A 55659-nucleotide genomic window follows, 5' to 3' on the forward strand; every position below is an offset into this window, starting at 1 on the left:
CAGTTTCGATGGTGTCTCCGCTAACGTTCTGCACAGTGCACGCAGAGGAGCGGTACATGACACTTTTCAGCTTGGTAACCGTGTACCTTATTGGAGGCTTTGGCATCTTCTACGTCCTGCACAGCACGTTACAGCCCTGGTACGTCACCATGCTGGTTGCTATTGCATGGACCGCATTGCTCCTGTGGCTATTCCTTGCCAATCGACCGTCCGAAGACCGGTGACTGGTAGGCTCTAGTCAGCCGACCCCAACAGCCCCGGCAGCTTAACAACATTCACCGCTACGTCGGTCTCCGTCAGACGGACAAAGCCCAGACAATGATCCCCAGGCCGATCCACCAGGCTGCGACCCAGCCAATAAACAAGTACATGCCAGTCCAGAAGCGGTGCGAAGCCTCGCTGTCATAGGCGTCGCCATCGCCGTCCAGTAGGGCTTTCTCGATACGTTGTGAGCTGCTCATCTCGCTCATGGCTTTCCCTTTCCTCAGCAATGCGCCGGGCCTCATCGACCGTCAGCGCCTTGGCTATCTCAGCCTGCTGCTTTGTCTCCCGCGCATAGACATGCGCCAGCGCCTGTCCGTTAGCGTCGAGAACCTTGTAGCCGCCCGGCATCTGCTCGACCGACCAGGGAGCCGGAAATCGGCGTGATGATGTCATGGGAGCCTCCCTCATTGGCTCCCCCCGCAAGGGTCACAATGCCAAAAGTTCACGGCTACCGCGAGAGCGAGCCGCTTAAGGAAGCCAGGTAAAGCTAGATGAAGCCAAATACAGGTAGGGGCAGCCCGAAGGCCGCCCCCTCCTGATCGTCCCATCTCTGGGCGATCAAGCCTCACCCGAAGGCGAGGCGAAGTGATAGTCCACTCCAAATGCCACCGGCTGTCAATCCTGCGCCGCAGCGAAGGCTGGGCAGCCTGCGGTCACGCGCCGTAGTCTTACGGCAATCAGCTTAGCTCTTGGGGAATGAACAAAGGGCCCCGACATTCGCTGCCGTGGCCCTTTCGCTGAGCGTCTTTGGGTTACTTGAACCTTTTGGCGCGCCTTTTTTCGATGGGTTCCTGTCCTCGACTGGCGCGCTAGACTTTATTTAAGTATCGGAAGCACCTACCGCCAGCCCGTAATCGCTTGCCTACAACCTCGGGCCGCCGCTTTGAGATGTGAGCGCCACTATATAAAGAGAAGCCCCGCACGGGGGGAGGGGAGAAGCAGGAGCGTGACGCGATCACAGACTACGAAGCACTAATGGCGCTCCCGCGAATGCCCACACAGGGATGGGGGCAATGAATTGTAAGTGTGTACCGCCCGCCGCCGGTTCAAGTGTCTCGTAGGTGCGGTATGTTGCGCCGCCCGCGCCCCTAGGGTTGTAGCCTCATCGTAGCCTTGAAGATTTCAGCGGACTATCTGGCGACCCGGATTTATGAGATTAAGTGTCTGATATTGCATGGCTCCCCGGGCCGGACTCGAACCAGCGACCCAGCGGTTAACAGCCGCTTGCTCTACCAACTGAGCTACCGGGGACCAGTGCGCCGACTATCGTTGTCAGCCGCGCAGACCGCGTAGATAGCAAAAGGCGCCAAGGCTTTCCAGAACTTTGCGCTTGAGAAGGTGCGAGAAATTGCACCGGCTTGTAGGGGCTCGTTCCAGCCCCTATCTCCCGCATCCACCCTGAAAGGCCCGATCAGGGCCGCGCGCTGGAGTCTTCGATGGCCCACAAGTTCCGTCTCTTCAACAGCCACTGGCACCTCCCAAAGTCGAAGCCCATGCGCATAGGGCTCGGCACCATGCTGGTCGGCGGCGGGCTGCTCGGCTTTCTGCCCGTGCTCGGGTTCTGGATGATCCCGCTCGGCTTCCTCGTGCTCTCGGTCGATCTGCCCGCCGTGCGCCGCTGGCGCCGCCAGGCCACGGTCTGGTGGCACCGCTGGAAGGAACGAGCGGACGCCCGCGGCGCCGACCAGGCGAACGGGCCCAAGACCTGATCTAGAACAGCATGCAGGGAAGGTTGGAGGCCACGCCCGGAATCGAACCGGGGTATACGGATTTGCAGTCCGCTGCGTCACCACTCCGCCACGTGGCCAACCGGGCTGGATTTCTAGCGCGAAACTAGCTTCTGTCTAGTGTCTCCTGTCAATATGCGTTCGCCGTGTGAGATTAATATGCATACGGAGCATGCCTGGGGCGGCGTGCCGGACGTGCCAGATGGCCAGCTGGCGCTGGAGGGACGATGCGCCCGCGCCGTATTTCGCCTTCTAGCTGTCAATAGTCCGGGTCGGCACTGTTGCGCCGATCCCACAGTGCCTTGAGATTTTTGCCAAATCCGGCTCTTGGCAGGGGTTCATGGCTATCCGAGCCCGCCCGGGGTGCTCTATGCTTTAGATAAGCAGCAGGGGCGGGGGCGCAACTGACTGCGGGAGACGGGCAGTGCTTTGTAGTAAGGGCAGGCGCGAACGGTTTTGCTGCGCGGATTTCTCGCGGCGCTTGCGTGCATGGTCCGTTGCGGGTTTGGCGAGTGCCGCGCTCGCGTCTTTCGGACCGGCGGTTCATGCGGAAACGCTAGAGCAGGCCTTGTCCGACGCCTACCTGCTCAATCCGGTTCTGAACGCCGAGCGGGCACGCCTCCGGGCGATCGACGAGCAAGTGGCCGTCGCCAAATCCGGCCTGCGTCCGTTCGTCAGCGGCTCGGCCGACACCAGCTACACCAATCAGAACAGCAACACCAGCTCGCCCTCCGCGCTCGCGTTTGGCGCCGGCGGGCTCGCGAGCGACGGGGTAAATCATCCGCGCGGTTACGCCGTGCAACTGCAGCAGCCGTTGTTCGAGGGCTTTCAGAACCTCAATGCCGTTCGCCAAGCCAAGGCGGAAGTGCAGGCACAACGTGAGGCCTTGCGCGGCGTGGAGCAGACCGTGTTGCTCGACGCCGCCACCGCCTATGTCAACGTCGTGCGCGATAAGGCCGTTGTGCGCCTGCGTGAAAACGATGTGCGCGTACTATCCGAGCAGCTAAGGGCGACGCGCGACCGCTTTGAGGTCGGTGAGGTGACCCGGACCGACGTGGCACAAGCCGAAGCGCGCCGGTCCGAGGCGGTCGCGACATTGAGCGTGGCGCAAGCCAACCTGAAAACCAGCCGCGCCGCTTATGAGCAAGTCATCGGTCACCCTCCTGGCGATCTCCAGACGCCCCCGTCGATCCGCCATTTGCTGCCGCACTCGCTGGACCAGGCCATGACACTTGGCGATGGCGAGAACCCCGTCATTCTGACCGCCGTCTACAACGAGGAGGCGTCTCTCTACGCCGTGGAGCAGATCATGGGCGAGCTCCTTCCCGAGGTTTCGCTGGAAGCCCAGTACGAGAAGCGGTTCAATCAAAGCTCGTTCATTCAGGAAATAGAGACGACGACGGTCACGGGACGGCTGAACGTGCCATTCTATCAGGGCGGTGGTGTCTCGGCCCGGGTGCGCCAGGCCAAGGAGACCAACAATCAGCTGAAGCGTGAAGTCGAGGACGCCCGGCTTCGGGTCCATGCGGATGTCATCGCCAATTGGGGCATCCTGCAATCGTCCGGTCCGACCATCAGATCCGCGGAATCCGCCGTCTCCGCCAACAAGATCGCGCTGACGGGCGTCCGCGAGGACGAGAAGGTGGGCCAGCGGACCACGCTCGACGTGCTGGACGCCCAGCGGGAGCTGTTGAATTCGCAGATTGGCCTGGTCTCGGCCCTGCGCGACCGGGTCGTCGCTGAATACTCGCTCTACGCCGCGGTGGGCCGCATGGATGCCCAAACGCTGGGCCTGTCAGTGCCTTATTACGATCCGCTCGAGCACTATGAGATCGTCAAGAACAAATGGTTCGGCCTGCGGCCGCCAGCCCCGCCGGCGGCTGATAATTGAACCATTGCGGGACCTTATGCATTAACCATTGGGCCTTTTCTCCCAGCCAGGCCGAGACTTGGCTCTTAACATCGTGTTAAGTTATCGAGAGAGTGAGGGTACCCTGGTGTACACTCGCAGGGTGTGATGTCAGTTGTTAAAAGGCGGCAAGGGATCAAGTTATGAGCAGCACCGAGCGCGCTCCTGAACCGACTATGGAGGAGATTCTTTCCTCTATCCGTCGGATCATCACGGACGACGAGGCCGGTCAGGCAACCGCGCAAGACGCGGCCCCCAAGGCGCAAGCCGAGGACGAGAGTCTTGAGGGGGAGGCCGACAACCAGATCATCGACGATATTGCACGTGTCCTAAGCGGCGACAGCGACCAAGCCCCTGCCAATGAGGAAGAGGAAATTCTCGACCTTGCCGCGGAGCTTGGCGGCCTGGAGATCGTCGAGGACGATGAGCCGGCCGCGGAAGTTGCCGCAGTTCCTGAGGCAGCCGAAGTGGTCGAGGTCTTGGAACTTGAGGAGATCGAGTTCGTCGAGGAGGCGGTTCCTGCCCCGCCAGTGGCAGAGCAGTCCGCGCCAGAGCCGGAGCTGACCTTGACCCCGGACGAACCAGAGATTTTGCAGCCAACTGCGATGGAAGCCGTTGAAGCCGCACCGGAGGTCCCGCAGACCGCACCGGAAGCCGTGCAGCACGAGCCGGCGCAGGCGGCAGGCGAGGAAGCGGCCTCCGCGCTGGAGCGTGCCATTGCGGCGCTCAGGGCCGGACAGCCACCGGCCTCCACCACGCCGCAGGCAGAGCCCTTTGAATTCCAGACGACGCCGCAGGCGGATTCGATGGAGGCGGCCGAGGCCGCGCCGGAAGCCGGTTCAGAGCCCGAGCCGGTGCCGATGGCGATCCCGATGCCCTCGCCGGAGGTGGAAGCGGAGACGCATCCTGAGCTGGACGCCAGCCTTGAGGTGCCGGGCGATGTGGACTTCGAAAGCCAGCCCGACGAGGCGCCGGTTGCGCCGATGCTCGATGAGGCACCTGAGGAGCTCGTCCTGGCGGATGCCGAATTGACGGTAATCGAGGAAACGGTCGTGGAAGCCGTGGGCGAGCCGGAGGTGAAGGGCCCATTCTGGCCAGAGCAAGCGCAAGCCGAAGAGCCGGTGCCCGAAGCCGAGTCCGTACTCTCGCCAGAGCCGGAGCCGGTCACGGCCCAGGTCAACGGCGCTGAAGTGCATCACGACATCGAAGGCAAAACCATGGAAGACAGCGTCAAGGACATGCTGCGTCCCATGCTTCGTCAATGGCTTGACGACAACATGGAGCGCCTGATCCGCGAAGGCTTCGATCCGGAGACGCTGCGCCGCCCGCAAGACTAGGCCCGAAAAGTTGACAGCGCGGAAGCCGAGAGCGTAGGACGCGCGGCGACCCTTTTCGCCCAACTGTCCGCGTTCATGCTCGATAAGACCTATCAACCGCAGAATTTCGAAGGCGCCATCTACCGCGCCTGGGAAAGTGCGCGCGCTTTTGCTGCCGGCCGTGGCGATCGCGAGGGCGCAAAGCCCTTTGCCATCGTGATCCCGCCGCCGAACGTCACCGGCTCGCTCCATATGGGGCACGCGCTCAACAACACCCTGCAAGACGTGATCGTCCGCTTCGAGCGCATGCGCGGCCGCGACGTGTTGTGGCAGCCGGGCACCGACCACGCGGGCATCGCCACGCAGATGGTCGTCGAGCGGCAATTGATGGAGCGTCAGGAGCCGAACCGGCGCAGCCTCGGCCGCGAGAAGTTCATCAAGCGCATCTGGCAGTGGAAAGAAGAGTCCGGCAACACCATCGTCGGCCAGCTGAAGCGGCTGGGCTGCTCCTGCGATTGGTCGCGGTTGCGCTTCACCATGGACGAGGGGCTGTCGAAGGCCGTCCGCAAGGTCTTCGTCGAGTTGCATCGCGCCGGGCTAATCTACAAGGACAAGCGCCTCGTCAACTGGGACCCGGAGTTGCTCACCGCCATCTCGGACCTTGAGGTCGAGCAGGTCGAGACCAACGGGCATCTATGGCATCTGCGTTACCCGATCGAGGGGAAGACCTTTGACGCGGGGGACCCCTCGACCTTTATCGTCGTCGCCACCACGCGGCCGGAGACCATGCTCGGCGACACGGCCGTCGCCGTGCATCCGGACGATGAGCGTTACAAGGACCTCGTCGGCAAGAACGTCATTCTGCCGATTGTCGGCCGCCGCATCCCGATCGTCGCCGACGAGTACTCCGATCCGGAGAAGGGCTCGGGCGCGGTGAAGATCACACCTGCGCACGACTTCAATGACTTCGAGGTCGGCAAGCGCCACGGCCTGCCGATGATCAACGTTCTCAGCAAGGACGCGCGGCTCCAGCTACAAGCCAACTCCGAATTCACGGACGGGGTTGAGATGACGCCGCAACTCCATGCAACGATTCTGGAATTGAACGGCGTGTTCCGCTTCGCCGCGCGCAAGATGATCGTCGATCGTCTGGAGGACGAGGGCTTGCTCGAAAAGACCGAGCCCCACGTCCTCGCCGTGCCCCATGGCGACCGCTCCGGCGCGGTCATCGAGCCTTATCTCACCGATCAGTGGTATGTCGACGCCGCGACACTGGCCAAGCCCGCCATCGACGCGGTCAGGCGCGGGCGCACGACCTTCGTGCCGAAGAATTGGGAGTCCACCTACTTCCACTGGATGGAGAACATCCAGCCATGGTGCATCTCCCGCCAGCTCTGGTGGGGGCATCAGATCCCTGCTTGGTATGGGCCCGACGGCGAGATATTCGTCGCTGAGACTGAAGCGGATGCCAAAGCGGCCGCCAAGGCGCATTACGGCAAGGACGCGACGCTGAAGCGCGACGAGGACGTGCTCGACACCTGGTTCTCCTCGGCGCTGTGGCCATTCTCTACCCTCGGCTGGCCGGACAAGACGCCGGAACTTGCCCGCTATTACCCAACCGACGTGCTCGTCACGGGCTTCGACATCATCTTCTTCTGGATCGCCCGCATGATGATGATGGGGCTGCACTTCATGGACGAGGTGCCGTTCCGCGACATCTACATCCACGCGCTGGTCCGCGACGAGAAGGGCCAGAAGATGTCGAAGTCGAAGGGGAACGTCATCGATCCCCTGGAGCTGATCGACAGCTATGGCGCCGATGCGCTGCGCTTCACGCTCGCCGCCATGGCCGCGCAAGGGCGCGACATCAAGCTCTCCGGCAACCGCGTCGAAGGCTACCGCAACTTCGCGACGAAGCTCTGGAACGCATCGCGCTTCGCCATGATGAACGATTGCGTGCCCCAGGCCGATTTCGATCCCACAAGCGCGCAAGTCACCGTCAACCGCTGGATCGCGGGCGAGGTCGAGCGTACGACCGCGGCCGTGACCGAAGCACTCGAGGCCTTCCGCTTCAACGATGCGGCCGCCGCCATCTACCACTTCATTTGGCACATCTACTGCGACTGGTATCTCGAACTGATCAAGCCGATCCTCATGGGCGAGGACGAGGTGGCGAAGGCCGAGACCCGCGCCATGGCGGCGTACGTGCTCGACCGCGCGCTCCAGCTCCTGCATCCCTTCATGCCCTTCGTCACCGAGGAGCTGTGGGAGAAGCGTGCGCCCGAAGGGACGCGCCGCGAGACGCTGCTAATGCTCACCGAGTGGCCCACTCATTTGGGACTCCAGAATGCCAAGGCGGACGCGGAGATGGATTGGGTCATCCGCTTCGTTACCGAGGTGCGCTCCGTGCGCGCCGAGATGAACGTTCCGGCCGGTGCCAAGGTGCCGCTGGTGATCGCCGGCGCTACGGACAAGACCAAGGCGCAGGTCGCCGCTCACGAGGAGACGCTCAAGCGGCTCGCCCGCATCAAGACCATCGACTTTACCGATGCGCCCCCGTCCGGCTCGGTCCAGATGGTGCTGGACGAGGCGACGCTCGCCATGCCCCTCGAAGGAGTGATCGACATCGGCGCGGAGTCGGAGCGCCTAAAACGCGAGATCGACAAAGTGGGGTCTGAGATCGCCCAGCTGGATGCGAGGCTCGCCAACGAGAAATTTGTCTCCCGGGCGCCCGAACATGTGGTCGAGGAGCAACGCGTCCGCAAGTCCGAAGCGGAAGCCACCGCGGCCAAGCTGGCGCAGGCGCTAAAGCGGCTCGAAGCCGCGCTTTAAGGGCGTCTTCACCGGACGGCGGCAAAGTTCCCACCAAGCAACCGTTGCCCTGAATCCTCGAAAATGTAGCTAAATTGCAACAGACTGAGGTATTTGCGCCTCGTTTGCGCCATAAAACTTTGGGACATCCTCTGCAGTTCGAGGATTATGGCTCATCAGACACTCGCGTAGCGCAAAAGCGAGGGGGCAGGGCCAGGGAGCGACCGGCTGGGGTGTAGAGCGGCGGACGACCGGCGGCTCATTCAGCTCCAGCCCAGTATTGGTACATGGACGCAAAGACGTTCGATAAATCCCGCTTGCCGAGCAGGCATGTGACGGAGGGGCCGTCCCGCGCCCCACATCGCTCGTACTACTACGCGATGGGGCTGACGCGCGGCCAAATTCATCAGCCCTTCGTTGGCGTCGCCACCTGCTGGAACGAGGCCGCGCCCTGCAACATCGCCCTGATGCGCCAGGCCCAGGCCGTCAAGCAGGGCGTTGCAGCCAAGGACGGCACACCTCGCGAATTCTGCACCATCACCGTCACCGACGGCATCGCCATGGGCCACCAGGGCATGAAGTCCTCGCTGCCCTCGCGCGAGGTCATCGCCGACAGTGTCGAGCTCACCATGCGCGGCCATTGCTACGACGCGTTGGTCGGGCTCGCCGGCTGCGACAAGTCTCTGCCAGGCATGATGATGGCCATGTGCCGGCTCAACGTCCCGTCGATCTTCATCTATGGCGGCTCGATCCTGCCCGGCACTTACAAGGGCCGTCCCGTCACGGTGCAGGACCTGTTCGAAGCCGTCGGGCAGTACTCCGTCGGCAAGATGTCCCCGGAGGACCTCGAGGAGTTGGAGCACGTGGCGTGCCCCTCGGCCGGTGCATGCGGCGCGCAGTTCACCGCGAACACCATGGCGACGGTGTCGGAGGCTATCGGCCTTGCACTGCCATACTCGGCCGGCGCGCCCGCGCCTTACGAAATCCGCGACCAGTTTTGCATGATGGCGGGCGAGAAGATCATGGACTTGATCGCGCTGAACATCCGTCCGCGCGACATCATCAGCCGCAAATCCTTGGAGAACGCGGCCGCTGTGGTCGCGGCCTCGGGCGGCTCGACCAACGCGGCGCTGCATCTGCCGGCCATCGCCCATGAATGCGGTATCGACTTCGATCTGTTCGATGTGGCGGAAATCTTCAAGAAGACGCCGTATATCGCGGACCTGAAACCGGGTGGCCGTTATGTCGCCAAGGATATGTTCGAAGCTGGTGGCGTGCCGCTCCTCATGAAGACGCTACTCGACCACGGTTATATGCACGGCGACTGCCTGACGGTCACGGGCCGCTCGATCGCGGAAAATCTTTCCAAGGTTGCGTGGAACCCGGACCAGGACGTTGTGCGTTCTGCTGACAACCCGCTGACGCCCACCGGTGGCGTCGTGGGATTGCAGGGGACGCTCGCGCCGGACGGCGCGATCGTGAAGGTGGCCGGATTGAACAACTTGAAGTTCCGCGGACCCGCCCGCTGCTTCGACAGCGAGGAAGAGGCGTTCGCCGCCGTCAGCGCCAAAAAGTATGACGAGGGCGATGTCATCATCATCCGCTATGAAGGGCCGAAGGGCGGTCCGGGCATGCGGGAGATGCTGTCGACCACCGCGGCGCTATACGGCCAAGGCATGGGCGACAAGGTTGCGCTCATCACCGACGGACGCTTTTCAGGCGCCACGCGCGGTTTCTGCGTTGGCCATGTGGGGCCGGAGGCGGCCGTGTGCGGTCCCATTGCGCTGGTGCGCGACGGCGACATGATCGTGCTCGATGCCGAAGACGGCGTCATCGACCTTGAGGTCAGCGAAGACGAACTCGCCGCGCGCGCGAAGGACTGGACGGCACCGCCGACGTCGTTCCAAAGCGGCTATCTGTGGAAATACGCCAACGAGGTTGGGGCGGCCCGGACGGGCGCAGTGACCCACCCGGGCGGTGCTGCGGAGGGGTCGTGCTATGCCGATGTTTAGCGCCTCCACCATTGGCAGCGCGTTGGCCGCCGTCATTGTCCTGACGCCCGCCGGGATCGGCGCGGCCGACGAGCCACCGCTTTACGAGTCCGCGACGCAAGCCTATCGCCAGGGCGTGAGCGCGATGAAGTCCGGCGAGATGACAGCGGCCGTTGCGGCGCTCGAATATGCCGCCGGGCGCGGCGTGCTCGGGGCTCAGCTCAAGCTCGCACGTCTCTACGCCGCAGGCCGTGACGTGCCGAAGGACGACACGAAGGCGTTCTTCCACTTCCAGAAGATCGCCGACCAATATGCCGATATCCCGCCGTCGAGCCCGATCGCCAAATATGTCGGCGAGTCGTTCGCGGCGCTCGGCAAGTATTACGTAAGCGGTATTGAAGCGATGCCGCTGCACCCCGATCCGGTTTACGCTGCCGGCTTGTTCCGGCATGCCAGTGCCTATTTCGGCGACGCCGAGGCGCAGTATCAGCTCGGCTGTCTCTACCGCACCGGCGCGGGCGTGGAGAAGAACTCGACCATCGCCGCCAATTGGCTGGCCATGGCGGCGCGGAAGCAGCACCCCGGCGCGCAAGCCCTTCTAGGTGAGATGTTGTGGCGGGGCGATGGCGTCAGCCAGCGGCCGGCGCGGGGACTTGCGCTTCTGATGCTTGCCGAGGAGAACGCCAAGGCGAAGGGCGGCGAGCCGGAGCAGATCCGACAACTGTACAAAGAGACCTTGGCCGAGGCCGACAGCGGGACGCGCAAGCGAGCGATGGCCTTGCTGCCGCAACTTGGCGGTCCCAATCGCGCCACGGCCCGCGCTATGACCAAACCCGTCAAATCCGACCCGAAGCTGACCGCCTCCAAGGAGCCGCAGCTTGGTCCGGTTGACCTGACGCCGCCGGCTGCCATGGGCCTGTCCGTTGGCTTCGGGGCCTCGGGTGACGGGCTCGGTGTTCCGCAATAGTCGCGCAGGCGGCTTAAAGCGAAAGCTCCACAACAATCGGCACGTGATCGGACGGCTTCTCCCAGCCTCTCGGCTCGGGATCGACCTCGCATGACTGCAAGCGGTCGGCGGCTTGCGGTGACAGCAAGAAGTGGTCGATGCGCAGTCCGTGGTTCTTCTGCCACGCGCCGGCCTGATAGTCCCAAAAGGTGAATTGGTGGGGCTCGTCGTGGCAGGCTCGGAACGCTTCGGTCAGGCCCAGATTGACCAGCGCCCGGAACCGCGCCCGCGTCTCGGGGCGGAACAGCGCATCGTCCATCCAGGCTTCCGGATTGTAGACATCCTCCGGCGCGGGGATGACGTTGAAGTCGCCCGCGACGACGAACGGCTCCTCGTAAGTGAGAAGCGTCATCACCCGCGCTTGCAGGCGGCGCATCCACGCCAGCTTGTAAGCAAACTTCTCTGGCGAGCCATTGCCGTTCGGTAGATAGATGTTCACCACCCGCACGACGCCGGACGGCACCGAGATCACGGCTTCCAGATAGCGCGCCTGGGTGTCGTCTGGATCGCCGGCGAGCCCCGGGCTCACATCGTCGAAGGGCAGCTTGGACAGCAAGGCCACGCCGTTGAAGCCCTTCTGGCCGTGGGTCGCGACGTTATAGCCGAGCTCCTCGAACCTCTCGGCCGGAAAAGCCTCGTCCAAGGATTTGATCTCTTGCAGGCAGACGACATCGGGGGCGGCGGCTTTCAGCCACGTCACCGCGGTCTCGATGCGCGCCTTGACGCCGTTGATGTTCCAGGAGGCGATCTTCATGGGGACTCATGCATAGCAAGTCGTCACGCCGAGGCGAAGACCCGGCAAGGACGGGACATAGTCCAAATCGCGCGCTAGATCGAGAAGCTGGTGCCACAGCCGCAAGCCGCGGTGGCGTTCGGATTGTGGATCTTGAACTGAGCACCGATCAGCTCGTCGACGAAGTCGATTTCCGATCCCTTCACGAAACCTGCGGAGACGGGATCGATGGCGACCGTGGCGCCGTCGCGCTCGATAACGATATCGTCGGGCGCGGTGTCCTTCACCAGCTCAAAGCGGTACTGAAATCCCGAGCAGCCGCCACCCTCGACGCTGACGCGAAACAGGCGCGCGGCGTCGTCTTCGCTGACGAGCTCGACGATGCGCTTGGCGGCGCGGGTGCTTATGGTGATGGACGGGTCGCTCATCTTCGGTATAGCCAAGTTCTGTTCAGCCAAGTGTTTGATACACTAAAGATGAGAATGGCCAAGGGAGTTGTCAATCAGCCAGCCCGCAAAGCCTGAGCCAGACGTCAGCGCCCCAACGGGGAGGGGCCCCCTTGCGCCCTATGCCGTGGACGCGCGGGTGAGCCGCGGGCGCTTGATCGCCGAGCCGCCGAGCCCGACGCGCACGGCCTATGCGCGCGACCGCGACCGGATTCTGCATTCGAGCGCCTTCCGCCGGCTGAACTACAAGACCCAGGTCTTCGTCTATCACGAGGGCGACCATTACCGGTCGCGTCTCACCCACAGTCTCGAAGTGGCGCAGATCGCCCGCTCCATCGCGCGGTCGCTGCGGGTCGACGAAGATCTCACCGAGACCGTCGCGCTCGCGCACGATCTCGGCCATTCGCCCTTCGGCCATGCGGGCGAGCGCGCGCTCGATGCCGCAATGACGGACGCAGGCGGCTTCGATCACAACGCTCAGTCCTTGCGTGTCGTCACGAGGTTCGAAAGGAAATACGGCGCCTTCGACGGACTCAATCTCACCTGGGAGACGCTGGAAGGTTTGGTGAAGCACAACGGGCCGCTTGAGGGGCACGAGACGCCGGTCCCGGAGCCCGTGCTGGACTATTGCGCGACCCATGACCTGGAACTCGATACCTACGCATCGCTCGAAGCGCAAATCGCCGCGCTCTCCGACGACATCGCCTACAATGCGCACGATCTCGAAGATGGCTATCGCGCGAACTGCTTCACCTTCGCCGAGCTTGCCGAAGTGCCGATGACTGCGAGCCTTCTTGCCGAAGTCGACGCGGCCTATCCGGACCTGGACGACCTAAGGCGCCTCTACGAGGTGACACGGCGGCTGATCACCGCGATGGTCAACGATGCCATCGCCGAAGCGCGCGCGCGGCTTGCCACGCTCCGTCCCGAAAGCGCCGACGACGTGCGCCAGGCCGGACGTACGCTCATCGCGTTCTCTGATGAGATGCTGGGCCGCCTCGACGACTTGCGGAAGTTTCTCTTCGCCCGGGTGTACCGCCACGCGCGGGTCGTGCGCATCATGGACGATGCGGAGACCGTCATCGCGGACCTGTTCGAGCGCTACACGGAGACGGTCGATGCTCTGCCGCCGGAATGGCGCGCCGAGGCGCCGCCGCTGGGGACGCGCCAATACGCCCGCTATGTGGCGGACTTCATCGCCGGTATGACCGACCGCTATGCGCTGGTGGAGCACCGGCGTCTGTTTGACGCCACCCCGGATTTGCGATAGTCGCGCGCCACGCATGATCCGGAGAAGTGGGCACCGGTTTTCCGATAAGATCATGCGCGAAAAAGTTTCCCGGAGCATCCATGGACGTTTTCACAGGGTTTCACGGCCACGTTCTGGCGGCCGTCCAGCAGCTCAAGCATGACGGCGTCGTGCCGCAGGACGCGAGCGTCGACGGCATTTCGCTCGAGACGCCCAAGGACTCCGGCCATGGGGACCTCGCCACCAACGCCGCCATGGTGCTGGCCAAGCCCGCGAAGCTCGCGCCCCGCGCGCTCGCCGAACGGATCGTTCCTCTGATCGCCTCCGATCCGTATGTGGAGAAGGTGGAGATCGCCGGACCCGGATTCATCAACCTGACACTCGCCCGTGCGTTTTGGCCGAGCGTGTTGCGTATGGTGCTGGAGCAGGGTGATGCGTTTGGCCGAAGCGCCATCGGCAAGGGGCAAGCCGTGAATGTGGAGTATGTGTCCGCCAACCCGACGGGTCCCATGCATGTGGGTCACTGCCGGGGCGCCGTGTTCGGCGATGCGCTGGCTAATCTCCTCGACTACGCCAGCTACGACGTCACCCGTGAGTACTATGTCAACGATGCCGGCGCGCAGGTCGACGTGCTCGCGCAGTCCGCGTTTCTCCGCTACCGCGAGGCGCTCGGCGAGGACATCGGCGCGATCCCAGAGGGGCTCTATCCCGGCGACTACCTGAAGCCGGTCGGCGAGCAGCTTGCCGGCAATCACGGCCGGGATCTGCTCGACATGCCGGAGGCTGAGTGGCTGCCGCTGGTGAAGGCCGCCGCGCTGAAGGCCATGCTGGCCATGATCGCGGACGATCTGAGCCAGCTCGGTATCAAGCACGACGTCTTCTTCTCGGAACGCTCGCTCACCGACGGCAAGGACGAGGTCGCCGAGACCATCGACGACCTGAGAGCCAAAGGCCTGATCTACGAGGGCCGTTTGCCTCCGCCCAAGGGCAAGGTGGACGAGGCCTGGGAGGACCGCGAGCAGCTCCTGTTCCGCGCCAGCGACTTCGGCGACGACCAGGACCGGCCGCTCGTCAAGTCGGATGGCTCATACACGTATTTTGCCTCCGATATCGCCTATCACTACGACAAGTTCAGACGCGGTTTTCACTCCATGATCGACGTCTGGGGCGCCGACCATGCGGGCCATATCAAGCGCCTGCGCGCCGCCCTGTCCGCGCTGACGGTCGGCAAGGCCGATCTCGACGTTAAGGTATGCCAGCTGGTCCGCTTGTTTCGGTCTGGTGAGCCCGTCAAAATGTCCAAGCGTGCCGGGACATTCGTAACGCTCCGGGACGTCGTGGAGGAAGTGGGTGCAGGGCCCGTTCGCTTCATGATGCTGTACCGGAAGAACGACGCGCCGCTTGATTTCGACTTCGCCAAGGTCACCGAGCAGTCGCGGGACAATCCGGTCTTCTATGTTCAGTACGCCCACGCCCGGGCGAGTTCGGTTCTGCGTAATGTTGCTGAGACATTTGCGGACCTCAGTGTAGCGGAGGATGTGTTGGTGCAGGCCGACCTAAATCAGTTGAATGACGACGGGGAGATCGCCTTGATCCGTCGTCTGGCTCAATTTCCTCGTATTGTTGAGGGTGCAGCGCAAGCACATGAGCCACATCGGCTCAGTTTCTATCTTTACGATCTTGCTGGAGACTTCCATGGTCTTTGGAACAGAGGCAAAGACTTGCCACAATTACGTTTTATTTACGAGAGTGACCGAGAGTTAACACGTGCTCGTGTTGCGCTTGTGGCCGCCACAAAGCGTGTCCTGGCGTTGGGTTTGGGAATACTCGGCGTTCATGCCATGAACGAGTTGCATTAGCCGGCCTGGGGCAGGGGGTAGTTCGAGGGACTTAAGCCATGTCCACGCGCGAGAGTGGGTTCGGCCGCTGGGCTGGCCGATCCGCAAAATTTGCATCAGATTTGATCAACAGGCACGCCGCCGCCTGCGCCGGGTAATCCTGGGACGCGAGCGCGGCCAACATCGAAAAGAGTGAGGTATCTTTCATGGTTCAAGGAGCGGGGCGGCCAGGTCAGCCAAACATTTTCGGTGCCGGCGGTGGTCCGAAATTCGCCCAGATGCCGACCTATCAGCCGGTGACGCGCGCGCCCGGAGAGGCGCCCCAAGCCGATCCGCAGGCGCCCTATCCGCCCCAGACGGCGCGGCCCCAGCAGCCTGCTCCGGCGCAAGCCCAGCAGCCCGCTCCCGTTCAGCCCACAGCCGCTCAGCCTGTGCCGGCCCAGCCTGCACCTCAGGCCATGCCGCCCCAGCCTGCGGCCTACCAGCCCCAACAGCCTCAACCGCAAGCCTTCGGTGGACAGCCGGCGGCCCAGCCGCAGGCCTACACGGCGCCCAGCCCCGCCGCGGCGCCGAGCGGCCAAGAGCTGCCGGACCTGAGCGACGCCGATCCGAATTTTCCCGACTCGATCTTCGGAGACTTCAAGAGCCCCGAAGCGAGCCCCCCGGAGGCCGATTTCGCCGCGCCGAACCCGGCTGCGGACGCTGGCCTCGATGCGGCCTTCCCCGAGCCGGTTGATGCCGGTTTCCCGGAGGCGAGCTTCCCGGAGACACCTGCGGCGGCCGGCGCGGACCCAGCGCTTGGCGGCGGCGAGATGGCATATGGCGCGTCGCCCTACGACCCGGCCGCGCAAGGTGCTGCTCAGGCGCCCATGCAGCAGCATCCGGGATATCCGCCCCAAGACTACCCGCAGCAACACCCAGCGCCGCAAGCCCCTCAGGCTGCGCCTGGCGAGCCTGGACGTGCACTTCAGGCCCTTGACCCCGCCTACGACCAGCCCCCGCAAATCCCGCTGGGTGGCCAGCAGGGCATGGCGCCCCCGCCGCAGGACTACGCCGAGGCCGGGAGCGATGCCGATTTTATGGATGAGAGCCAGCTTGCTGCCGCGCCGGCGGGTAAGGGCTCCAAGTTGAAGAGTTCGCTGAAAGGCCGCAGCGCCGTCATGGTCGCAAGCGCACTGCTTGGAGCGATCGCGCTCGGCGGTGCTCTGGCCTACGCCTACAAGCAGAGCGGCGGGAGCGGCGAGGCGCCGATGATCACGGCCGACGCGACGCCGGTGAAGGAAGCCCCCGACCAGCCGGGCGGCAAGGAATTTCCTCACAAAAACAAACTGATCTACGATCGTCTGACCAATGGCGATCAACCCGGGTCCGAGCGTCTCGTGCCCCGCCAGGAAGACGTGGCGGTACCGGCCCTGCCGCCGGCAACCGCGACCCACAGTTTGCCGACGCCCGTTGCCACCACCGATCTCGCCAACCAGGCCCAGGCCGCGGCGGATGGTGCGCGCAAGGTCAATACTTTCGTCGTCCGTCCTGACGGCTCCGTCGAAGCTGCCGCAGCGGCTGCAGGCGCCGTTACAGGCGCGGCCGGTGCGGCGACACAAACCGCCCAGGACGCTGCCGGCCAGGCGGCCCAGATGGCTCAGAACGCCACCGGAGCAGCAACCCAGGCCGCGAACGGCGCTGCCGCCCAAGCGGCGGGTCAGGCGGCCAACATGATGCCGGTGCCGGCGCCACAGGCTGCGCCGCAGCAGGTGGCCACTGCCAACCCGGCGCCAGCCGCAGCACCAGCGGCTCCCGCAGCCGACTCCAAATATGTCGTGCAGCTCGGCTCCAGCAAGAGCCAGACCGATGCGCTGGCGAACTTCGCCGATGCCCAGCAGAAATATCCGAGCCTGTTGAGCAGCCATCAGCCCGTCGTTCGCAAGACCGATCTCGGCGCCAAGGGCACTTGGTATCGGCTTCAGGTCGGGCCTCTGGCCGACAAGTCCGCGGCCTACAAGCTTTGCGGTCAGCTGAAGGCGAAAGGGCACGCCGACTGTCTGGTAATGGCGCAATAGGCCACGGAACGCTTGACCGCCGCGCGCGGCGGGGCTAGCCCCGCAACGTGACTTTCAAAGCTTTCATCTCGGGATGCGCGAGCACCGCGCTGACGCCTGCGGAGACTGAGCTCTTCGGACGCGAGCGGCCTTGCGGCCTCATCCTGTTCGCCAGGAACGTTCAGAGCCCCGGACAGGTCCAAGCGCTTGTCGCCGACTTCAAGGCTGCGGTCGGCAGCGACGAGGTGCTGATCCTCATCGACCAAGAAGGTGGCCGCGTGCAGCGGCTTCGTCCGCCGCATTGGCGGGCCATGCCGCCGGCCCGGGTATTTGGGGACCTCTATGCGTCCGATCCGGAAGCGGCCAAGCGTGCCGCGTTCGCAGGCGCCAGGCTGATCGCGGCTGAACTGACCGACCTCGGCATCAACGTGAACTGCACCCCGTGCATCGACGTGCCCCAAGAAGGCGCCCACGACATCATCGGCGACCGGGCGTTCTCCACAGATCCTGAAGTGGTGAGCGCCTTGGGGCGGGCGGTTATGGACGGCACGCTCGCAGGCGGCGTTCTGCCGGTCATCAAGCACGTGCCTGGCCACGGTCGCGCCCTAGCGGATAGCCACAAATCGCTGCCGCGGATCGATGCGTCCAAGGAAGAGCTCGAGCAGGTGGATTTCAAGCCGTTTCGAGCGCTGCACGATGCGCCCCTGGCGATGACCGCGCACGTTTTGCTGCCTGTTTGCGACGAGTGCCACCCTGCGACCCTCTCCCCCGCTATAATGGGGAAAGTGATTCGAGATCAGATGGGATTGACCGGACTCATCATGAGTGACGACATCGGCATGGAGGCCCTTGAGGGCTCGTACGCGGACCGCACGCGCGCGGTGATCGCGGGCGGCTGCGATGTGGTGCTCCACTGCTCCGGCAAGTTCGCGGAGATGACCGACGTCGCCGGCGCAGCACCCCTTTTGGAAGGGAAGCCTGCGGAACGCTTCGAGGCGGCGAGGGCGGCTCTGCACGACCCTGAGCCTTTCGACGAGGCAGAAGCTTTGGCGCTGGTGACCGAGGCTGCCGGAACCCGCGTGGCGAGTCTTGGTCCAGACCCGACGGTGCAGGCATGAGCGGCGAAGACACACCAGTGACAGCAGAGGAGCCGCAAGGCCCTGGCGCTTCCGACATTGTTTCCGACTGGGAACAGGAGGCCGAGCGCATCGAGGACGGCGATCAGCTTCGGGTCGACGTTGAGGGGTTCGAAGGCCCGCTGGATCTCCTTTTGACGATGGCGCGAACCCAGAAGGTCGACCTCTCCAAGATTTCCGTGCTGGCGCTGGCGCAGCAATATCTCGACTTCATCGGAGAGGCTCGACGCCTGCGCTTGGAGATCGCCGCCGATTATCTCGTCATGGCCGCGTGGCTGGCCTTCTTGAAGTCGAAGCTCCTGCTTCCGGCTGAACCGTCGGAGGAGGGCGAGCCGACCGGTGAAGAGCTTGCCGCGCTCTTGGCCTTTAGGCTGAAGCGCCTTGATGCCATGCGCGATGCGGCAGCTCAGCTGATGACGCGCAAGCGCCTTGGCCGTGATGTTTTCGGGCGGGGGCTGCCGGAACCCATCCGCGTCACCAAGACCAGCGTTTATGAGGCGAATGTCTACGATCTCTTGAAAGCGTATTCCCAGCAGCGGCAGCGCACGGCGACGCACACGCTGCACATGGAGAAGCGCTCCGTATGGTCGCTTAAGGAGGCGCGCGACGAACTGGAGCGGCTCCTCGGTGTCGCCTGCGAGTGGGCGCCGCTCGATCAGCTGCTTCTGGAGTTCTTGGTGGACCCGGAGGTCCGGCGCACCGCGCTGGCGTCGAGCTTCACCGCGAGCTTGGAGATGACACGCGAAGGCACCCTTGAGATCCGCCAGTCGAAGTCGTTTGGACCGCTCCTGGTTCGCCGTCGCGGCGAAGCGGGTTGAGTTGAGTTGGATTTGCGTTGAATCGAGTGCAGTCAGTGGAGGAATGAGGCCACCGGTACCTGGCAGGCGCGTTACTGGCCGATACGCGAGGGGCATATCATGCCGAAACCCAAAATTTTGCCATCGAAGCTTGCTCGAGATAGGCGCGAGGCAGATGAGTCCAAGGCAGATGAGTCCAAGCCGAACCTGACCGCGGTGCTCTCCGACATATCGAAGCTGTCGGAGGATGAGGGCGAGGCCAAAGGCGGGTCGGCCCTGGTGAAGCTGGATCAGGCGATGCGTGCGGTGGTCGCAGAACATACAAAGAAGACGGATGCGGGGATGCCAATGACAATGAACCAAGCGGAAAGGGCAGAGGACATGACGGCGGAAGAGGACGAGCAGAGCGTGCAAGCGCCCATGCTGCCGCTGCCGTCCAACGTGATGGCGCTGCCCTCCGCCGATCGGCGCGAGAAGCTGCGGATCATCGAGGCTCTGCTGTTCGCCGCGCCCGAGCCGCTCAAAGAGGCGGAACTGGCGAAGCATTTCGGCGAGGGCGAAGACGTGAAGGCGTTGCTGGAGGAGCTGCAAGGCCTCTATGCCGGCCGTGGCGTCAATGTCGTACGCGTGGCCGGAAAGTGGGCCTTCCGTACCGCCGACGACCTGTCCTTCCTGCTGGAGCGCCAGGCCGTGCAGCAACGCCGCCTGTCGCGCGCGGCCCTGGAGACCCTGGCGATCATCGCCTACCACCAGCCTGTGACCCGTGCCGAGATCGAGGAGATCCGGGGCGTGTCCACGTCCAAGGGGACGATCGACGTTCTTCTGGAGACCGGCTGGATCAAGCTCAGGGGCCGCCGCCGCGCACCGGGGCGTCCCGTCACCTATGGCACCACGGAGTATTTCCTGGAGCATTTCGGCTTCGAGCAGATCCAGGACCTGCCGGGGCTTTCCGAGCTGAAGGGTGCCGGTCTACTGGATTCCAACCTGCCGCCTGGATTCGCCATGCCGAACCCGGACGATGCGCCCGACTTGCGCGAGGACGAGACGCCGCTGGAGGAAGAGCCGCTGGGCGAGGGCGAAGACGACGAGCCTCTGGGCGCTGGCGATACGGAAGAGCAGGAAGGCAGCGCGGGCGAAAAGGCCTAGAGCCGCCCCTCGCGCCTTATTGCATGAGGGTAGGGCGTTGCCTTGAGGGGCGCCCCTCGCGTAGACCAGCCTGATGCTTGAGTTTCTCAAGATACGGACCCGCTCATTGAGCGAAGCCGCCGCCGCAAAGCGTGCGGTCCGCAAAGCCGCTCGCGGCAAAGCGGTGCGTGGCAAGACCGCCGTGACCTTCGCTGCGCGTCTGGACCTGGAGCATGTGTGGCGCCGCTACGGCGAGGCATACGCGCTCCAAGACGTCACCCTCGAAGTGCCCGCCAGCACAGTCTTGTGCCTTCTGGGCCCTTCCGGCTGCGGCAAGACCACCTTGCTGCGGATTGCGGCGGGCGTGGAACGGCCGTCCTCGGGACGCGTCCTCGTCGACGCAGAGGAGGTCGCCGGGCCGAACCGTTTTGTGTCGCCGGAAAAGCGCGGCGTGGGGCTCATGTTCCAGGACTTCGCGCTCTTTCCGCACTTAAGCATTCTCGACAACGTCGCGTTCGGCTTGCGGTCGCTGACCAAATCGCAAGGCCGCGCCGAGGCGTTGCACGCGCTGGAGCGCGTGGGGCTTGCCCAATACGCCAAGGAGTATCCGCACATTTTGTCCGGCGGCGAGCAGCAGCGTGTGGCGCTTGCCCGCGCCATCGCGCCGCGGCCCGGCGTGATCCTCATGGACGAGCCGTTTTCCGGTCTCGACTCCCAACTGCGCGAGGCCATGCGCGAGGATACGCTCGCCATCGTGCGCGAGGCCCGCGCGACCTGCATCGTGGTGACCCATGACGCGGAGGAAGCCATGCGCATGGGCGATCGCGTCGCGCTCATGCAAAAGGGGCGCATCGTGCAGACGGGCACCGCGCCGGAGCTCTATCGTGCGCCAAGCACGCTCTTCGCCGCACGTGTTTTCTCGGACCTAAATGAGATGCGCAGCACCGTGCGCGGAGGCCGGGCCGAAACGCCGCTCGGCACGTTTCCAGCCAAAGGGCTGGCGGAGGGAACCGACGCCATCGTTTGTGTTCGCCAAAGCGGCGTGCGGCTGCTTAAGCCCGGCAAAGGTACGCCAGGACGCATCCTCGACACCCGCTTTCTCGGCGACGTGGGGCTGGTTGAGGTCGCCGTGCAGGGGCTCGACGATCCCGTGCTGGCGCGCGTCCGGGAGGCGGACGTGCCTGAGAAAGGCGCCGAGGTCGGCGTTGCCGTGGATGAAGGCGCGATCCTCGTCTTCGAAGCCGGAAACGGGGACGAGGGGCCTTCACCTTAAAGGGAGCCCGGCTTGCGAGCGGGGCGCCTTTGCTGCCATAGTGACGGCAACTCTTTGATAATGCGCGGGGGTTCGCCCCTCGCTGGAGGCCTTTCATGGGACCGAGTTGGTGGCAAATCCTGATCGTGCTGGTGCTGTTCGTACTGCTGTTCGGGCGCGGCAAGATTTCCGATCTGATGGGCGACGTAGCCAAAGGCATCAAGAGCTTCAAGTCGGGGCTTGCCGATGACGACGAGAAGGCCGATGCCAAGGTGATCGATCACGAAACGCCAGCGCCGAAGTCGCGCGCCCGCGCGCCGCACAAGAAGAAGTCAAGCTGAGCTCTACAATGACGTGGAGTGTCTCTCGCGCGCCGGACGTTCTTGCGCGCGGCAATCGTTGGCTCTGACACCTCGAACGCATGCTCAACATCGGATGGTCCGAACTTTTGCTGGTCGCCATTGTGGCGATCGTCGTGGTGGGTCCCAAGGATCTGCCGAAGCTGATGCGGACCTTCGGGGTCTATGCGGGCAAGCTGCGCCGCGCGGCCGCCGACTTCCAACGCCAATTCGATGAGGCCTTGGCCGAAAGCGAGGCCGACGAGGTGCGCAAGAACATCGAGGCCATTCGCTCCAACATGGGCACGATGGCCGACTTTGCGCCGCCCCCCGACACTCCGCTGATGACGCCGACGACGCCGGCGGCGCAGTCCATCGAGCACGCCATCGCGCCGCGCGCGAAGACGGCACGGACCAAGAAGGCGTCAGCCAAGAAAACGGCGGCCAAGAAGACGCCGCGTAAAACGGCAGCGCCCAAGCGCAAAGCGTCACCCAAGCGCAAAGCGGCGTCACCCAAGCGTAAGACAGCGGACAAGAGAACCACGACGAAGACGAGGCGGAAGCGGTGAGCGAGCGAGACGACATCGACGCCACCAAGGCGCCGCTCATTGAGCACTTGGTCGAGCTCCGTCGGCGCTTGATGTGGTCGCTGGCGGCGATCTTCGCCGCCTTCGTGGTTTGCTTCTGGTTCGCCAAGCCGATCTACAATCTTCTGCTGTGGCCGTATCGCGTCGCCGCGGGCGTCGATGTGCCCATCGAGCTGATCTATACCGCGCCGCAGGAGTTCTTCTTCACGCAAGTGAAGCTCGCGCTGTTCGGCGCCATTTTTGTCGCCTTCCCCGTCATCGCCACGCAGCTCTATATATTCGTAGCGCCAGGCCTATACCGGGCCGAGCGGAAGGCCTTCCTGCCGTTCCTCATCGCCACGCCGATCCTGTTTCTAATCGGCGCAGCGCTCGTCTATTTCGTGGCCATGCCGCTCGCCATGACGTTCTTCCTGTCGATGCAGCAGACGGGCGATGTGGAAATCTTGCTGACCGCCAAAGTCAGCGAGTATCTGTCGCTGATCATGATGTTGATCTTGGGCTTCGGCATCTGCTTCCAGTTGCCGGTGCTGCTGACCCTGCTGGCCCGCGCCGGCCTGGTGACGTCCGATCAGCTGAAATATTACCGCCGGCACGCCATTCTCGGCGTGTTCGTGGCAGCGGCAATCCTCACGCCGCCGGATCCGGTCAGTCAACTCGCCTTGGCCATCCCGACGCTCGGGCTCTATGAACTCTCCATTTTCGCCGTGAAGCTCGTGGAGAAGAAGCGCGCCGCCTCTGGCGCGGCCGCAGCATCTCCGTCATCGTGAGGCAGGTCCACGCCCTGAGACAAGGGGACCGATGACAAGCCCAAGGTGCCGCTCTATACGGGGAACCACGCAAACCGCCCCTTCGAGTCGATGAAAGAGATTGCCCCCCGTGCTTGACGTCAAATGGATACGTGAGAACCCGGAGGCCTTCGTCAAAGGCCTGACCGACCGTGGCTTCGAAAGTCCGCAAGGCACGCTGAATCATATCCTCAAGCTGGACGAGGAACGCCGCGAAACGATTCAGACTTTGGAGGAGGCGCAAGCCAGCGCCAACACCGCCTCCAAGGCGATCGGCAAGGCCAAGCAAGCCAAGGACGAGGCGGAAGCGGCGAGCCTTCTGGAGAAGGTCGCCGGGCTGAAAGACATCATCCAGGATCGCGAGTCCGCCAAGCGTTTGCTCGATGGGAGCCTTCGTGAGCTTCTCGCCGGCATTCCCAATATGCCCGCGGACGACGTGCCCGTGGGCGAAGACGAGCGGGAGAATGTCGAGCTGCGCAAGGTCGGCGAGCCGCCAGCGTTCGACTTTACGCCCAAGCAGCATTTCGAGATCGGCGAGGAACTCGGTCTCATGGACTTCGAGACCGCGGCCAAGCTCTCCGGCGCCCGCTTCGTCGTGCTGAAAGGTCCGCTGGCGCGGCTCGAACGCGCACTCGCCCAGTTCATGCTCGACCTGCATACGTCTGAGCACGGCTACACCGAAGTGAACCCGCCGCTTCTCGTGCGCGACGATGCCATGTTCGGCACCGCGCAGCTGCCAAAGTTTCGTGAGGATCAGTTCGCGGCCGGCGACGATTACTGGCTCATCCCGACCGCCGAGGTGCCGCTGACCAATCTCGCGCGTGACGACATTGCCGACGAAGCGAAGCTGCCGATGCGGGTCACGGCGGGCACGTATTGCTTCCGTGCCGAAGCCGGTGCGGCCGGCAAGGACACGCGCGGCATGATCCGCCAGCATCAGTTCTACAAAGTGGAAATGGTCTCTGTGACGACGCCGGAAGCGTCCGCCGAAGAACACGAGCGCATGACAGCCTGCGCCGAGACCGTGTTGAAACGACTCGGACTTCCCTATCGCGTGGTGGTGCTGTCCACGGGCGATATGGGCTTCGGCGCGCGGAAGACTTACGACATCGAGGTCTGGCTGCCGGGGCAGGGAATGTACCGCGAAATTTCGTCCTGCTCGAACTGCGGCGACTTCCAGGCCCGGCGCATGAACGCGCGCTACCGCCCGAAGGATCGCAAGGCGACCGAGTTCGTGCACACGCTGAACGGCTCCGGCGTTGCCGTAGGCCGTGCGCTCATCGCCGTGCTGGAGAACTACCAGGAGGAGGACGGCAGCGTGCGCGTTCCCGCGGCGCTTCAGCCCTATATGGGTGGGCTGACGCGGATCGAAGCACCCAAGTGATCGCGCGCCCTCGTGATCTTGCGCCTCTGGCCACACATTCATCGTCATGCCCGGCCGTGTGCCGGGCATCCACGATTGGTGTAGTGCGACAGGGCAAGACGTGGATGGCCGGGACAAGCCCGGCCATGACGGGTGCTTGTTGAGATGACTCAAAAAGAGAGCAACCGAACAAAACCATCGGAAATGACTCGCAAAATGCGCGTCCTCATCACCAATGACGACGGCATCGAAGCGGCTGGCCTCGACGTCCTGGAAAAGATCGCCACGGACCTCACCGACGATGTCTGGGTGGTGGCGCCGGATACGGACAACTCAGGCGCCTCGCATTCTTTGACGTTGGCTGAGCCGTTGCGTATGCGCGAGCTCGCCAAGCGCCGCTTTGCCGTGAAGGGCACACCCACCGATTGCGTCATCATGGGCGTGCGCTACCTCCTCAAGGACAATCCGCCCGACCTCGTGCTGTCCGGTGTCAATCGCGGCCAGAACCTCGCCGACGACGTGAACTATTCCGGCACCGTGGCCGGCGCCATCGAGGGCTCGCTGCTGGGCGTGCCGTCCATCGCGCTCAGCCTCGCCATCGGCTCCTATGACACGGGCGTGCCGGCCTGGGACACGCCGATGGTTCACGGCGCGGGCCTGGTGCGCAAGCTGCTCGACGCGGGCTGGCCCAAGAGCACCGTGCTCAACGTCAATTTCCCGGATTGCGAGCCGAACCAGGTCAAGGGCATGGCGGCGACGGTGCAGGGTTTGCGCGACACCGCGCTGCTCGACATCGACGCGCGCATGGATGTGCGCGGCAAGGCGTATTACTGGATCGGCATTGCCAAGCGCGGCTCCAATCCGCCGAAGGACACCGATTTGTCGGCGATCCGTGCCAATCTAATTTCCGTCACGCCGCTCTGTCTCGACTTCACCGACCGGCAGACGCTGGGCGCGTTGGCCGATGTTCTCGGCGAAAAAGACAAATAGTTCATGGGAACGGGCCCTAGAATCGGCTGATACTCTGCCGAAAACCCGCTCGCGGGGGACCCGCCTCGCGGAGGGGGACGGGATGGCAAGCGCTCAGGACCAAATCGGCCTCATCATGCAGCTTCGGCGTCGCGGTATCCGCGACCCCAAAGTGCTGCGCGCCATGGAGGCCGTCCCGCGCGAGACGTTCGTCGACGAGGCCTTCACCGAGCACGCCTATCAGGACATCGCGCTGCCTATCGATTGTGGGCAGACCATCTCGCAGCCTTTTGTCGTCGCCTACATGACCGAGAAGCTTGGGCTGGAGCCGACGCACAAGGTCTTGGAGGTCGGCACCGGCTCAGGCTATCAGGCCGCCGTGCTGTCGCATCTGTGCCGGCGCGTCTACACGGTCGAGCGGTGGCGCGAGTTGCAGAAGGTGGCGGAAGCGCGGCTGGCCGATCTCAAGATCGCCAACGTCACCACGATCATCGGCGACGGCTGGCTGGGCTGGCCGCCGCAAGCCCCGTTCGACCGCATCATCGTCACCGCCGCGGCCCTCGATGCGCCCGCCGCGCTGCTCGATCAGTTGAAAGACGGCGGCCGCATGATCATCCCGCTCGGCGAGAACCGGGACTCCCAGTATCTCGTGCAGATCGACAAGACCGAGGAAGGCATGGTGGAAACGCCGCTCCTGCCGGTGCGCTTCGTGCCCCTGGTGCATGGCCGGGTGAAGCGCGATTGATCCGAAATTAGGCAGCTGCGCTAAGGCTTAATGCGTTGTTTACCGCCAGCGCGCTTTACTACGCCCAACGGGTATTGCGTAAAGAGGGTCAACGGCGGATGCGCGGAGCGTTCTGTTTGGAGTTTGGCCGCGGCACGGTGCGTGTGGTCGCGGCAGTGGGTCTTGCGTTTGCGATGGCAGGCTGCAGCTCCAGCGCGCGTTTCGATGATTCTCCCTACAGTCTCAGCGACAGCGACGCTCTCGCCGATCCGTCCACCACGGCCTCGCTGCCTGTCCCGTCTCAGTCGGTCTACAACGGCTCCAGTGGCTCGGGCCAGATCGCGCGCTCGACTCCGCCGCCTCAATCCACGGCCGCGTACGACACCAGCAAGCCACGCTATTACGGCACGCCGCGTTCGGCGAAGCCGCCTGTGCCAGCGCCCATGACGCAGGCCTCGGGCCCGCGCATCAAGGTTAAACAAGGCGACACGCTTTCCGGTCTGTCGCAACGTTATGGCGTTCCCATCGACACCATCCAGAGCGCCAACAACTTAGCCGATGGGCGTTTGCGCGAAGGCCAGGTGTTGATCATGCCGGTAGCATCGCCTCAGGCTCCCGCACCGGCGGTTGCTCAAGCCCCAGCCCCAGCACCGGCTCCTGCGTCAAGCGGTGCACGCAAGGTCAAGACCACCACCATCCAGGCCCCGGGGACACCTGCGCCGACTGAAACGACGCAGAGCGCCACAAGTGCTTCAAAGGTTGCCAGCAAGACGCCCCAAAACGTCACCAGCACCGCACAGCTTCCGAACCCGGAGCCTATGACGGGCAATAGCTTCCGCTGGCCGGTCAAGGGCCGTGTGATTTCCGGTTTCGGCACCAAGCCCGATGGCGGGCACAATGACGGCATCAACATCTCGGTTCCGCAAGGAACGCCCGTGAAGGCGGCCGAGAACGGCGTCGTGGCCTATGCCGGCAGCGAGTTGAAGGGCTACGGCAATCTGGTGCTGGTCCGGCATGCCAACAATTGGGTGTCGGCCTACGCCAACAACGAGACGCTTCTGGTCAAGCGCGGCGACAAGGTGAAGCGCGGCCAGGTGATCGGCAAGGCCGGCACCACGGGCTCAGTTTCAAAGCCGCAAGTCCATTTCGAACTGCGCAAAGGCTCACGCCCCGTCGATCCGACGAAGTACATGAGCAGCATGGCCGCTCAAGCCAACTAGCCGTCAAGCTGCTTGCCGAGGCGTCCCGCCAAGTCCTGAATGAACTGCCAAGCGACCCGGCCAGAGCGGCTGCCGCGTCCGCGCGCCCACTCAAGCGCTTCCTGGGTCAAGTGCGCGTCGGGGACGTCGAGCCCGTAGTGATCGGCATAGCTCCGCACCATGGCGAGATATTCATCCTGGCTGCAATTGTGGAAGCCGATCCACAGACCAAACCGGTCGGACAGGGACAGCTTCTCCTCGACGGCCTCCGATGGGTTGATGGCCGTGGAGCGCTCGTTCTCCACCATCTCGCGGGGCATCAGGTGGCGCCTATTTGACGTGGCATAAAGCAGCACGTTGTCGGGACGGCCTTCAATGCCGCCTTCCAGCACCGCCTTGAGCGATTTGTACGAGGTATCGACGGCCTCGAAGGAGAGGTCGTCGCAGAAGAGAATGAAGCGGTACTGGGGCGCGGCGCGCAAATAAGTCAAAAGCCGGGGCAGGGCGGCGATGTCCTCGCGGTGGATTTCCACGAGCTTCAAGCCGGGAAAGGCCCCATGCGCCGCCTTGATAAGGGAGCTCTTGCCCATGCCCCGGGAGCCCCACAGGAGAGCGTTGTTGGCCGGAAGGCCACGCGCAAAACGGTCGGTATTGGCTAGAAGCGCGTTGCGGTTGCGGTCGATGCCCTTGAGCAGCTCCAGGGGCACCCGGTTGACCGAAGAGACCGGCGCGAAGCGCTCCGATTCGGCCTGAAAGACGAAGGCGCCGGCGTGGGCGAAATCTGGCGTTTGCGGCCGGGCGGGGCCAAGTCGCTCCAGCGCATGGGCAATTCGCTCCATAAATCCCGAAATTGGCTCCTGAAAGTTCATGCGGGCCCCGTTGCAAAGGCGTTCAGGCTCAGTATAGTCCGGCCCAATCGCGCGATAAGAGCCTGCTCGCCACGCCGCGAGACACGCCAACCCGGCCGAAAGCGGCCTTACCTTAGCCAAGCAGGGGACACTCGCAATGGACGGTTTCGCATACGCGCAAGCAAGCGGTGGAGCATTCGAGATGCTGAACAGCTTGCTCGTCCCAACCATCCTCATCATCGGCATCATGTATTTCCTGATGATCCGGCCGCAGCAGAAGCGGATGAGGGAGCATCGCGAGATGATCGCCTCCATTCGCCGCGGCGACACCGTGGTGACCTCGGGGGGCATCCTCGGCAAGGTGACGAAGGTGGAGGATAACGAGCTTCAGCTCGAGATCTCCGACGGCGTGCGCATCAAGGTTCTGCGTCCGACCGTGTCAGAGGTGCGCGGGAAGGATGAGGCGGGCGGCGCTTCATCGTCGAAGTCCGAAGCCAAATAGTCCCGCAAAACGTCGTCTGATCTGGAGAGTTAAACCCGGCAATGCTGCATTTCCAAAAATGGAAGCTGATCTTGGTGTTCGGTATTGTGCTTGCCGGCTTCATTTTCGCAATTCCCAATCTGTTTCCGTCTTCGAGCCTTCAAGGGCTTCCGAGTTGGTTTCCTCACAAGCAAGTCAATCTCGGCCTCGACCTTCAGGGCGGTGCGCATCTGCTCTACCGGATCGACGATAAGGAACTGGTCGACGATTGGCTCGGCACAATCAGAGGTGATGTGCGCGAGGGCTTGCGCAGTAATCGTATCGGCTACACCGACCTCTCCCAGAACGTAGCGGGCCGCAGCGTGTCGGTACGCATCCGCAAGCCCGACGACATGGACAAGGCCTACACGGAGCTGAAGAAACAATCCGTGCCGGTCGGTGGCGATGTGTTCGGCGGGTTCGCCGGCAACAATCTCGAAGTGACGCGCGACGCCGACAAGATCACGTTGACCGTGACTGAGGTTGGCCTGACGGACAGGATCAACTCGGCCATCCAAGCCTCGATCGAAACCATTCGGCGCCGCATTGACGCCTTCGGCACCACCGAGCCCAGCATCCAGCGCGAAGGACGCAACCGCATTCTCGTCCAAGTTCCCGGCGTGACGGACGTGCAGCGGCTGAAGTCCCTGATCGGTGAGACCGGAAAGCTCGAATTCAAGATGGTCGATTCCACGGTGAATGCCGCCGAGGTCGAGGTCAGCAAGAAGGTACCGCCAGGAGACGAGCTCCTCTATTCGTCCGACGACCCGCCCGTTCCTTACGTGCTCAAAGACCGCGTCTTGGTCAGCGGCGAAAACCTGGTCGACGCGCAGCCGGGATTCGATTCACGGACCGGCGAGCCCGTGGTGACGTTCCGCTTCGATGCGGCGGGCGCCAAGCGTTTTGGCCGCGCCACCCAGGAGAATGTCGGACTGCCGTTTGCCATCCTTCTCGACAACAAGGTGATCTCGGCCCCCGTCATCCGCGAGCCGATCCTCGGCGGTACTGGACAGATCAGCGGAAACTTCACGGTGCAGGAGGCGAACGACCTCTCGGTGCTTCTGCGCTCCGGCGCGCTACCCGCCAAGCTCACCGTCATTGAAGAGCGGACGGTCGGTGCGAGCCTCGGTGCGGACTCAATTGAAAGCGGCAAGAAGGCCGCCATCGCGGGCTTGCTGCTCGTCGTGCTGTTCATGTTCGCCGCTTACGGCCTGTTCGGCTTCTTTGCGAATCTGGCGCTCCTGGTGAATATCGCGCTGATCTTCGCGGTGCTATCGCTCATCGGCGCCACGCTGACGCTGCCCGGCATCGCGGGCATCGTGCTCGTCATCGGTATCGCCGTGGATGCGAACGTGCTCATCAACGAGCGTATCCGAGAGGAGAAGAGGGCGGGCAAGTCGCCTATTGCCGCCATCGACTCCGGTTATTCGCGGGCGCTGATCACCATTATCGACTCCAACGTCACCACGCTGATCGCCGTGCTTGTGCTGTTCTGGCTCGGGTCGGGCCCGATCCGTGGTTTTGCCGTCACGCTGACGATCGGTGTGTTGGCGTCCATGTTCACCGCCGTCACTGTGACGCGCATGATGATTGCTTACTGGTTGCGGTGGACGCGGCCAAAAGAGCTCCCAATCTAGGGTTATCCAAGAATGTTCCGCGGCATCACCTTCATTCCCGCCGACACCAAGATCGATTTCGTCGGTCAACGTGCCGTTACGTGGTTCGTCTCCGCCTTTCTGACGGTCGTACCGCTGATCCTCGTGGCTACGATCGGGCTCAATATGGGCATCGACTTCCAAGGGGGCACCCTGATCGAGGTGAAGACCAAGGAGAGTCCGGCAAACCTCGCCGACATTCGCGGCAAGGTCAGTGGTCTCGGTTTGGGTGAGGTGCAGATCCAGGAATTCGGCGAGCCCGACGAGGTGCTGATCCGCATTGCCTCGCAGCCCACTGAAGAAGAGCAGCAAGAGTCCATCGCCAGGGTGAAGAACGCGCTGGGGGACAGTGTCGAGTATCGCCGTACGGAAATTGTCGGCCCCACCATTTCGGGCGAGCTCATCGCCGGCGGCACGCTCGCCGTGGTGGTCGCGATGATCGGCATCATGATCTATGTGTGGTTCCGTTTCGAATGGCAATTCTCCGTGGCTGCCGTCGCATCGCTCGTTCACGATGTCACCGCGACTATCGGGCTTTATGCGCTGCTCCAGTTGGAGTTCAATGTATCGAGCATCGCGGCAATCCTGACCATCATCGGTTACTCCCTGAACGACAAGGTCGTGATCTTCGACCGCATCAGAGAGAATTTACGCAAGTACAAGCGTATGCCGCTCAAGAATCTGCTCGACCTGTCCATCAACGAGATGCTGTCGCGGGCGATCCTCACCCATGTGACGACCCTGCTGGCCATGATGCCGTTCCTGTTCTTCGGCGGGGAGGCTATCTACGGCTTTGCCTTGGCCATGTGTTTCGGCATCATTGTCGGCGCTTACTCGTCGATCTTCGTGGCGTCTCCGATGCAGCTCATCCTCGGCGTGCAGCGCGAGGCCTTTTCTCCAAGGGCGGCGGCACGCGCCAATCCGTGAGGTAGCCCTGTGCGTGACGACGAGCGGCGCGACGTGGTCAGACGCATCGCCCGCGACGCCGATCCCGATCGCGCCATCGCGACCCTGTTTGCACCGGCCGAAACGCGCGCCGACCTCTTTGCACTCTTTGCCTTCAATGCCGAACTGGCCCGCATCGCCGATCAGGTGAGTGAGCCGGGGCTTGGCGCCATCCGCTTGCAATGGTGGCGCGAGGCCATAGAACGGGCGGCAAGCGGTGACGTCACGGGTAATCCGGTCGCCGACGCGTTCGGCGAAGTTCTGGCGCGGCGGACATTATCTCGTGAGCGCATTGCGGGCCTGATCGATGCGCGCAGTTTCGATGTCGGCGAGACGGTGATGCCGGATACGCGGACGCTCGACGCCTATCTGTTCGACACCACGGGCGGGCTGTTCGCGCTTGCCGCGGACATTGTCGGCGCCGGCGGCGAAAAACGCGATCTGGTGGTGGAGGCTGGCGCGCGCGCTTATGGGCTGGTCCGCGTGATGCGCAGCCTGCCGGTGTTGGCCGCCAAAGGGCGCACGTATTTGGCGTCTGATGCACTGGCCCATCATGGGACCTCGCCCCAGGCGATTTTCGCCGGGGAGACGAGCGACGGCCTTGAGGCGCTGCTCACCGAGATGCGGGAGGAGTCGCGTGCGGCTCTAAAGGAGGCGCAGTTCCACTTGTTCGGCGAAGGCATGAAGGGGGCCGGTCTCGATGAGGCGGGCCGCGCCACGTTTCTGCCGCTCTGCCTTGTCGAGCCCTATCTCGCGGCGCTGGCCAAAGTCGGCGATCCATTGCGCCAGACCGCGCGCATCAACCCGCTCGCCCGGCTGTGGCACCTGATGCGGTCGCGTTGAGCCGACTATTCGGCGGCGATCGTCGCGGTGCCTTCCAGCCAAGCGGCGAGATCGGCCAGTGCGCGGGCGGACATCGCCTGCTTGCGGGCGAGGGACTTCGCGCCACGCTTCGCCTTGCCCGGTGGGCGCGGCGGCGCGGGCACCGGCGGGAACAGACCGAAATTCACATTCATCGGTTGGAAGCTGCGCGCGGCGCCTTCGCCGTCGGCGCTCAAATGACCGCCAGTGATATGGGTGAGGAGGGCGCCGAGCGCTGTCGTTGGCGGCGGCGGGAGAAGCGGCTTGGCCGTTCGCTCCGCTGCTGCGAAGCGTCCCGCGATCAAGCCAATTGCGGCGGACTCCACATAGCCTTCCACACCCGTCACCTGTCCGGCGAAGCGCAGCCGTTTGTCCGCCTTTAGGCGCAAGGTTTGATCGAGCAGCTTCGGACTGTCGAGGAAGGTGTTGCGATGCAGCCCGCCGAGGCGCGCGAACTCGGCGCCTTCCAATCCCGGAATCATGCGGAATACGCGCGTCTGCTCGCCGTGGCGGAGCTTGGTTTGGAACCCAACCATGTTCCACAACGTGCCGAGCGCATTGTCCTGGCGCAGTTGCACGATGGCGTAAGGCTTCACGGTCGGATTGTGCGCGTTCGTCAAACCCACCGGTTTCATCGGACCATAGCGCAGCGTCTCGCGCCCGCGTTCCGCCATGACCTCGATCGGTAGGCAGCCTTCGAAGTAAGGCGTCTTCTCAAACTCCTTGAACGCCGTCTTCTCGCCGGCGATCAGCGCATCGATGAAAGCGTTGTATTGGCCTTCGTCGAGCGGGCAGTTGATGTAGTCGGCGCCGCTACCGCCCGGGCCCACCTTGTCGTAGCGCGACTGACGCCAGCAAACGTCCATGTCGATGGACTCAAAATGAACGATCGGCGCGATCGCGTCGAAGAAGGCGAGTTCCGCTTCGCCCGTGAGCGCGCGGACGGCGTCAGCAAGCGACGGCGAGGTGAGGGGCCCCGTGGCCACGATGACGCTGTCCCAGCCTTCCGGCGGCAGGCCTTCGACCTCCGCGCGGCTGATCTCGATCAGAGGATGGTCGAGAAGCGCGTCCGTGACCGCACCGGCAAAGTCGTCCCGGTCGACTGCGAGCGCGCCGCCGGCTGGTAATTTGTGCTGATCGGCTGCCGCCATGATGAGCGAGTCTGCCCGGCGCATCTCCTCATGCAGGAGCCCGACGGCATTACTCTCGTAATCGTCTGAGCGGAACGAATTGGAGCACACGAGTTCGGCGAGGGACTCCGTCTTGTGCGCCTCGGTCTGCCGCTGGGGGCGCATCTCGTGCAGCCTCACGGCCACGCCCGCGCGCGCCAGCTGCCAAGCGGCCTCGCTGCCCGCCAGTCCGCCGCCAATCACATGAACCCTGTCCGTCATCCTGCGTAACTAGGCCCGCGCGGCCAGTAGTTTCAAGCAGAACCCCCTCGAGGGACACGCCGGAGGAGTGTCTATTTCTTGGGCAAAAGACCAATCCTTGTTCAGACGGGCACCACTTTGGGCTATAGTCGCAACCGGAAGCCGAATCGAAATGCAAACACAGGCTTCCGTGGAATGAGCCGGTGGATTTCCGGCAATCGGCGGATCCGCCCGCTCTCTTTTCGCAAAAAAAGGGGGTGAAATGTCCGCGAATACAGCTCTTGCAATTAGTGTTGGTGTTCTTGGCGCCATTGCCACGTGGCTCTTCTTAGGGCCGCTTGGTGGCATGTTGGCGATTTGGGCGGCCTTTATCGCTTGGGGATGCTTCTTCCATTGCGGTGGCTCAGAAACTGGCCTGTCGTCGGCTATCCTCGGCAATATCGCCGGGGCGATCATCGCCGGTATCACGCTCTGGGTGGCGACCCAGACGGGGATCGGCGCCAAGATCGGTCTGCCGATTTGGGCCGGGTTGTGCGTCGGCGTAGGCGTTGCCGTGATGGTGCTGCTGGCCAATATTCCGGCTTTCGCCGCCATTCCCGCTCAGGTTTACGGTTTCGCCTCTGTGGTGGCCCTGACGCTGCTTGGTAACGGCGCCGGCAAACTGACCGACGTCTCCATGGACAATCCTGTGGTTGTCATCATCATTTCGATGATCGTGGGTGCGATCTTCGGATGGGTTTCTGAGAAGGTCGCCGGCATGCTGGCTGGCTCAGGAGACTAAACTGGCAATGCGGCTATCGCGCCCCGGGGCCCCCTAGGCCCGGGACCTGCATGGCCGAAGGCGGCGTGGCCTCCAGTTGAGGCCACGCCGTTTATTCTTTCCGGTGAAGCTCTGAGCAACCTTGTTTTCCGGACCTGCTTGCGCGCAGCGAGTTGCGGCGGCAATGTGCGGCCCTCTTTGGGGGCCATTTGCGCCTTCTCATCTCGTGTCAGCGGAGCACCTTGTACTTGCCCATGTCTAGTGTCCCCATGTCCTGCGTCGATGTCGTCTGGAAAGGAAACTGCCGAGATCCGAAAGTCCGGTATCGGCTGCTGAGCTATTTGCATCGCCTGGCTCATTTGAGCGACGGGTATCTGCGCCAGGGCGAACGTCCTCAGCTGAGCCTCGTAGGTGAGGGACACACCCCGCCGCGGCCCAATATCGAAGTCGTCGACGAGGTACTCTCCGGCCCGATTATGATCTCAAGCGCCATCGCGCCTCATCCCGAAAGGCTGGTGGCCCGTGCGCGCGAGGCCGGGCTCTCCGTGACCGAGCCGGACGATGGGAGCCCGCATGTCATCATGCTCGACGAGGTTCTCCTGCGCGGCCTCGACTTCAAGCTGTTCGATCCCCGCGATCTCCATCCGGATGACAACCGCATGAGCTTCGTCTTCGTGGAGTGTCCGGAGCATCACTTCCTCGATGGCCGGCTGGTAGGGGTCACCAAAAAGGACGGCGAGGTTCATCTCGCCGAACCGCGCCTTCGCCTCCAGACCTATCTGGAGGATTGGACCGATTGTTTGTTTTCCTGGACCCGGTTCTTTGTCGTCGGGGACTTTTGGTGGCAGCGCCACGAAGAGCTGCAAGGCTACGCGGACTATCGCGGCGTGTTCGAGGAGCTGCAGACCACGCGCGGCAGTGACGAAGCGATGGAGGCAACTTTCGACGCGGTGCTCTCCACGTTCACGCAGCACGCCGAACATGGGATCGACGAGGTGAGGAGCCTTGCTAAGGCTGGGAAAGCCTAGGATCACTTCGCCACTGGCCGTCCGAATGCTTTGCGGAGCTCGTCCTTCGCCGCCTCCAGGCGCGCCCGGTCCTGTTCCGACAGGTTCTTGCCAGCGCGATTGATGTAGAACACCAGCATAGACATGGCTGAGCGGAAGGGGTCGGCCTTACGGCGCGTGCTCGCCTCGGCGGAGCGTTTCAGCGATGCGGCGATCTTCTTCGGATCTTTGAGGATAAAGACGCCTTGCTCCAGACGGAGCGCGTGCGAGTGCTCCGTCACGTTCCGGGACCAGCGTTTCGGCTCCTTCGATGCCATGGCAGGCCTCGCTAGAAGCGGCCTTCATCGGGAATGTTGAGCCGGGTCCCGCACGCCTTGCAGCAAACCGAGTCCACCTCGTGCCGCTGCAATCCGCATTTGGGGCAGGGGAAGCGCACCTTTTGCGGCCGCAACAAGGTTTGCAGCAGCCGCAAGAACAAGGTCACGCCGAAAATCATAATGACCACGGCGGTGAGCCGCCCCAGCGAACCCTGCAAGGTGATGTCGCCAAAGCCCGTGGTGGTGAGCGCCGTCACGGTGAAATAGAGCGCATCGACATAGTTGGCGATGGCAGGGTTCCGCCAATGCTGCGTCTCGTAGACGATCCCCGTCATGACGAAGACAAACACGATGAGGTTGATCACCGCGGTGATGGTCTCTTCATTCCGCCGGAAGAACGGGCTGTCGGCGCGCAAACGCGCGACGAGTTGATAGGTGTGCAGCAGCCGCAACGTCCGCAAGACACGCAGGAAGCCAAGCCCTTCGCCGACGATCGGCGCGAGGAACGAGAAGATCGCCACCATGTCCGCCCAAGTGGCCGGATGTGTGAATTCACGCGCGGGATGCGGGCTCACCCAGATGCGGGCACAGAAATCGGCGAGGATCACCAAGCCGAAGATGAGATCGAGATACTCGATCCACGGCTCGCGCGGCATGAACGACGTGGCGATGATGAACAGAACCGTGACGATGTCGAAGGCCAGAAGCGCGTAGCGGAAGCGGTGTGCCGCCAGGCTGCGGCCGTGATAGAGCAGCCGCAACCGCTCGCGAAGCGGCGGAGCTTCGGCCTCAGCCTCGTCTTTCTTGGCGGGAGGCTCTTTGGCTGAGGCGGATTTGGTCTTTGCGGCGGTCATGAGCGTCTTCTTTAGGTGGCGGCGTCGCGCTATCGTGCCGCCGTATCAGTGGAGACCATGAAAATGGCAGTTCTTACGCTTTACCACGCCGCGCCGTCGCGCTCATCCATCGTACGCTGGATGCTGGAGGAGCTCGGCGAGCCTTACGATATCCACCTGTTGAGTTTGGTCAAAGGTGAGCAACAGGCGCCCGACTACCTGGCGATCAACCCCATGGGCAAGGTGCCCGCGTTGCGCCATGGCGATGTCATTGTCACCGAGTCGGCGGCGATCTGCACCTATCTTGCCGACGAATTCCCCGCTGCCAAACTGAACGCGCCTGTCGGCGATCCGCGCCGCGGACCCTATCTCAGATGGTTGTTCTTCGCGGCAGGCTGCATCGAGCCTGCGACGGTGGATCATGCCTATCCGCACAAGGAGAAACCGCGGCGTGGGGCACTCGGCTATGGCGACTACGACTCCGTCATGGACGTCACGGCCAAGGCGGTCGAGGCTGGGCCTTATCTCTTGGGCGATCAGTTCACCGCCGCCGACGTGATTGTCGGCTCCATCGTTCGCTGGGGCTTGCAGTTCAAGCTCATGCCCGACCGGCAGGAGTTCACGGACTACGTCGGCCGTCTTGAGGAGAGGCCTGCGCTCCAGCGTACCGTCGCGCTCGATGCGGAGCTCGCGGCGGCATCTTGAGCCCCTTAGCGGAACGCACTGAACAGGCGTAGCAGTAGAGCCGTGCCGAAGCCCCAGGCGCCGTTCACCGAAAGCCCGATCAGAAAGCGCGGACCCATCGCCTGCATCGGTTGCCCCTTCAGGAGGGGCACGACGAAAAAGGCGACGGCTGTGAGCGCCACGGCGCCGACAAGGATCCAGGCGATCCAATAGCTGGCGCCTTCGAGCTGTCCAAGGAGGAGCACAAGCACGAGGCCCCAAAGACCGCCCCAAAAGGCTTTCGACAGAACCGAAGGAATATCGAGGGGCGGGATCGGGTCCATTGACCAGGCGGGACGCGATGGGGGGATGACGCCTGTCTGGTTGAAGATGAACCAAAGCCCCTGATGGAAGATCAGCGTGGCGAGGAACCCGGCGGCGAAGCCAAGGAGCAGCAGTTTGATGGATGGCATGACGGTCTCCCCCTTTTCGCCCATGATGCGCCTTCCGGCATTGAGCGCAACGCTTCACGAGGACACGATATGGTGACGGTCGTCTCTGGCGGGCAGACGGGCGTGGACCGCGCGGCTCTGGACGCAGGCCTTGCCGCGGGCCTCCCATATCGTGGTTGGTGTCCCCAAGGCGGCTGGGCGGAGGATTGGCCCGAGCCGCCCGGAGTCTTTGCGCGCTACCCCGGTCTCAAGGAGACCCCGGCGCGGGTGCCGGAACAGCGCACCGAATGGAACGTTCGCGACAGCGATGCCTTGCTGGTGCTTGTCGATGGACGTGGGCTTACCGTCTCCAAAGGCACCGCGCTTGCCGTTGAGAAAGCGCAAGCGCTCGGCAAGCCGCATGTTGTCATCGACATGGATAGCCCGGATGCGTTGCGGCAAATGGAAGACGTCTTGAGAGAGCGGGGCGCACAGGCGATTTGCATTGCCGGTCCGCGCGAGAGCGAAGCCCCCGGCATCTACGACAAGGCGAAGGCTCTCCTCATGCAGACGCTCGCGGCCAACAGAGCTTAGTCCGTGACGTCGGCCTCGTGCGGCACGACCACGGCGAACATGTCGCCGAGCGCCGAGAGGCTGGCATCCTGCAACTGCGCTGCGGAGACGTCCGCGCCCGTCGCGGGGTTCGGAATGCTGCGTGTCGCCGTGGCGCCGGCAACGACCGTATTCGCGTAGCCGTGGTTGAACGAGGCACGCGTGGTCGAGTTCACGCACATATGCGTCATGAAGCCGGCATAGACGACGTCCTTGACGCCGAGCTTCTTCAGCTCGGCATCGAGCGTGGTTTGTTCGAAGGAGCTTGGGAACTTTTTGACGATGATCGTCTCGCCCTCGATCGGTGCCACCACATCGGCGATCTGGCCGATCGGCGCGGTGATGTCGTATGGCGTCCCAACACCGGCATCGTGCATGATGTGGATCACGGGACGGCCAGCCTCGCGGAATCGTTTGAGAAGGGTGGCGGCCTCTTTCAGCGCAGGCTCAACGCCCTCGAGCCGCATGACGCCCTCACGATAGGTCTGCTGACAGTCGATCAACACCAAAGCGCTATCGGAAATCGGCGATGGGTTCGGGTCCATACCTGTGAGCGTGCGAAGTGTCGGGCTGGCCATGCGTCTCCTCCTTGCGGTCTCGTGCCGTCGCGTGGCGGAAGTCTAACCAAGGACGGGACACAAAGCGGCCCCTCCATTAGTCGAAGACAACTATTTCGGTGAGAGCTCCGTTCGCCACATGGCTCCATTAATCGCTTCGAGCTCGAGCGACGCCGCGCCACCGGCCGGTGCCGTCTCTGCCGGAGGCAATGTGATGCGCGCCCTGGCGTCGGTCTGCCCGCTAAACCCGATCGTCTCAGTCTTGAAGTGCGACGCCCACGCATACGGATAGGTATTGCGTATGGCGCTATCGGGCAGTTGGGCCAGCGCCACCCCGTCCCAGGCGGCAACGGTGTCGCCTGCGGTATCGATCAGCCGAGCGGCGATGACATACGCCGCGCCCGTGTCGGGACCGGCATCCACATAGGCGTCGAAGGTCACCGCGCCATCCGATGAGAGGCGTGTCTCCGACAGGGCGATGTGGTGGCGATGGAAGTTCACCCGTGCGTGCAGCGGCGACACCACGGCGCCGAACAAGAGATGATAGCTGCCGACCGTGCACACGACTGCTATGGCCGCCAACAACAGCCCGAGCGACCTTGTTTTTCCTGGTGGCAGCGGGCCGCTGAATACCCAGGCGCTCCAGGGGTTGCGCGCCGCCCACCCGCTACGATCGATGAAGCGGTCGAGCGCGATGGTGCCGCCGCCGGCCAGGAACACGGCGCTGCTCATCGCGACGCCGGAGACCGCCATGGTCCACTCATCGAGGCACGTGGAGCCCAATCCACCCGAAGATCAGCATCAACGCGACATTGAGGCCGATGCTCACGAATGCCCAGAGCCGGGTTGCCAAGCCGAAGATCAGGCCAAGGCCCACGGCAAGCTCGGCAAACGTCCAACTCCAAACTGAGGCGAGGATCAAATCCGGGTATTGCAGCGTCCACTCGAGAGGCGCTTGCACCCACAACGCTCCGGGCAGGGCATGAACCAGCTTGTTGGCGACGAAACCCGCGGCCTCGAAATCGAGCTTCACCGCGTGATCGACGCCGGCGATCTCATGGAAGTCGTAGAACAGCCGGCGGCTCGCGCCGCCCCAGAAGATGAACCCTTGGACGAAGCGTGTTCCCAACAGCACAATAGCCAGGAGGGAAAAGCAAGCGGGCGTGATGGGAGCATCTCGCTCAAGAGAGTGTGCGTCTGTCATCGTGACCTCGGTGACATGGAACCCGGGTTGGACACTGAACATTGTAGCATTGAGGTTGGCGGCGTAGGCTGGTGATGGTCTGGCGCGTTGGCAACCTGACAATCCAGGGAGGATGCCATGGCTCATTTCACGACAAGGATGATGATTTGCGGCGCAATGCTTGGCGCTTTCGGGATAGCACTCGTCATGCAGGCGGAGCCGGCCCGCGCGTTGGGTGATTGGGTCGAGGGCGAGGAAAGCGACAATTGCGACAATGACGATGGGGCGTTCAACGAAGCCGCCTTTGTCATCGCAACGGAGCCCGAGGCCGGTGAGCGTGTCGCAACGGGTTTCGAAGTCGAGGGGTGTTCGCGCACCTTCGAGAGCAACGTCCAGTGGAAGCTTCTTGGCCGCGACGGGTCGGAGCTGGCCAGCGGGAACACCCAAGGCGGTGGCGTCGATGGCCCGGGCGCGTTCTCCTTCACCGTGCCCTATAACGTGAACGTTGTGCAGGTCGGCCATCTCGAAGTGTTCGAAGAGGATGCCTCGGGCGGCGAAGGCAATCCGCCGGGACGCACGGTCGTCCCGCTTGTGCTCAAGCCGTAGGGCTGAGATACGTCACGGATGAAGCCTGTTCTCGTAATCCAGAATGATGCCAAGGAAGGCGCCGGCCAGCTGGCGACGCTGATCGCCGAGCGTGGGCTTCAGCAGGACACGGTGTTAGGCTTCGACACCGATTACGATCATCTTGACCCTGCGGACTACAGCGCGCTCGTCGTGCTCGGCGGCGCGCAAAGTGCCTACGAGACGGAGGCGTATCCCTATCTCGCCCGTCAGATGGCGCTCTGTCAGGAGTTCATGGACGCCGGCAAGCCCATTGCCGGGTTTTGCCTCGGCGCGCAGATCCTCGCCCGGGCGCTCGGCGGCGAGGTCGTGCCCGGCGCGCAGAAGGAGATCGGCTGGTACGATCTTCAGTTGACCGCGGAGGGCGCACACGACGCCATCCTCGGCGCACATCCCAAGACCTTGCTCGCCTACCATTTTCACGGGGATCGCATTGAGAGCGTGCCGGGGGCCGTCAATCTGGCCTCGTCGGCGCTGACGGAGTGGCAGCTCTTCCGGCACGGTGCAAATGTCTACGGCTTCCAGTATCACGCCGAAGTCGATGCCCCTCTGGTCGAGGTCATGTGCCGCAACAATGCGGATTACATGGCCGCCAACGGGTTCGACGCCGAAGCGATCATCGGGGCAAGCGGGGAGCATCTCCCGGCCTTCGCGAAGGCCTCCAAAGAGGCGCTGCAACGCTGGCTCGACCTCGTTGCTCCGGATTAGGTGCCTTGGGGCCGACTCATGGTAGTTTCCGGTCGGTCTTCAACCGGAGGGGGATAAGACATGCTGACTGCACTCATTATCACGCTGATCGTCGGCGCCATTGCTGGCTGGCTGGCTGGCATCGTCGTTCGGGGGACGGGATTCGGCCTCATCGGCGATATCGTAATCGGCATCATCGGCGCCCTGATCGCGAGCTTCTTGTTTCCTGAGTTGGGCCTCACGCTTACCCTTGGTGGTGGCATCCTTGGCGCGATCATCATGGCCTTCATCGGGGCCGTGATCCTGCTCATTTTGGTGAAGATCATCAAGAGCCTCACCTAGCAGGAAAAACCCAGTAACTTCAGAGCATTAGTGCGGACTCGCATGGGGTCGGGGCGACCCGTCGTGCGGCCGGGCGGCACCATGCTGTCCGAAGCCTCAAGATACAACTTGAGGCAGGAACAATATGTCGCACTAGTTCCGCCGAGTTACCACGGTTTCGTCACAACCTGATCCAGCCTTCGACAGAATTTCCTAGCAAAAGCCCACCCTCGGCGGGTTCGACTCGCAAACGTTAACAACTGTTGAGGAAAATTTATGGGGGTTTTGAGGTCAATTTGCGTGCATGCGGGCCTGCTTATTTTGGGTCTTCTTGCGTTGTTGGTCCCGGCACTTGCAGATGAGGCCAGTAAGCCATCTGCAGTCTCTGAGGAGCCGGCAACGGTAATCGAAGCGACCAAGGGCATTGAGCTTGCGGCGTTCGCTATGGCGGACCAGAGCGTCCGCCCGCGGCGCTACAACACGGTTTCGGAACGCCAGCTTCGCTGCCTCGCCGAAGGCATCTATTTCGAGGCGCGTAGCGAGCCCCTGCGCGGCCAGCTGGCCGTCGGCCGGGTCATCTTGAACCGCGTCCAGAGCAGCTCCTATCCCGACACGATCTGTGACGTGGTCTACCAGAACGATCACCGGCACAATCGCTGCCAGTTTTCCTTTGCCTGCGACGGAAAACCGGACGTGATCGGCGAGCGCCAGGTCTGGTCCCGCGTTCGCGGCTATGCCGCATGGCTGATGGCCAACGATCCGGAGGGAACCGAGTATCAGGTCCTCGCATCGCTGGCTGCCGCGACCCACTACCACGCGGACTATGTGAACCCGCACTGGGCCAAGCATTTCGAGCTGACCGCCCGGATTGGCCGGCATATCTTCTATGCCGATCCGTCGGCCGACCCATCGGCCTAAAGGCTTTCCGGCCTAAGGGCTTTCCAAGGGGGTGGCGATCGGCGACCTGAAGCGCAGCCGCCCCTTTTCCCCTTGTAATTGGCGCTTCAGAGCCTATCTCTAGACTTGGTTCACGCCTATCTCTAGACTTGGTTCACACGGATACCGATCCGGGGGATTTCGACCATGAAACGGCTTCTGATCGTCCTGGCAATTGTCCTGGCCCCGGCGGGGCTCGCCGGCTGTGTGACCGAGCAGACACCGCTTCTGCCCATGACCTTGGGGCCCTCGGAAGCCGCTCAGGCAACGTGCCTGACCTACGGCGACACCCCGACCTTCGGCGATTGCAAGACAGTCGCGAAGACGGCTGCGCCGTCGCAAGCCACTTCCCAAGAGTAGAGACGCCAACCCCTGAAGCCGCATGGCCCTCAAAGGGGGGCCACGGTTGCCGCTGCGCCCGCCAAAGGGTACGACACGGGCGAACATGGGGCTGTAAATCCACGCCTTGAGGCGTGTCCGGGACCCCGGAGAAGCCCCTCGTACACCGATCCGCGGAAGGGAAGCCGTGCCACGTCCCGTCATGTTCAGCTTGAAGCTTGAGAAGCGGCGTAAAGCCCGGCGCTTCGCGCTTCTGATTGCTGTCACGGTCCTCATCCTGGGCCTTGGCATGATTGCGGTCGTGGCGGTGCAAGGCTTCGACCTGCTTGGTGCGGCGGAAGCCGATCGCATGCCGATGGTCCTCGCGGTGCTCGGCGCCCTGGCGGGCCTCGTGTTCCTGTCCCTCATCGCCTATGCCGCCGCGCGGATCTATGGCCGCGTGACGACGCGCTAGGAAAGCTCCGGTGCCCGCGCAAACCTTCGATGTCGTGGTCATCGGGGGAGGCCACAACGGCCTCGTCTGCGCCGCCTATCTCGCCCGCGCCGGCCTCAAGGTGAAGGTGCTGGAGCGGCGCAGCGTTGTCGGTGGTGCCGCCGTCACTGAAGAGTTCCACCCCGGTTTTCGCAACTCAGTGGCCGCCTATACGGTCAGTCTGCTCAACCCCAAAGTCATTGCCGATCTCGACCTCACCGCCCACGGGCTACGCATCGTCGAGCGGCCGGCGATGAACTTTCTGCCGCTTCCCGGCGGCGAGTATCTCCTCACGGGCGAGGGCCGCACCAAATCCGAGATCGCCAAGTTCAGCCAACGGGACGCGAACCGCTACGATGCGTATGGCCACGCGCTCACACGGATCGCCGACGTGCTTCGTAAGCTGGTGCTGACCGCGCCGCCTAACGTCGTGAGAGGGGCGACGCTTTCAGCCTTGCGAGAGCTGGTTCACCTTGGAACGCTCGGCAATCATTTACGCCGCCTCGACCTGGAAGAGCAGCGCCTCCTGCTCGACCTGTTCACGAAGCCTGCGGCGGAGTTCTTATCCGACTGGTTCGAGAGCGAGCCCATCAAGGCGCTGCTCGGCTTCGACTCCATCGTCGGCAACTACGCAAGCCCCTTCGACCCAGGCACGGCCTACGTCCTGCTGCACCACGCCTTCGGCGAAGTGAACGGCAAGAAAGGCGCCTGGGGGCATGCCATTGGCGGGATGGGTGCGATCACCCAAGCCATGGCGAGCTCCGCCGCAGCGTGCGGCGTCGACATCGAAACGGACGCCGAGGTCGCCGAACTGGTGATCGAGCAGGGCAGGGCCGTGGGCGTTGCCTTAAGAAACGGGCAAGCGATCAAGGGCCGTGCCCTTGCCGCCAACGTCAATCTCAAACTGCTCTACACACAGCTGACGTCGAAAGATGCGCTGCCGCGCGCGTTCTCCGAACGCATGGAACGCTTCAAATGCTGCTCAGGCACGTTCCGCATGAATGTTGCGCTGTCGGAGCTGCCGAGCTTCACCGCGTTGCCGGGAAGAACTGCGGGCCCCCATCACGGTGCCGGCATCATCATCGGTCCGAGCTTGGCCTATATGGACCAAGCCTATCGGGACGCGCGCGCCCATGGCTGGAGCCGCGTGCCCATTATCGAAATGCTCATTCCCTCGACGCTCGACGACAGTCTCGCGCCGTCCGGCGCCCATGTCGCAAGCCTGTTCTGTCAGCATGTGGCACCGGAACTTGGCGATGGCCGCAGTTGGGACGACGCGCGCGATGAGGTGGCCGATCTCATGATTGCGACGGTGGATGAATATGCACCCGGCTTCGCGAAGAGCGTGATCGCGCGCCAGGCTCTAACGCCTCTCGATCTGGAACGTGAGTTCGGTCTCGTCGGAGGCGACATCTTCCACGGCGCGCTGTCGCTGAACCAGTTGTTCTCCGCGCGGCCCATGCTGGGCTATGCGGACTATCGCGGACCCTTGCGCGGGCTATACCACTGCGGCGCGGGCGCTCATCCCGGTGGTGGCGTGACCGGCGCGCCCGGTCACAACGCGGCGAAGGTGATCCTCGCCGACCTCAAGCGCCATTTTTCATCTTCGCTTTAACGCGGTCGCCGTTGGCGGCGTGCAGTGCCGGCCGGCACTTGGCGCAGCGACAGCCGATGGGCTTGATGAACGACTCGACATAGTTCTTGCCGTAATTGTAGGCGAGCTCTTCTCCCGGCTTGATGTTGCGTCTCGCCATCACCCATACGCGGCCTTTACGGATCTCGACCTCACAGTTCGGCCGGCAGGAATGGTTGATGTAGCGGGCCGTGTTCAGCTTGTTCCAGCCGTCGATCGTCTTATTGGGCGTGACCTCGAACAGGTAGCGGCTACGGCTCGTTTCCTCTTCCTCTTCGGTCAGCGTGGGCCCGACATATTCGATGATGCAGGCCCCCTTTGGGATGGGCTCTTGCGCAAACAGGCCCTTGCCCGCGGTTGCGCGCCTGACGGCAAGGTCGAACCCGCCGGGCGTGTACTTTGATTTTCTCATGGCCTCGCTTTTGATTTCCGATTCGCCGCTAACGGGCCCAGGTAACCCGCAACGCGGCCCTGTGCAAGGCCGCACAGGACCGCAGGGGCAATGTCCAACGAGGCTGGTGCCTGATGCGTGTCAGCATTAGAATGCCTCGCCGCATGGTTGCGGCGAATAAGGGAGGGAACGATCAAATGGATCTTACAAGTCTATTGGTTCAAGTCGTCTCGGGCGCCGTCGGTGGCGCGGGAACGGGCGCTGTAGCGAAAAACCAATCGCTGGGCACCATTGGAAACGTGATTGCGGGCGCCGTGGGCGGTGGCATCATGGGCCAGCTCATCGGCAATTTTGCAGGACAGATGATCGAGGGTTGGGTCGGCGATATCGCCGGCGGTGCCGTCGGCGGCATCATCCTCACGCTGATTGCCGGCTTCATCAAGAATATGACGGCAAAATAGAGTAGTACGGCGCGGCAGGCCGGGACCTTGCCGCGCCGGCACGTTTTGTGGCGCTACAGCTTCGGCATCACGTTGTCGATAATGGCCTCCCGTGTTGCATCGTCCTTTCCGTCAGGCAAATCTCTCGCCGAGGGTGCGCTACTCGCGCGCACTCTGGATCGAGGTCGGACGTTTTCCGTTCCATGGTGCGGCCGACAACGTCGCTGTCATTCTTCACTCGGAAGCACCCAAGATCTGTTGGGACGGCCATGATTTGTGGCCGATGAGGGGCTTTTACAGCGGCACCGAACCGGCTAGTAAAGACGGCCGGGTAAGGGGAGACTGAAATAATGTCGCGTATATTGCGGGTCTGCGCACTGCTTCTTTGCGGCTTTGCGGCGGTGAGTCTGCCGACGGCGTTGTTCGATACGGCGGGTGCTGCGGCCCAAGAGGCGCCACAGGCCGCCGACAGCGGGGCCCCCAGCCTGCCGAGCAAGCTGCTCCAACCGAATATCGATATCGAAGAGCTCGAATACCGTGTTGTGCCGCTGACCAAGGCGGAGCTCAAGACGCTCGCCGGCGAATGGCTGCTGATCGTCAAAGCCAAGACCGAAGAGGTCATGGAGGCGCAAGTCACCGTTGCGCAGACTGACGGCGCGGTCGAGGACGCAGTACGCGAAAAGCTCACGGAGACTCACAGCGAGCGCAATAAGCTGTTCGACAAATACAGCGCCGTCCTTAATGCCTGGGAGAAGAAGGGCGGCGACCCCGCGGCCATCGCGGAATATAGAGGCTATCAAAGCGCCATCACGCGCGAGGAGACGCAGAAGGCGGACTATAAAACTCTGGCGGCGCGGGCGTTGGCTTGGCTAACCGACGAGGACGGCGGGATAGAACTCGTCAAGGACATCGCCATTGTCGTGATCTCGTTTCTAGGCCTTTTGGTCGTCGCGCGCCTGGTTCGAAAATTCGTTCGGCGCTGGATCGGTCACGTGCCCAACATTTCGAGCCTTCTCCAGGCCTTCGTCATCGGGATCGTTTACTGGCTGGTTCTCGCCTTCGGCCTGATGATCGTCCTGTCTGCGCTCGGTGTCGACATCACGCCGCTCTTCGCCCTGATCGGTGGTGCGTCGATCATCGCCGCCTTCGCCATGCAGGACACGCTGAGCAATTTGGCGAGTGGGCTGCTGATCATGATCTACCGGCCTTTCGACGAGGGCGACTATGTCGACACCGGCGGCGTCAATGGCACGGTCAAGTCCGTCAATATCGTCGCGACCACTGTGGTGACCCCCGACAACAAGGTCATCGTGATCCCGAACAAGAATGTCTGGGGTAATATCATCACCAACGTCACGGCGAGCGACACGCGGCGCGTCGATCTCGTCTTCGGTATTTCATACGATGACTCGATTCCGGAAGCGCTCCACATCCTGGATGAGGCGGTCAAGGCACACCCGCTCGTCCTCAAGGATCCGGCGCCGACAATTCGGGTTAACGAGCTGGCGGACAGCTCGGTCAACCTCATCTGCCGGCCGTGGGTCAAAACGGAGGACTACTGGACAGTCTACTGGGACCTCATGCGCTACGTGAAAGAACTCTTCGACGCGGCGGGCATTTCGATCCCATATCCACAGCAAGACGTGCACTATATCGATAGCAAGCCGGCGCCGAAGCCGACCGCAGGCTCTGTGTTGGCCAAAGAAAAGAAGTCGGCGACTGCTACAGCATCCATTGCGGAGGGCGACGAAGGCACCTCGTAGGAGAAGTTCCAATGTTCAAACCCGCCATCAAGTCCGCTGCCGCGACAATTGCCCTGTCGATGGCACTGGTTGTTTCGGTGAATATGGGTCTTAAAGCGCAAGTGACCGTCGACGTGGCGAAGGTCACGTGTAACCAATTCGCCCTCTACAAAGTCGCCAGCCCGGACACGCTGGCGATTTGGCTGCATGGGTATTACAGCGGCAAACGCGACAATACGGTTGTGGATGTTGAGGCCTTGAAGGCCAATATGAGAAAGCTCCGGAACTATTGCGTGCAGAACCCTGATATAAATCTGATTGAGGCAGTCGAACAGCTCCTTAAACCGTAAAGGCGCGGTCCGAGCGATCAAGACCTAGCGCAAGGTAAGGGGGCGTTCTTGAGAGCGGAATCGACAGCAGGTGTCGAACAGCAGACAGTGCCGTGGTGGACGCCGCCAGGCGAGACCGACACCACGGCCTACGCGGCGCTCATTCTTCCTGGTCTTTGCCGTGTCCCATTTCTATGTCCGCTTCGATCGCTACGCGGAGCGGCATGACGAAGGCACGCCACTGAAGACGACGATCCCAATGCTTCTCATGACCGTATTTGCGTATGAGAGCTTCCCGCCGTTGAGCCATTTAAGCATTCTGCTGCCGCTTGCGCTGATCGCGACGGCGTTCGCGCGTGACCTCACGCTCTGGTTCGAGCCGCGGAAAGAGCACATCCTCAAAGGCGAGCTTGAAGGCGTGCCGCTCGAGGAGCCCGGGATCGGCCTTGCAGGCGGCCGCGCGCACTAGACCGCGTTCGCACGCCAGACCGTTTTAGGTTTTGCCCATAAGCGCCGCACGTTGCTTTAAGAGCGCGTCGAGCTTTTCTTGCTGATCGGAAATGCGCTGGGCGTTGCGCTCCTCGTCGGCCGCGCCGGAATAGGCGGCGGCGTTCTCCATAAGCTCGCGCAGATTGTCTTCGACGATTTGAATGCGCCGTTCGACTTCCTCTAACGATGGTTGGATGGTCATGAATACTCCTGTTGGCATAGTTGGTGTTCGTTAATCAGTATTCGCGTCAGCACCAGCTCGCTTCGCCTGCCGGCGTTCGCAGCAGTTCTTGGACATTGGCTTCGAGCAGCCGGTAGCCGACATTGCCGAACAGCTTCTGCCGGCCGTCATTCATAACGAAGGTCGGGCTACCCTCGATGCGGTTCTTTTGACAGAGGTCGTAATCGACCGCGAGCTGGGCGACCGCTTCGGAGGAGCGAATGCGCCGGTCCACCTCGTCGTAGTCGAGTCCGACGCGCACAGCGATGTCGCGGTGTACATGCCAGTCGGCAATATCCTTCGCCTCGGCGAAGAAGGCAACGCGCATCTCGTGCGCCGCGCGGGTCGAGAGCCGTTCGAGATAGGGCAGGGGTTTGCCACCCTCAAGCTTCGCGGTCTCGATCAGCTCGACGGCCTTGAGAAACAGATGTGCGCTGGCCGAGGTGCGGGGCCGGGCCGTGAGCCACACATCGTCATTCACGCTGACATGCGGAAAGCGCGTGGCGACGTCGCGCACATGCGCGTTGAAGGCCTCGAATCCGCCCTTCGTCTCGATCTTGCTCCAGGCATCCGGGAACACCGAGCAATAGCGCGTCCTGATCTCGACCTCGTCGCCGAACGCCGCAATGAGCTCTTCCAGGCGCCGCTCGGCCACGTATGCCCAGATACACAAGACGTCGGAATAATAGGCGATCTCGATTTTCGGCATGGATGGTCTTTTCCTATCGGCCCTTGACTGTAGCAATCGATACGCCAGATGCAGCGCGCCACTTTGCGCTAGCGCAAATCTAAGGTGTCATGGATGCAAGTCCCGCTTTGCAGGCGCCGAAACGCTGGAGCGCCTCGCCCACCGAGATACTGACTTGTGCAACCGCCTCGTCGATCAGCGCGGCCCGCGCATCGCCGAGCCGCTTCACACCGCCTTCCAGCGCCGCCAGCCGCTCGCTCAGCCGCGCGACGGCCGGTTCGAGAGAAGCGGCGGCTTCGGCCCGCGTCACCTTGAGTTCAGCCGTCAGGGTCCGAACATCGGCAGAGACGCCCTCCAGCGTAGACCGCAATTGGCGCGGCTTGACGTCGACGCGGGACAGCACCGTATCGGTCATGGTCGTGGCGACGTTGTGGGCCAGATTGTTGACTTTGGCAGTTGCAACAAGCGCCAGAACCGACGCGAAGATCACCAGGACCGCGGTGCCGTTGAGCAGCGCCAGAAGCGCCTGGCCGGGCAGGCGCCGCAGCCGGGCGGTAAGCGCCGTGTCGTCTTTGTGTGGTTCGGACATGTCTGGTTCAGGCAATGGGTCCTCCTATCGGAGCGGCGAGGGATCTCCCCGCCGCGCAAAGTCTAGCCTTTGGCCCCGGCCACCGGTACTGCCCCAAAAGGATATCTTCGATACGCGGAAAACCCGACGCGCTCGCGCATTGCGCCGTTAACGCATTTCGTGAGAGGCTGGGTGCACAGGACAGCCCGTAATCGCAACAGACCGATGAGGACGAGGACCCGATGATTGGCAACATGATTGGCAACCGGATCCGCGGCCTTGCAGCGCTGGCCGCTCTCGCAACGCTTCTGTTCGCCGTGCCCGCCACTGTCGTGCCCGCCATTGCCGCGCCCTTCGACGGCGCCTGGAAGATGTCCATGGTGACCACCGACGGCCATTGCGGCGTCATTAGTGTGGGCCTCGCCATTCGCGGCGGCAAGATCAGCTCGATCAGTGGCAAGTTCGTGATGCGTCCGATCCAGATCAACGGCGTCGTGTCGGGCTCAGGCAGCGCCAAGATGAACGGCGTCGCCGGCCCGCGCAAGGCAGCAGGCAACGGGCGCTTCACGCGCACCAAGGGCAAAGGCAGCTGGGACGGCGTCGGTCCGTCGGGCGTGTGCTCCGGCTATTGGATCGCCGTCCCGGTCCGCAGCTGAGGCCTAAGGCGCAGGCTCGATTCGCAATAGCGTCCCCTCGGCGCCGTCGGTGACTGCATAAAGCGTGCCGTCGGTACCGATCTCCAAGTCGCGCATGCGCGTCGTGCCAACGGGAATACGCGTCTGGCCGACGACCTTGCCGTCCTCGATCTCGATGCGGCGGATGTCGCGTGAGGCGAGACCGGTCGACAGCAAGTTGCCCTTCCAGTCTGGAAACGCGGAACCTGAATAGAGCAGAAGCCCGCTCGGCGCGTGCGTGTCGACCCAGGCAAGCGCGGGCGCCTCGAAGTTCAACCCGGCAATGTTCGGCGTGATAACCGAACCGTCCCGATAGTCTCGCCCAAACGTCACCCTTGGCCAGCCGTAGTTTGCACCCTTCTCGACCCGGTTCAGCTCGTCCCCGCCAAGCGGCCCATGCTCGGAGACCCACACCGCTCCGCTCTTAGGATCGACAACAATGCCTTGCGCATTACGATGACCGAAACTCCAGACCTCAGGCTTCGCACCGGCAAGCTCGGCGAACGGGTTGCCGTCCGGCACTGATCCGTCCGGCTTGATGCGGATGACCGAGCCGAAATAGCTCTGCAGGTTTTGCGCCTGCTCGCGCTGCAGCGTGTCGAGAAACTCCAGTGGCGGGTTGCCGCCGTCGCCGATCGTGGCGAGCAGGGTGTCGTCGCCCATGAAGGCGAGCCGTGAACCGAAATGCTGCCCATCGCGCTTGGCTTTGGAGACCTGGAAGATCTGCTTGAAGTCGTCAAGGCCGTCGCCCGTCCACACGGCCCGGCCGATCGCCGTGCGGTTGGCGTCGAGCTTGCCCGTCGCATAGGTGAAGAACAGAAGCTTGTCGTCGGCGAAGTTCGGGCTCGCGGCAATATCGAGCAACCCGCCTTGGCCGCGCACGATGTTGCCGTCGGGGCCGGAGCGCTCGGTCATGACCTCGACAGGGAAGGAGATCTCGGTGTCCGACAGCGTGCCGTCCTTGACGATGCGAATGGCGCCGTCCCTCTGGGTGATGAGGAGCGTCCCGTCAGGCAGTGCCGTCAGCCCCCAGGGAAATTCAAGACCGCCAAGAACCTCGGTGATCTCGACGCCCTCTTGCACCGGCACGAACCCGCGGCTGAGGCGCGTGTCCGCCGTTGCCGCGGTACTGGCGGCGAAACTCACGGCGGCGGCAACAATGACAGTCAGCTTGTGACCCATAACGGAACGCTCCTCTGCCTCAAAATCGGTTCCCATCTCAATCCTTGCGAAGGTAGGGAGCGACGGTGCCGGTTTGAAGACTGTCGCGACCAGTTGTATTTGCCGTGAGTCAAACGCGAGCGTTGTTTTTGTCGGCCGCATCCTCCGTGCTCTCGACCACACGCAGGCGCTTCACCGTCAGGTCCTCGATCTCGACCTGCCCGAGATGAAGCTTCTGCGCCTCGGCCCGGCGGATGCGCAAACGGCCAATGGCCAGCGCGCCAATCGCAAGTGCCCCAATGGCGAGGGCGCCAATGGCTAGCGCACCCGATGCCATGGCGCCCGAGGCAATGGCCGGCACGCGCATCGGCGGCAAGTCAAGATCGCGTCTTCTGCTCCGCCGCCGCGCCATCGCTCAGAGCCTCCCAAAGGACAGAGCCACCTAAGGAATGGCCCGGCCTGTTAGAACCGGCAAGCCGGACCGGATTGCTCGCCTGAAACGGCACGCCTATGACACCCCTCGAAGGGGCATGATCGCTTTGATGCGGACCAAGTGCAAGCGCGCCCCGCAACGCCACCCCCGCTTTCAGGGAGACGGCATCGTCTCGCCCTGCCTCAAGTCCAAAGCGCGACCAGCGCCATAATGGCGATCCCGAGCAGCACCATGGCGAATTTCAGGGCGACGTCTTGGGGTTTGGAGAACTCGTCCTCCACGAGATCGACGACCGCAATGTAGAGGAAAGTGCCGGCCGCGAGCGCATCAAACGTGCCTTCGAACCATTGCGCGCTTTCATTTGAGAGCGCCGCGCCGAGACTGGCGCCAACGGCAACGCCCAATGGTGTCATCGCGGCAAACAGCGCAACGATGCTAATGGACCGCCCGCGGGCGACATGGGCGCGGTGAAGGTTCACGCCGAGCGCGAAGGCGGCCACCCCCTTATGCGCGACAATGGCGATGAACAGCGCGATGGTGGTGGCCACGGAGCTTTCGGCGCCGAGCGCCACGCCGGCGATCACCGAGTGGACGGACAGCACCAGGGCCAAGACGTAAGGCGTGAACGCCGATCCGCTGTCGCTGGCCGCCTCGGCGAGCTGCGCTTCGTCGCCGCGCAACAGAACCTTCTCGATCAGCAGGACCAGCAAGAACCCGGCCGCGCAGACGAGCGAGGCCAGCGGGTAATCGAGATCCGGACCCAGCACCGCGCGGTAGCTGTCGATGGCATCAGGGAGGAGGTGAATTAGGCCTGCACCGAGGAACACGCCGCCGGCCAGCGCGTTGCCCAGCGAGAAGAAGCGGTCGTGCGGCGTGCGGGCCCCGATCAGCACGGGCCAAAGCCCGGCGACGAGGCCGATCAGCCAAATGACGACGATGGCGAGAAGCTTCTGCGCGGCGATGTCCATGAAACCACCCGTTGAATGCGCCAGTGGGCCCGGCGTGACAGAGGTCTGTCAAGTGAACGCACGTCATCGTCCCGCGCCCGTATAGCTCTGCGAAATCTTTGCCACCTGTTCGGGCGTACCAATCGCCACGACCTTTCCGCCGGCGTCACCGCCCTCGGGGCCGAGGAGCTGGCTTAGCTTTGGGCAGCCCAGGGTCGTCTCGAGGGCGGCGATCAGCTCCTCGGTCGTCTCGGGCGCGAGATAGAGCCCGCCGTTATGCTCCGCCAGGCATCGCGTGCCGACGAGACGGTCCTCGTCGCTCCGGGACAAGCCTTTCGCCTTGAGACCGATCACGTGGACGGTGAGCTGCGCGGCGGCGGCGTGAAGCTCTTGGCCGACGCGGCAGGGCGATCCCCCGCACGTATCCCAGCCGTCCGTCAGGACAACGATCAGGCCGGGCTTGCGGCGAAAGTCGAGCACGTCGGCGCTCTGCTGCACGGCGCGCGTCAGCGGCGTGCCGCCAACCGGCACCAGGCTTTGCACCGACGCCATGATCGGGGCAGCGGCGTTCGGCGCCGGTCGAAGATTGAGCGCGATGTTGTCGCATTGATTGAAGAGGCTGGGGACGGGGGTGGGCCCGTAGGTCATCAGCCCGACGCGGCGAAAGCGCGTGACGTTTGGCAGGATCGTCTGAAGCGCGGCGCGCACGAGATCGATGCGGCTGTTGGCGGCGTTCTCGTGCGCGTGTCCCCAGTCACCGCTGGACATCGAGCCGGACGCATCGAACACGATCATGGCATCTTCGGTGCAAGGCGCGGGGTCCGGCTCTTGCGCGGTGGCGGGAAGGGTATGACAGGCGAGGACAAAGGCCGAGGCTGTCGCGGCGATCCGAGCCTTGTTCCTTCGGTTGACGCCTAGATCGGAATCCATCTCGACGACTCCTTTCGGCGCTTGCTACTCCGCGGCTTCGGCCTTCGCGGCCCGACCACGCGTGGCTTTGCCTGACTTCGCCGCGCTGCCACGCTTCGCCAGAAGCTGCTTAAGGTAGTGGCCGGTATAGCTCTCTGAAATCTGCGCCACCTCTTCGGGCGTGCCGGTGGCGACCACGCGGCCGCCAGCGTCGCCGCCTTCGGGGCCCAAATCCACAATGTAATCCGCCGTCTTGATCACTTCCAGATTGTGCTCGATTACGATCACGGTGTTGCCTTGGTCGACCAGCTCGTGCAGCACGTCGAGCAGCTTCGCGACATCATGAAAGTGGAGCCCCGTGGTCGGCTCGTCGAGGATATAGAGCGTGCGGCCCGTGGCGCGCTTCGACAGCTCCTTGGAGAGCTTGATGCGCTGCGCCTCGCCGCCGGACAGGGTCGTCGCCTGCTGGCCCACATGGATATAGCTTAAGCCGACGCGCATCAGCGTCTCGAGCTTGTCGCGCACGGCGGGCACGGCCTTGAACAGCTCGGCCGCTTCCTCGACGGTCATGTCGAGCACGTCGGCGATGGACTTGCCCTTGAACTTGATCTCGAGGGTTTCGCGGTCGTAGCGCTTGCCCTTGCACACATCGCAGGTGACGTAGATGTCGGGGAGAAAGTGCATCTCGATTTTGATGACGCCGTCGCCCTGGCAGGCCTCGCAGCGCCCGCCCTTGACGTTGAACGAGAAGCGCCCGGGCTTGTAGCCGCGCGTCTTGGCCTCGGGCAGCTCGGCGAACCATTCGCGGATAGGCGTGAAGGCGCCGGTGTAGGTCGCGGGGTTCGAGCGCGGCGTGCGGCCGATGGGGGATTGGTCGATGTCGATGACCTTGTCGAGATGCTCCAGGCCTTCAATGCGCTCGTGCTCGCCGGGCAGTTCGCGCGCGCGCGCCGATGTCAGCTTGCGGGCGACGGCGCGGTAGAGCGTCTCCACGAGGAACGTGGACTTGCCGCCGCCGGAGACGCCGGTGACGCAGGTAAAGAGGCCGAGCGGAATCGTGACGTCGATGTCTTTGAGATTGTTCCCCGACGCGCCGATGACTTTGATGTTGCGGCCGCGCTTTGCTTTTCGGCGTTCCTTCGGGATCGGGATCTGCTTTAGCCCCACGAGATATTGGCCGGTGAGGCTATCCGTGTTGGCCATGACTTGTTGCGGCGTGCCTTCGGCGACGACGGTGCCGCCATGCACGCCCGCGCCGGGGCCCATGTCCACGACGTGATCGCTTTCCAGGATCGCGTCCTCGTCATGCTCGACGACGATCACCGAGTTGCCGAGATCGCGCAGGTGCTTCAGCGTGTCGAGTAGCCTCGCGTTGTCGCGCTGATGCAGGCCGATCGACGGCTCGTCAAGCACGTAGAGCACGCCGGTGAGGCCGGAGCCGATTTGGCTGGCGAGCCGGATGCGCTGGCTCTCGCCGCCGGACAGTGTCCCGG

Annotated in this window: 60 protein-coding genes and 2 tRNA genes (1 of these 62 only partly in view); 40 read left to right on the forward strand and 22 right to left on the reverse strand. The window is 63.3% G+C overall.

Annotation, left to right across the window (positions count from 1 at the left end):
* Nucleotides 1-296: 296 nt before the first annotated feature.
* Entirely contained in the window at nt 297-470 is a 174-nt protein-coding gene (locus ABY454_RS03605) for a hypothetical protein (RefSeq protein WP_372928809.1), read from the reverse strand.
* A 969-nt stretch (nt 471-1439) separates the two neighbouring features.
* Nucleotides 1440-1515, reverse strand: a tRNA-Asn gene (locus tag ABY454_RS03610).
* Between the two features lie 185 nt (nt 1516-1700).
* Between ABY454_RS03610 and ABY454_RS03615 the strand changes: the two genes are divergently transcribed.
* Nucleotides 1701-1973: a hypothetical protein gene (locus ABY454_RS03615; RefSeq protein ID WP_372928810.1), complete on the forward strand. Its 273-nt coding sequence runs from the start codon at nt 1701-1703 to the stop codon at nt 1971-1973.
* A gap of 24 nt (nt 1974-1997) precedes the next feature.
* On the opposite strand, the gene ABY454_RS03620 is transcribed toward ABY454_RS03615, so the two are convergent.
* Nucleotides 1998-2071, reverse strand: a tRNA-Cys gene (locus ABY454_RS03620).
* Between the two features lie 344 nt (nt 2072-2415).
* On the opposite strand from ABY454_RS03620, the gene ABY454_RS03625 reads away from it, so the two are divergent.
* From ABY454_RS03625 to ABY454_RS03645, 5 genes are all read left to right on the forward strand, one after another.
* On the forward strand, nt 2416-3882 hold the full coding sequence (locus tag ABY454_RS03625) for a TolC family outer membrane protein (RefSeq protein ID WP_372928811.1): 1467 nt from the start codon (nt 2416-2418) through the stop codon (nt 3880-3882).
* A gap of 161 nt (nt 3883-4043) precedes the next feature.
* A complete protein-coding gene (locus ABY454_RS03630) occupies nt 4044-5237 on the forward strand; it encodes a DUF2497 domain-containing protein (RefSeq protein ID WP_372928812.1) in 1194 nt (397 codons plus the stop codon).
* Nucleotides 5238-5312: 75 nt separating this feature from the next.
* Nucleotides 5313-8048 (forward strand): valine--tRNA ligase, encoded by a 2736-nt coding sequence (locus ABY454_RS03635; protein WP_372928813.1) that lies wholly within the window; start codon nt 5313-5315, stop codon nt 8046-8048.
* Between the two features lie 266 nt (nt 8049-8314).
* Nucleotides 8315-10039 (forward strand): dihydroxy-acid dehydratase, encoded by a 1725-nt coding sequence (gene ilvD, locus ABY454_RS03640; RefSeq protein ID WP_372928814.1) that lies wholly within the window; start codon nt 8315-8317, stop codon nt 10037-10039.
* Nucleotides 10026-10985 (forward strand): tetratricopeptide repeat protein, encoded by a 960-nt coding sequence (locus tag ABY454_RS03645; protein WP_372928815.1) that lies wholly within the window; start codon nt 10026-10028, stop codon nt 10983-10985. Before ilvD ends, ABY454_RS03645 begins: the two co-directional genes overlap by 14 nt.
* Before the next feature lie 13 nt (nt 10986-10998).
* On the opposite strand, the gene xth is transcribed toward ABY454_RS03645, so the two are convergent.
* Together xth and erpA are read right to left on the reverse strand one after the other, a co-directional pair.
* Entirely contained in the window at nt 10999-11778 is a 780-nt protein-coding gene (gene xth, locus ABY454_RS03650) for an exodeoxyribonuclease III (protein WP_372928816.1), read from the reverse strand.
* A 74-nt stretch (nt 11779-11852) separates the two neighbouring features.
* Nucleotides 11853-12185 (reverse strand): iron-sulfur cluster insertion protein ErpA, encoded by a 333-nt coding sequence (gene erpA, locus ABY454_RS03655; protein ID WP_372928817.1) that lies wholly within the window; start codon nt 12183-12185, stop codon nt 11853-11855.
* A 73-nt stretch (nt 12186-12258) separates the two neighbouring features.
* Between erpA and ABY454_RS03660 the strand changes: the two genes are divergently transcribed.
* From ABY454_RS03660 to ABY454_RS03725, 14 genes are all read left to right on the forward strand, one after another.
* A complete protein-coding gene (locus ABY454_RS03660) occupies nt 12259-13473 on the forward strand; it encodes a deoxyguanosinetriphosphate triphosphohydrolase (RefSeq protein ID WP_372928878.1) in 1215 nt (404 codons plus the stop codon).
* 80 nt (nt 13474-13553) lie between these two features.
* Nucleotides 13554-15311: an arginine--tRNA ligase gene (gene argS / locus ABY454_RS03665; protein ID WP_372928818.1), complete on the forward strand. Its 1758-nt coding sequence runs from the start codon at nt 13554-13556 to the stop codon at nt 15309-15311.
* Nucleotides 15312-15496: 185 nt separating this feature from the next.
* Nucleotides 15497-17347, forward strand: a complete 1851-nt coding sequence (locus tag ABY454_RS03670; protein ID WP_372928819.1) for an SPOR domain-containing protein — start codon at nt 15497-15499, stop codon at nt 17345-17347.
* 47 nt (nt 17348-17394) lie between these two features.
* Nucleotides 17395-18444: a beta-N-acetylhexosaminidase gene (gene nagZ / locus ABY454_RS03675; RefSeq protein WP_372928820.1), complete on the forward strand. Its 1050-nt coding sequence runs from the start codon at nt 17395-17397 to the stop codon at nt 18442-18444.
* On the forward strand, nt 18441-19280 hold the full coding sequence (locus tag ABY454_RS03680; RefSeq protein ID WP_372928821.1) for a ScpA family protein: 840 nt from the start codon (nt 18441-18443) through the stop codon (nt 19278-19280). The genes nagZ and ABY454_RS03680 overlap by 4 nt, the downstream gene beginning before the upstream one ends.
* Before the next feature lie 399 nt (nt 19281-19679).
* A complete protein-coding gene (gene scpB / locus ABY454_RS03685) occupies nt 19680-20405 on the forward strand; it encodes an SMC-Scp complex subunit ScpB (protein WP_372928879.1) in 726 nt (241 codons plus the stop codon).
* A 106-nt stretch (nt 20406-20511) separates the two neighbouring features.
* Complete coding sequence (locus tag ABY454_RS03690; protein WP_372928822.1) at nt 20512-21657, forward strand: ABC transporter ATP-binding protein; 1146 nt, start codon at nt 20512-20514, stop codon at nt 21655-21657.
* 95 nt (nt 21658-21752) lie between these two features.
* Nucleotides 21753-21977: a twin-arginine translocase TatA/TatE family subunit gene (locus ABY454_RS03695; RefSeq protein WP_372928823.1), complete on the forward strand. Its 225-nt coding sequence runs from the start codon at nt 21753-21755 to the stop codon at nt 21975-21977.
* A gap of 80 nt (nt 21978-22057) precedes the next feature.
* Nucleotides 22058-22543 carry a Sec-independent protein translocase protein TatB gene (gene tatB / locus ABY454_RS03700; RefSeq protein WP_372928824.1) on the forward strand — a complete coding sequence of 162 codons (486 nt, stop codon included), beginning with the start codon at nt 22058-22060 and terminating at the stop codon, nt 22541-22543.
* A complete protein-coding gene (tatC, locus tag ABY454_RS03705; protein ID WP_372928825.1) occupies nt 22540-23328 on the forward strand; it encodes a twin-arginine translocase subunit TatC in 789 nt (262 codons plus the stop codon). Before tatB ends, tatC begins: the two co-directional genes overlap by 4 nt.
* Before the next feature lie 109 nt (nt 23329-23437).
* Nucleotides 23438-24730, forward strand: a complete 1293-nt coding sequence (gene serS / locus ABY454_RS03710; RefSeq protein ID WP_372928826.1) for a serine--tRNA ligase — start codon at nt 23438-23440, stop codon at nt 24728-24730.
* Nucleotides 24731-24925: 195 nt separating this feature from the next.
* Nucleotides 24926-25699, forward strand: coding sequence for a 5'/3'-nucleotidase SurE (gene surE / locus ABY454_RS03715; protein WP_372928827.1), 774 nt, complete (start codon nt 24926-24928; stop codon nt 25697-25699).
* Between the two features lie 82 nt (nt 25700-25781).
* Nucleotides 25782-26423: a protein-L-isoaspartate(D-aspartate) O-methyltransferase gene (locus ABY454_RS03720; protein ID WP_372928828.1), complete on the forward strand. Its 642-nt coding sequence runs from the start codon at nt 25782-25784 to the stop codon at nt 26421-26423.
* Between the two features lie 98 nt (nt 26424-26521).
* Nucleotides 26522-27622: a peptidoglycan DD-metalloendopeptidase family protein gene (locus tag ABY454_RS03725; protein WP_372928829.1), complete on the forward strand. Its 1101-nt coding sequence runs from the start codon at nt 26522-26524 to the stop codon at nt 27620-27622.
* On the opposite strand, the gene ABY454_RS03730 is transcribed toward ABY454_RS03725, so the two are convergent.
* Nucleotides 27619-28440: an ATP-binding protein gene (locus tag ABY454_RS03730; RefSeq protein WP_372928830.1), complete on the reverse strand. Its 822-nt coding sequence runs from the start codon at nt 28438-28440 to the stop codon at nt 27619-27621. The genes ABY454_RS03725 and ABY454_RS03730 overlap by 4 nt on opposite strands.
* Before the next feature lie 166 nt (nt 28441-28606).
* Between ABY454_RS03730 and yajC the strand changes: the two genes are divergently transcribed.
* From yajC to ABY454_RS03750, 4 genes are read left to right on the forward strand one after another with little or no spacing between them, the layout of a single operon-like run.
* Nucleotides 28607-28951: a preprotein translocase subunit YajC gene (yajC, locus tag ABY454_RS03735; protein WP_372928831.1), complete on the forward strand. Its 345-nt coding sequence runs from the start codon at nt 28607-28609 to the stop codon at nt 28949-28951.
* A gap of 41 nt (nt 28952-28992) precedes the next feature.
* Nucleotides 28993-30606 (forward strand): protein translocase subunit SecD, encoded by a 1614-nt coding sequence (gene secD / locus ABY454_RS03740; RefSeq protein ID WP_372928832.1) that lies wholly within the window; start codon nt 28993-28995, stop codon nt 30604-30606.
* Nucleotides 30607-30618: 12 nt separating this feature from the next.
* The gene (gene secF / locus ABY454_RS03745; RefSeq protein ID WP_372928833.1) at nt 30619-31551 is read left to right on the forward strand and encodes a protein translocase subunit SecF; all 933 of its coding nucleotides are present in this window, start codon (nt 30619-30621) and stop codon (nt 31549-31551) included.
* A gap of 9 nt (nt 31552-31560) precedes the next feature.
* Nucleotides 31561-32412 (forward strand): phytoene/squalene synthase family protein, encoded by an 852-nt coding sequence (locus ABY454_RS03750; RefSeq protein WP_372928834.1) that lies wholly within the window; start codon nt 31561-31563, stop codon nt 32410-32412.
* A gap of 5 nt (nt 32413-32417) precedes the next feature.
* Here the strand turns inward: ABY454_RS03750 and trmFO are convergent, their stop codons facing one another.
* Complete coding sequence (gene trmFO / locus ABY454_RS03755; protein WP_372928835.1) at nt 32418-33821, reverse strand: methylenetetrahydrofolate--tRNA-(uracil(54)-C(5))-methyltransferase (FADH(2)-oxidizing) TrmFO; 1404 nt, start codon at nt 33819-33821, stop codon at nt 32418-32420.
* A 241-nt stretch (nt 33822-34062) separates the two neighbouring features.
* On the opposite strand from trmFO, the gene ABY454_RS03760 reads away from it, so the two are divergent.
* Nucleotides 34063-34581, forward strand: coding sequence for a DUF1097 domain-containing protein (locus tag ABY454_RS03760; protein ID WP_372928836.1), 519 nt, complete (start codon nt 34063-34065; stop codon nt 34579-34581).
* 233 nt (nt 34582-34814) lie between these two features.
* Nucleotides 34815-35588, forward strand: a complete 774-nt coding sequence (locus ABY454_RS03765) for a hypothetical protein (protein WP_372928837.1) — start codon at nt 34815-34817, stop codon at nt 35586-35588.
* A 2-nt stretch (nt 35589-35590) separates the two neighbouring features.
* Here ABY454_RS03765 and ABY454_RS03770 read toward each other — a convergent pair whose 3' ends face one another.
* On the reverse strand, nt 35591-35884 hold the full coding sequence (locus ABY454_RS03770; protein ID WP_372928838.1) for a DUF3175 domain-containing protein: 294 nt from the start codon (nt 35882-35884) through the stop codon (nt 35591-35593).
* An 11-nt stretch (nt 35885-35895) separates the two neighbouring features.
* Nucleotides 35896-36738 (reverse strand): potassium channel family protein, encoded by an 843-nt coding sequence (locus ABY454_RS03775; protein ID WP_372928839.1) that lies wholly within the window; start codon nt 36736-36738, stop codon nt 35896-35898.
* A gap of 63 nt (nt 36739-36801) precedes the next feature.
* Here ABY454_RS03775 and ABY454_RS03780 point away from each other — a divergent pair, with 63 nt between their 5' ends.
* Nucleotides 36802-37422: a glutathione S-transferase family protein gene (locus tag ABY454_RS03780; protein ID WP_372928840.1), complete on the forward strand. Its 621-nt coding sequence runs from the start codon at nt 36802-36804 to the stop codon at nt 37420-37422.
* 5 nt (nt 37423-37427) lie between these two features.
* Here ABY454_RS03780 and ABY454_RS03785 read toward each other — a convergent pair whose 3' ends face one another.
* Nucleotides 37428-37853, reverse strand: a complete 426-nt coding sequence (locus tag ABY454_RS03785; protein ID WP_372928841.1) for a hypothetical protein — start codon at nt 37851-37853, stop codon at nt 37428-37430.
* A gap of 69 nt (nt 37854-37922) precedes the next feature.
* On the opposite strand from ABY454_RS03785, the gene ABY454_RS03790 reads away from it, so the two are divergent.
* Complete coding sequence (locus ABY454_RS03790) at nt 37923-38405, forward strand: YpsA SLOG family protein (RefSeq protein ID WP_372928842.1); 483 nt, start codon at nt 37923-37925, stop codon at nt 38403-38405.
* Here the strand turns inward: ABY454_RS03790 and ABY454_RS03795 are convergent.
* From ABY454_RS03795 to ABY454_RS03805, 3 genes are all read right to left on the reverse strand, one after another.
* A complete protein-coding gene (locus tag ABY454_RS03795; protein ID WP_372928843.1) occupies nt 38402-39001 on the reverse strand; it encodes a cysteine hydrolase family protein in 600 nt (199 codons plus the stop codon). The genes ABY454_RS03790 and ABY454_RS03795 overlap by 4 nt on opposite strands.
* A 90-nt stretch (nt 39002-39091) precedes the next feature.
* Entirely contained in the window at nt 39092-39763 is a 672-nt protein-coding gene (locus ABY454_RS03800) for a TQO small subunit DoxA domain-containing protein (protein ID WP_372928844.1), read from the reverse strand.
* Nucleotides 39741-40184: a TQO small subunit DoxD gene (locus ABY454_RS03805; RefSeq protein ID WP_372928845.1), complete on the reverse strand. Its 444-nt coding sequence runs from the start codon at nt 40182-40184 to the stop codon at nt 39741-39743. The genes ABY454_RS03800 and ABY454_RS03805 overlap by 23 nt, the downstream gene beginning before the upstream one ends.
* Nucleotides 40185-40301: 117 nt before the next feature.
* Between ABY454_RS03805 and ABY454_RS03810 the strand changes: the two genes are divergently transcribed.
* The 7 genes from ABY454_RS03810 to ABY454_RS03840 all read left to right on the forward strand — a co-directional run bounded on the left by ABY454_RS03810 (nt 40302) and on the right by ABY454_RS03840 (nt 45157).
* Nucleotides 40302-40769, forward strand: coding sequence for a Gmad2 immunoglobulin-like domain-containing protein (locus tag ABY454_RS03810; RefSeq protein ID WP_372928846.1), 468 nt, complete (start codon nt 40302-40304; stop codon nt 40767-40769).
* A gap of 18 nt (nt 40770-40787) precedes the next feature.
* Nucleotides 40788-41495: a type 1 glutamine amidotransferase gene (locus ABY454_RS03815; protein WP_372928847.1), complete on the forward strand. Its 708-nt coding sequence runs from the start codon at nt 40788-40790 to the stop codon at nt 41493-41495.
* 60 nt (nt 41496-41555) lie between these two features.
* Nucleotides 41556-41816: a GlsB/YeaQ/YmgE family stress response membrane protein gene (locus tag ABY454_RS03820; RefSeq protein WP_372928848.1), complete on the forward strand. Its 261-nt coding sequence runs from the start codon at nt 41556-41558 to the stop codon at nt 41814-41816.
* A gap of 255 nt (nt 41817-42071) precedes the next feature.
* Entirely contained in the window at nt 42072-42713 is a 642-nt protein-coding gene (locus ABY454_RS03825) for a cell wall hydrolase (RefSeq protein WP_372928849.1), read from the forward strand.
* Between the two features lie 165 nt (nt 42714-42878).
* Nucleotides 42879-43091 carry a hypothetical protein gene (locus ABY454_RS03830; RefSeq protein WP_372928850.1) on the forward strand — a complete coding sequence of 71 codons (213 nt, stop codon included), beginning with the start codon at nt 42879-42881 and terminating at the stop codon, nt 43089-43091.
* Between the two features lie 166 nt (nt 43092-43257).
* Nucleotides 43258-43524 carry a hypothetical protein gene (locus tag ABY454_RS03835; protein WP_372928851.1) on the forward strand — a complete coding sequence of 89 codons (267 nt, stop codon included), beginning with the start codon at nt 43258-43260 and terminating at the stop codon, nt 43522-43524.
* Between the two features lie 10 nt (nt 43525-43534).
* Nucleotides 43535-45157 (forward strand): phytoene desaturase family protein, encoded by a 1623-nt coding sequence (locus tag ABY454_RS03840; protein ID WP_372928852.1) that lies wholly within the window; start codon nt 43535-43537, stop codon nt 45155-45157.
* Here ABY454_RS03840 and ABY454_RS03845 read toward each other — a convergent pair.
* Complete coding sequence (locus ABY454_RS03845; RefSeq protein ID WP_372928853.1) at nt 45129-45587, reverse strand: SET domain-containing protein; 459 nt, start codon at nt 45585-45587, stop codon at nt 45129-45131. The genes ABY454_RS03840 and ABY454_RS03845 overlap by 29 nt on opposite strands.
* 176 nt (nt 45588-45763) lie before the next feature.
* Here ABY454_RS03845 and ABY454_RS03850 point away from each other — a divergent pair, with 176 nt between their 5' ends.
* From ABY454_RS03850 to ABY454_RS03865, 4 genes are all read left to right on the forward strand, one after another.
* Nucleotides 45764-46027: a hypothetical protein gene (locus tag ABY454_RS03850; protein ID WP_372928854.1), complete on the forward strand. Its 264-nt coding sequence runs from the start codon at nt 45764-45766 to the stop codon at nt 46025-46027.
* Nucleotides 46028-46356: 329 nt separating this feature from the next.
* On the forward strand, nt 46357-47769 hold the full coding sequence (locus ABY454_RS03855; RefSeq protein WP_372928855.1) for a mechanosensitive ion channel family protein: 1413 nt from the start codon (nt 46357-46359) through the stop codon (nt 47767-47769).
* An 11-nt stretch (nt 47770-47780) separates the two neighbouring features.
* Nucleotides 47781-48098, forward strand: coding sequence for an HdeA/HdeB family chaperone (locus ABY454_RS03860; RefSeq protein ID WP_372928856.1), 318 nt, complete (start codon nt 47781-47783; stop codon nt 48096-48098).
* A 70-nt stretch (nt 48099-48168) separates the two neighbouring features.
* Entirely contained in the window at nt 48169-48546 is a 378-nt protein-coding gene (locus tag ABY454_RS03865) for a hypothetical protein (RefSeq protein ID WP_372928857.1), read from the forward strand.
* A 24-nt stretch (nt 48547-48570) separates the two neighbouring features.
* On the opposite strand, the gene ABY454_RS03870 is transcribed toward ABY454_RS03865, so the two are convergent.
* From ABY454_RS03870 to ABY454_RS03880, 3 genes are all read right to left on the reverse strand, one after another.
* Entirely contained in the window at nt 48571-48768 is a 198-nt protein-coding gene (locus tag ABY454_RS03870; RefSeq protein WP_372928858.1) for a hypothetical protein, read from the reverse strand.
* A 46-nt stretch (nt 48769-48814) separates the two neighbouring features.
* On the reverse strand, nt 48815-49495 hold the full coding sequence (locus ABY454_RS03875; protein WP_372928859.1) for a DsbA family protein: 681 nt from the start codon (nt 49493-49495) through the stop codon (nt 48815-48817).
* 79 nt (nt 49496-49574) lie between these two features.
* The gene (locus tag ABY454_RS03880; RefSeq protein WP_372928860.1) at nt 49575-50063 is read right to left on the reverse strand and encodes a hypothetical protein; all 489 of its coding nucleotides are present in this window, start codon (nt 50061-50063) and stop codon (nt 49575-49577) included.
* A gap of 221 nt (nt 50064-50284) precedes the next feature.
* Here ABY454_RS03880 and ABY454_RS03885 point away from each other — a divergent pair, with 221 nt between their 5' ends.
* Nucleotides 50285-50698 carry a hypothetical protein gene (locus ABY454_RS03885; protein WP_372928861.1) on the forward strand — a complete coding sequence of 138 codons (414 nt, stop codon included), beginning with the start codon at nt 50285-50287 and terminating at the stop codon, nt 50696-50698.
* A gap of 3 nt (nt 50699-50701) precedes the next feature.
* Here ABY454_RS03885 and ABY454_RS03890 read toward each other — a convergent pair whose 3' ends face one another.
* The 5 genes from ABY454_RS03890 to uvrA all read right to left on the reverse strand — a co-directional run.
* Nucleotides 50702-51934 carry a PQQ-dependent sugar dehydrogenase gene (locus tag ABY454_RS03890; RefSeq protein WP_372928862.1) on the reverse strand — a complete coding sequence of 411 codons (1233 nt, stop codon included), beginning with the start codon at nt 51932-51934 and terminating at the stop codon, nt 50702-50704.
* 73 nt (nt 51935-52007) lie between these two features.
* Entirely contained in the window at nt 52008-52244 is a 237-nt protein-coding gene (locus tag ABY454_RS03895; protein ID WP_372928863.1) for a hypothetical protein, read from the reverse strand.
* Nucleotides 52245-52492: 248 nt separating this feature from the next.
* A complete protein-coding gene (locus ABY454_RS03900) occupies nt 52493-53278 on the reverse strand; it encodes a ZIP family transporter (RefSeq protein ID WP_372928864.1) in 786 nt (261 codons plus the stop codon).
* Nucleotides 53279-53341: 63 nt separating this feature from the next.
* Entirely contained in the window at nt 53342-54187 is an 846-nt protein-coding gene (locus ABY454_RS03905) for a VWA domain-containing protein (RefSeq protein WP_372928865.1), read from the reverse strand.
* Between the two features lie 24 nt (nt 54188-54211).
* Nucleotides 54212-55659: the final stretch of an excinuclease ABC subunit UvrA gene (gene uvrA / locus ABY454_RS03910; protein WP_372928866.1), read on the reverse strand. The gene runs 1462 nt beyond the window's last position; only the last 1448 of its 2910 coding nucleotides appear in the window; the start codon falls outside the window, past its right edge; its stop codon occupies nt 54212-54214.

It is taken from the genome of Methyloceanibacter sp., assembly GCF_041573655.1.
In the GTDB taxonomy this organism is placed as follows: domain Bacteria; phylum Pseudomonadota; class Alphaproteobacteria; order Rhizobiales; family Methyloligellaceae; genus Methyloceanibacter.

Coding starts and splice junctions, on each gene's coding strand:
- ABY454_RS03605 (WP_372928809.1), bottom strand. CDS start 470: ATGAGCGAGATGAGCAGCTCACAACGTATCGAGAAAGCCCTACTGGAC.
- ABY454_RS03615 (WP_372928810.1), top strand. CDS start 1,701: ATGGCCCACAAGTTCCGTCTCTTCAACAGCCACTGGCACCTCCCAAAG.
- ABY454_RS03630 (WP_372928812.1), top strand. CDS start 4,044: ATGAGCAGCACCGAGCGCGCTCCTGAACCGACTATGGAGGAGATTCTT.
- ABY454_RS03635 (WP_372928813.1), top strand. CDS start 5,313: ATGCTCGATAAGACCTATCAACCGCAGAATTTCGAAGGCGCCATCTAC.
- ilvD (WP_372928814.1), top strand. CDS start 8,315: ATGGACGCAAAGACGTTCGATAAATCCCGCTTGCCGAGCAGGCATGTG.
- ABY454_RS03645 (WP_372928815.1), top strand. CDS start 10,026: ATGCCGATGTTTAGCGCCTCCACCATTGGCAGCGCGTTGGCCGCCGTC.
- xth (WP_372928816.1), bottom strand. CDS start 11,778: ATGAAGATCGCCTCCTGGAACATCAACGGCGTCAAGGCGCGCATCGAG.
- erpA (WP_372928817.1), bottom strand. CDS start 12,185: ATGAGCGACCCGTCCATCACCATAAGCACCCGCGCCGCCAAGCGCATC.
- argS (WP_372928818.1), top strand. CDS start 13,554: ATGGACGTTTTCACAGGGTTTCACGGCCACGTTCTGGCGGCCGTCCAG.
- ABY454_RS03670 (WP_372928819.1), top strand. CDS start 15,497: ATGGTTCAAGGAGCGGGGCGGCCAGGTCAGCCAAACATTTTCGGTGCC.
- ABY454_RS03680 (WP_372928821.1), top strand. CDS start 18,441: ATGAGCGGCGAAGACACACCAGTGACAGCAGAGGAGCCGCAAGGCCCT.
- scpB (WP_372928879.1), top strand. CDS start 19,680: ATGCTGCCGCTGCCGTCCAACGTGATGGCGCTGCCCTCCGCCGATCGG.
- ABY454_RS03695 (WP_372928823.1), top strand. CDS start 21,753: ATGGGACCGAGTTGGTGGCAAATCCTGATCGTGCTGGTGCTGTTCGTA.
- tatB (WP_372928824.1), top strand. CDS start 22,058: ATGCTCAACATCGGATGGTCCGAACTTTTGCTGGTCGCCATTGTGGCG.
- surE (WP_372928827.1), top strand. CDS start 24,926: ATGCGCGTCCTCATCACCAATGACGACGGCATCGAAGCGGCTGGCCTC.
- ABY454_RS03720 (WP_372928828.1), top strand. CDS start 25,782: ATGGCAAGCGCTCAGGACCAAATCGGCCTCATCATGCAGCTTCGGCGT.
- ABY454_RS03725 (WP_372928829.1), top strand. CDS start 26,522: ATGCGCGGAGCGTTCTGTTTGGAGTTTGGCCGCGGCACGGTGCGTGTG.
- ABY454_RS03730 (WP_372928830.1), bottom strand. CDS start 28,440: ATGGAGCGAATTGCCCATGCGCTGGAGCGACTTGGCCCCGCCCGGCCG.
- yajC (WP_372928831.1), top strand. CDS start 28,607: ATGGACGGTTTCGCATACGCGCAAGCAAGCGGTGGAGCATTCGAGATG.
- secD (WP_372928832.1), top strand. CDS start 28,993: ATGCTGCATTTCCAAAAATGGAAGCTGATCTTGGTGTTCGGTATTGTG.
- secF (WP_372928833.1), top strand. CDS start 30,619: ATGTTCCGCGGCATCACCTTCATTCCCGCCGACACCAAGATCGATTTC.
- trmFO (WP_372928835.1), bottom strand. CDS start 33,821: ATGACGGACAGGGTTCATGTGATTGGCGGCGGACTGGCGGGCAGCGAG.
- ABY454_RS03760 (WP_372928836.1), top strand. CDS start 34,063: ATGTCCGCGAATACAGCTCTTGCAATTAGTGTTGGTGTTCTTGGCGCC.
- ABY454_RS03765 (WP_372928837.1), top strand. CDS start 34,815: ATGTCTAGTGTCCCCATGTCCTGCGTCGATGTCGTCTGGAAAGGAAAC.
- ABY454_RS03770 (WP_372928838.1), bottom strand. CDS start 35,884: ATGGCATCGAAGGAGCCGAAACGCTGGTCCCGGAACGTGACGGAGCAC.
- ABY454_RS03775 (WP_372928839.1), bottom strand. CDS start 36,738: ATGACCGCCGCAAAGACCAAATCCGCCTCAGCCAAAGAGCCTCCCGCC.
- ABY454_RS03780 (WP_372928840.1), top strand. CDS start 36,802: ATGGCAGTTCTTACGCTTTACCACGCCGCGCCGTCGCGCTCATCCATC.
- ABY454_RS03785 (WP_372928841.1), bottom strand. CDS start 37,853: ATGCCATCCATCAAACTGCTGCTCCTTGGCTTCGCCGCCGGGTTCCTC.
- ABY454_RS03790 (WP_372928842.1), top strand. CDS start 37,923: ATGGTGACGGTCGTCTCTGGCGGGCAGACGGGCGTGGACCGCGCGGCT.
- ABY454_RS03795 (WP_372928843.1), bottom strand. CDS start 39,001: ATGGCCAGCCCGACACTTCGCACGCTCACAGGTATGGACCCGAACCCA.
- ABY454_RS03805 (WP_372928845.1), bottom strand. CDS start 40,184: ATGACAGACGCACACTCTCTTGAGCGAGATGCTCCCATCACGCCCGCT.
- ABY454_RS03810 (WP_372928846.1), top strand. CDS start 40,302: ATGGCTCATTTCACGACAAGGATGATGATTTGCGGCGCAATGCTTGGC.
- ABY454_RS03815 (WP_372928847.1), top strand. CDS start 40,788: ATGAAGCCTGTTCTCGTAATCCAGAATGATGCCAAGGAAGGCGCCGGC.
- ABY454_RS03820 (WP_372928848.1), top strand. CDS start 41,556: ATGCTGACTGCACTCATTATCACGCTGATCGTCGGCGCCATTGCTGGC.
- ABY454_RS03825 (WP_372928849.1), top strand. CDS start 42,072: ATGGGGGTTTTGAGGTCAATTTGCGTGCATGCGGGCCTGCTTATTTTG.
- ABY454_RS03830 (WP_372928850.1), top strand. CDS start 42,879: ATGAAACGGCTTCTGATCGTCCTGGCAATTGTCCTGGCCCCGGCGGGG.
- ABY454_RS03845 (WP_372928853.1), bottom strand. CDS start 45,587: ATGAGAAAATCAAAGTACACGCCCGGCGGGTTCGACCTTGCCGTCAGG.
- ABY454_RS03850 (WP_372928854.1), top strand. CDS start 45,764: ATGGATCTTACAAGTCTATTGGTTCAAGTCGTCTCGGGCGCCGTCGGT.
- ABY454_RS03855 (WP_372928855.1), top strand. CDS start 46,357: ATGTCGCGTATATTGCGGGTCTGCGCACTGCTTCTTTGCGGCTTTGCG.
- ABY454_RS03860 (WP_372928856.1), top strand. CDS start 47,781: ATGTTCAAACCCGCCATCAAGTCCGCTGCCGCGACAATTGCCCTGTCG.
- ABY454_RS03870 (WP_372928858.1), bottom strand. CDS start 48,768: ATGACCATCCAACCATCGTTAGAGGAAGTCGAACGGCGCATTCAAATC.
- ABY454_RS03875 (WP_372928859.1), bottom strand. CDS start 49,495: ATGCCGAAAATCGAGATCGCCTATTATTCCGACGTCTTGTGTATCTGG.
- ABY454_RS03880 (WP_372928860.1), bottom strand. CDS start 50,063: ATGTCCGAACCACACAAAGACGACACGGCGCTTACCGCCCGGCTGCGG.
- ABY454_RS03885 (WP_372928861.1), top strand. CDS start 50,285: ATGATTGGCAACATGATTGGCAACCGGATCCGCGGCCTTGCAGCGCTG.
- ABY454_RS03890 (WP_372928862.1), bottom strand. CDS start 51,934: ATGGGAACCGATTTTGAGGCAGAGGAGCGTTCCGTTATGGGTCACAAG.
- ABY454_RS03895 (WP_372928863.1), bottom strand. CDS start 52,244: ATGCGCGTGCCGGCCATTGCCTCGGGCGCCATGGCATCGGGTGCGCTA.
- ABY454_RS03900 (WP_372928864.1), bottom strand. CDS start 53,278: ATGGACATCGCCGCGCAGAAGCTTCTCGCCATCGTCGTCATTTGGCTG.
- ABY454_RS03905 (WP_372928865.1), bottom strand. CDS start 54,187: ATGGATTCCGATCTAGGCGTCAACCGAAGGAACAAGGCTCGGATCGCC.